General features: G+C 60.6%; 52 protein-coding genes (2 of these 52 running past the window's edge). 24 read left to right on the plus strand and 28 right to left on the minus strand.

Annotation, left to right across the window (positions count from 1 at the left end):
- From AB4N74_RS22110 to AB4N74_RS22130, 5 genes are all read left to right on the plus strand, one after another.
- Window positions 1–1087, plus strand: the 3' portion of a protein-coding gene (locus AB4N74_RS22110) for a coniferyl aldehyde dehydrogenase (protein WP_460097241.1). 344 nt of this gene lie to the left of the window's left edge; the window shows 1087 of its 1431 coding nt (coding positions 345–1431); its start codon lies beyond the left edge, outside the window; it ends in the stop codon at window positions 1085–1087.
- A gap of 29 nt (window positions 1088–1116) precedes the next feature.
- Window positions 1117–1662, plus strand: coding sequence for a twin-arginine translocation pathway signal protein (locus AB4N74_RS22115; RefSeq protein ID WP_116254312.1), 546 nt, complete (start codon window positions 1117–1119; stop codon window positions 1660–1662).
- Window positions 1663–1781: 119 nt separating this feature from the next.
- Window positions 1782–3377 (plus strand): GMC family oxidoreductase, encoded by a 1596-nt coding sequence (locus AB4N74_RS22120; protein WP_460097243.1) that lies wholly within the window; start codon window positions 1782–1784, stop codon window positions 3375–3377.
- Between the two features lie 115 nt (window positions 3378–3492).
- Window positions 3493–3972 carry a pantetheine-phosphate adenylyltransferase gene (gene coaD, locus AB4N74_RS22125; RefSeq protein WP_003229157.1) on the plus strand — a complete coding sequence of 160 codons (480 nt, stop codon included), beginning with the start codon at window positions 3493–3495 and terminating at the stop codon, window positions 3970–3972.
- A 147-nt stretch (window positions 3973–4119) separates the two neighbouring features.
- On the plus strand, window positions 4120–4371 hold the full coding sequence (locus AB4N74_RS22130) for a YfhL family 4Fe-4S dicluster ferredoxin (RefSeq protein WP_003195146.1): 252 nt from the start codon (window positions 4120–4122) through the stop codon (window positions 4369–4371).
- A gap of 132 nt (window positions 4372–4503) precedes the next feature.
- Here AB4N74_RS22130 and AB4N74_RS22135 read toward each other — a convergent pair whose 3' ends face one another.
- The 3 genes from AB4N74_RS22135 to AB4N74_RS22145 form a co-directional block, all read right to left on the minus strand.
- Window positions 4504–4827, minus strand: a complete 324-nt coding sequence (locus AB4N74_RS22135; protein WP_095049443.1) for a multidrug transporter — start codon at window positions 4825–4827, stop codon at window positions 4504–4506.
- Window positions 4828–4896: 69 nt separating this feature from the next.
- Window positions 4897–5709 carry a bifunctional DNA-formamidopyrimidine glycosylase/DNA-(apurinic or apyrimidinic site) lyase gene (gene mutM / locus AB4N74_RS22140; protein ID WP_095125836.1) on the minus strand — a complete coding sequence of 271 codons (813 nt, stop codon included), beginning with the start codon at window positions 5707–5709 and terminating at the stop codon, window positions 4897–4899.
- A 12-nt stretch (window positions 5710–5721) separates the two neighbouring features.
- Window positions 5722–6534 carry an HDOD domain-containing protein gene (locus tag AB4N74_RS22145; RefSeq protein WP_175559546.1) on the minus strand — a complete coding sequence of 271 codons (813 nt, stop codon included), beginning with the start codon at window positions 6532–6534 and terminating at the stop codon, window positions 5722–5724.
- A gap of 228 nt (window positions 6535–6762) precedes the next feature.
- On the opposite strand from AB4N74_RS22145, the gene AB4N74_RS22150 reads away from it, so the two are divergent.
- From AB4N74_RS22150 to ilvD, 6 genes are all read left to right on the plus strand, one after another.
- Window positions 6763–7302 (plus strand): type 1 glutamine amidotransferase domain-containing protein, encoded by a 540-nt coding sequence (locus tag AB4N74_RS22150; protein ID WP_093429814.1) that lies wholly within the window; start codon window positions 6763–6765, stop codon window positions 7300–7302.
- A gap of 172 nt (window positions 7303–7474) precedes the next feature.
- Window positions 7475–8671, plus strand: coding sequence for a class I SAM-dependent rRNA methyltransferase (locus AB4N74_RS22155; RefSeq protein ID WP_093429813.1), 1197 nt, complete (start codon window positions 7475–7477; stop codon window positions 8669–8671).
- 440 nt (window positions 8672–9111) lie between these two features.
- On the plus strand, window positions 9112–10185 hold the full coding sequence (locus tag AB4N74_RS22160; protein WP_460101207.1) for a SagB family peptide dehydrogenase: 1074 nt from the start codon (window positions 9112–9114) through the stop codon (window positions 10183–10185).
- Window positions 10182–11159 (plus strand): diiron oxygenase, encoded by a 978-nt coding sequence (locus AB4N74_RS22165; protein ID WP_093429811.1) that lies wholly within the window; start codon window positions 10182–10184, stop codon window positions 11157–11159. Before AB4N74_RS22160 ends, AB4N74_RS22165 begins: the two co-directional genes overlap by 4 nt.
- Window positions 11152–12384, plus strand: a complete 1233-nt coding sequence (locus AB4N74_RS22170; RefSeq protein ID WP_116254308.1) for a multidrug effflux MFS transporter — start codon at window positions 11152–11154, stop codon at window positions 12382–12384. Before AB4N74_RS22165 ends, AB4N74_RS22170 begins: the two co-directional genes overlap by 8 nt.
- A 257-nt stretch (window positions 12385–12641) precedes the next feature.
- Window positions 12642–14483, plus strand: coding sequence for a dihydroxy-acid dehydratase (gene ilvD, locus AB4N74_RS22175; protein ID WP_099757433.1), 1842 nt, complete (start codon window positions 12642–12644; stop codon window positions 14481–14483).
- 188 nt (window positions 14484–14671) lie between these two features.
- On the opposite strand, the gene AB4N74_RS22180 is transcribed toward ilvD, so the two are convergent.
- Window positions 14672–15733 carry an HAD family hydrolase gene (locus AB4N74_RS22180; protein ID WP_257356552.1) on the minus strand — a complete coding sequence of 354 codons (1062 nt, stop codon included), beginning with the start codon at window positions 15731–15733 and terminating at the stop codon, window positions 14672–14674.
- 242 nt (window positions 15734–15975) lie between these two features.
- Between AB4N74_RS22180 and AB4N74_RS22185 the strand changes: the two genes are divergently transcribed.
- Window positions 15976–17367: an L-cystine transporter gene (locus tag AB4N74_RS22185; protein ID WP_041063642.1), complete on the plus strand. Its 1392-nt coding sequence runs from the start codon at window positions 15976–15978 to the stop codon at window positions 17365–17367.
- Between the two features lie 108 nt (window positions 17368–17475).
- Here AB4N74_RS22185 and AB4N74_RS22190 read toward each other — a convergent pair whose 3' ends face one another.
- A complete protein-coding gene (locus AB4N74_RS22190) occupies window positions 17476–17988 on the minus strand; it encodes a dihydrofolate reductase (protein WP_093429975.1) in 513 nt (170 codons plus the stop codon).
- Between the two features lie 85 nt (window positions 17989–18073).
- Between AB4N74_RS22190 and AB4N74_RS22195 the strand changes: the two genes are divergently transcribed.
- Window positions 18074–19453: a DUF2868 domain-containing protein gene (locus AB4N74_RS22195; RefSeq protein ID WP_460097247.1), complete on the plus strand. Its 1380-nt coding sequence runs from the start codon at window positions 18074–18076 to the stop codon at window positions 19451–19453.
- Window positions 19446–20831 carry a GTPase/DUF3482 domain-containing protein gene (locus AB4N74_RS22200; RefSeq protein WP_099757437.1) on the plus strand — a complete coding sequence of 462 codons (1386 nt, stop codon included), beginning with the start codon at window positions 19446–19448 and terminating at the stop codon, window positions 20829–20831. The genes AB4N74_RS22195 and AB4N74_RS22200 overlap by 8 nt, the downstream gene beginning before the upstream one ends.
- Window positions 20832–21018: 187 nt before the next feature.
- Here the strand turns inward: AB4N74_RS22200 and AB4N74_RS22205 are convergent, their stop codons facing one another.
- The 7 genes from AB4N74_RS22205 to AB4N74_RS22235 all read right to left on the minus strand — a co-directional run bounded on the left by AB4N74_RS22205 (window position 21019) and on the right by AB4N74_RS22235 (window position 30102).
- Window positions 21019–21579, minus strand: coding sequence for a phosphonate degradation HD-domain oxygenase (locus AB4N74_RS22205; RefSeq protein WP_257356557.1), 561 nt, complete (start codon window positions 21577–21579; stop codon window positions 21019–21021).
- On the minus strand, window positions 21579–22712 hold the full coding sequence (locus AB4N74_RS22210; protein ID WP_099759370.1) for a TIGR03364 family FAD-dependent oxidoreductase: 1134 nt from the start codon (window positions 22710–22712) through the stop codon (window positions 21579–21581). The genes AB4N74_RS22205 and AB4N74_RS22210 overlap by 1 nt, the downstream gene beginning before the upstream one ends.
- 118 nt (window positions 22713–22830) lie before the next feature.
- A complete protein-coding gene (locus AB4N74_RS22215) occupies window positions 22831–23856 on the minus strand; it encodes a putative 2-aminoethylphosphonate ABC transporter substrate-binding protein (protein ID WP_093429804.1) in 1026 nt (341 codons plus the stop codon).
- A gap of 26 nt (window positions 23857–23882) precedes the next feature.
- The gene (locus AB4N74_RS22220) at window positions 23883–25607 is read right to left on the minus strand and encodes a putative 2-aminoethylphosphonate ABC transporter permease subunit (RefSeq protein ID WP_427119146.1); all 1725 of its coding nucleotides are present in this window, start codon (window positions 25605–25607) and stop codon (window positions 23883–23885) included.
- On the minus strand, window positions 25607–26683 hold the full coding sequence (locus tag AB4N74_RS22225; RefSeq protein ID WP_093429802.1) for a putative 2-aminoethylphosphonate ABC transporter ATP-binding protein: 1077 nt from the start codon (window positions 26681–26683) through the stop codon (window positions 25607–25609). Before AB4N74_RS22225 ends, AB4N74_RS22220 begins: the two co-directional genes overlap by 1 nt.
- 232 nt (window positions 26684–26915) lie before the next feature.
- Complete coding sequence (locus AB4N74_RS22230) at window positions 26916–27779, minus strand: LysR family transcriptional regulator (protein ID WP_093429801.1); 864 nt, start codon at window positions 27777–27779, stop codon at window positions 26916–26918.
- A gap of 13 nt (window positions 27780–27792) precedes the next feature.
- Window positions 27793–30102, minus strand: a complete 2310-nt coding sequence (locus tag AB4N74_RS22235; protein ID WP_460097251.1) for a heavy metal translocating P-type ATPase — start codon at window positions 30100–30102, stop codon at window positions 27793–27795.
- An 83-nt stretch (window positions 30103–30185) separates the two neighbouring features.
- Between AB4N74_RS22235 and cadR the strand changes: the two genes are divergently transcribed.
- Window positions 30186–30635 carry a Cd(II)/Pb(II)-responsive transcriptional regulator gene (gene cadR / locus AB4N74_RS22240; RefSeq protein WP_201236403.1) on the plus strand — a complete coding sequence of 150 codons (450 nt, stop codon included), beginning with the start codon at window positions 30186–30188 and terminating at the stop codon, window positions 30633–30635.
- 125 nt (window positions 30636–30760) lie between these two features.
- On the opposite strand, the gene AB4N74_RS22245 is transcribed toward cadR, so the two are convergent.
- The 3 genes from AB4N74_RS22245 to AB4N74_RS22255 form a co-directional block, all read right to left on the minus strand.
- On the minus strand, window positions 30761–31732 hold the full coding sequence (locus AB4N74_RS22245; RefSeq protein WP_034153704.1) for a thymidylate synthase: 972 nt from the start codon (window positions 31730–31732) through the stop codon (window positions 30761–30763).
- 50 nt (window positions 31733–31782) lie between these two features.
- Window positions 31783–32598, minus strand: coding sequence for a prolipoprotein diacylglyceryl transferase (gene lgt, locus AB4N74_RS22250; RefSeq protein ID WP_016983202.1), 816 nt, complete (start codon window positions 32596–32598; stop codon window positions 31783–31785).
- Window positions 32599–32677: 79 nt separating this feature from the next.
- Window positions 32678–33460, minus strand: a complete 783-nt coding sequence (locus AB4N74_RS22255) for a sulfite exporter TauE/SafE family protein (RefSeq protein WP_160042245.1) — start codon at window positions 33458–33460, stop codon at window positions 32678–32680.
- 132 nt (window positions 33461–33592) lie between these two features.
- Here AB4N74_RS22255 and AB4N74_RS22260 point away from each other — a divergent pair, with 132 nt between their 5' ends.
- Window positions 33593–34339, plus strand: coding sequence for an NRDE family protein (locus AB4N74_RS22260; RefSeq protein WP_460097252.1), 747 nt, complete (start codon window positions 33593–33595; stop codon window positions 34337–34339).
- Between the two features lie 315 nt (window positions 34340–34654).
- Here the strand turns inward: AB4N74_RS22260 and ptsP are convergent, their stop codons facing one another.
- Window positions 34655–36934, minus strand: a complete 2280-nt coding sequence (gene ptsP, locus AB4N74_RS22265) for a phosphoenolpyruvate--protein phosphotransferase (protein WP_007913900.1) — start codon at window positions 36932–36934, stop codon at window positions 34655–34657.
- Window positions 36935–36956: 22 nt separating this feature from the next.
- Window positions 36957–37436 (minus strand): RNA pyrophosphohydrolase, encoded by a 480-nt coding sequence (locus AB4N74_RS22270; protein ID WP_003229203.1) that lies wholly within the window; start codon window positions 37434–37436, stop codon window positions 36957–36959.
- A 143-nt stretch (window positions 37437–37579) separates the two neighbouring features.
- Between AB4N74_RS22270 and AB4N74_RS22275 the strand changes: the two genes are divergently transcribed.
- Window positions 37580–38236: a histidinol-phosphatase gene (locus AB4N74_RS22275; RefSeq protein WP_110718059.1), complete on the plus strand. Its 657-nt coding sequence runs from the start codon at window positions 37580–37582 to the stop codon at window positions 38234–38236.
- A 105-nt stretch (window positions 38237–38341) separates the two neighbouring features.
- Here AB4N74_RS22275 and AB4N74_RS22280 read toward each other — a convergent pair whose 3' ends face one another.
- Together AB4N74_RS22280 and ilvA are read right to left on the minus strand one after the other, a co-directional pair.
- Entirely contained in the window at window positions 38342–38755 is a 414-nt protein-coding gene (locus tag AB4N74_RS22280; protein WP_257356564.1) for a DUF2269 domain-containing protein, read from the minus strand.
- A 40-nt stretch (window positions 38756–38795) separates the two neighbouring features.
- Window positions 38796–40310: a threonine ammonia-lyase, biosynthetic gene (ilvA, locus tag AB4N74_RS22285; protein ID WP_460097254.1), complete on the minus strand. Its 1515-nt coding sequence runs from the start codon at window positions 40308–40310 to the stop codon at window positions 38796–38798.
- Window positions 40311–40458: 148 nt separating this feature from the next.
- Between ilvA and rpiA the strand changes: the two genes are divergently transcribed.
- Window positions 40459–41133 (plus strand): ribose-5-phosphate isomerase RpiA, encoded by a 675-nt coding sequence (gene rpiA, locus AB4N74_RS22290; RefSeq protein WP_007913886.1) that lies wholly within the window; start codon window positions 40459–40461, stop codon window positions 41131–41133.
- A gap of 84 nt (window positions 41134–41217) precedes the next feature.
- On the opposite strand, the gene AB4N74_RS22295 is transcribed toward rpiA, so the two are convergent.
- From AB4N74_RS22295 to AB4N74_RS22310, 4 genes are all read right to left on the minus strand, one after another.
- Entirely contained in the window at window positions 41218–42135 is a 918-nt protein-coding gene (locus AB4N74_RS22295) for an SdiA-regulated domain-containing protein (protein WP_099757445.1), read from the minus strand.
- 105 nt (window positions 42136–42240) lie between these two features.
- Window positions 42241–43164, minus strand: coding sequence for an SdiA-regulated domain-containing protein (locus AB4N74_RS22300; RefSeq protein ID WP_093429792.1), 924 nt, complete (start codon window positions 43162–43164; stop codon window positions 42241–42243).
- 268 nt (window positions 43165–43432) lie between these two features.
- Window positions 43433–44098: a fumarylacetoacetate hydrolase family protein gene (locus tag AB4N74_RS22305; RefSeq protein ID WP_093429791.1), complete on the minus strand. Its 666-nt coding sequence runs from the start codon at window positions 44096–44098 to the stop codon at window positions 43433–43435.
- Window positions 44099–44139: 41 nt separating this feature from the next.
- Window positions 44140–45534: an FAD-binding oxidoreductase gene (locus AB4N74_RS22310; RefSeq protein WP_026000500.1), complete on the minus strand. Its 1395-nt coding sequence runs from the start codon at window positions 45532–45534 to the stop codon at window positions 44140–44142.
- Between the two features lie 206 nt (window positions 45535–45740).
- Between AB4N74_RS22310 and serA the strand changes: the two genes are divergently transcribed.
- Window positions 45741–46970, plus strand: a complete 1230-nt coding sequence (gene serA / locus AB4N74_RS22315; RefSeq protein ID WP_008085296.1) for a phosphoglycerate dehydrogenase — start codon at window positions 45741–45743, stop codon at window positions 46968–46970.
- A 63-nt stretch (window positions 46971–47033) separates the two neighbouring features.
- On the opposite strand, the gene AB4N74_RS22320 is transcribed toward serA, so the two are convergent.
- Window positions 47034–47459 (minus strand): DUF4399 domain-containing protein, encoded by a 426-nt coding sequence (locus tag AB4N74_RS22320; protein WP_093429790.1) that lies wholly within the window; start codon window positions 47457–47459, stop codon window positions 47034–47036.
- A 135-nt stretch (window positions 47460–47594) separates the two neighbouring features.
- Between AB4N74_RS22320 and AB4N74_RS22325 the strand changes: the two genes are divergently transcribed.
- On the plus strand, window positions 47595–48158 hold the full coding sequence (locus tag AB4N74_RS22325; protein WP_093429789.1) for a transporter substrate-binding domain-containing protein: 564 nt from the start codon (window positions 47595–47597) through the stop codon (window positions 48156–48158).
- Window positions 48159–48474: 316 nt separating this feature from the next.
- Here the strand turns inward: AB4N74_RS22325 and AB4N74_RS22330 are convergent, their stop codons facing one another.
- The gene (locus tag AB4N74_RS22330; protein WP_099757450.1) at window positions 48475–48960 is read right to left on the minus strand and encodes a 2-thiouracil desulfurase family protein; all 486 of its coding nucleotides are present in this window, start codon (window positions 48958–48960) and stop codon (window positions 48475–48477) included.
- Window position 48961: 1 nt separating this feature from the next.
- Window positions 48962–49594, minus strand: a complete 633-nt coding sequence (locus AB4N74_RS22335; protein WP_093429787.1) for a 2OG-Fe(II) oxygenase — start codon at window positions 49592–49594, stop codon at window positions 48962–48964.
- 108 nt (window positions 49595–49702) lie between these two features.
- Between AB4N74_RS22335 and AB4N74_RS22340 the strand changes: the two genes are divergently transcribed.
- Window positions 49703–50434: a DUF2059 domain-containing protein gene (locus AB4N74_RS22340; RefSeq protein WP_093429786.1), complete on the plus strand. Its 732-nt coding sequence runs from the start codon at window positions 49703–49705 to the stop codon at window positions 50432–50434.
- Window positions 50435–50567: 133 nt separating this feature from the next.
- Here AB4N74_RS22340 and bipL read toward each other — a convergent pair whose 3' ends face one another.
- The gene (gene bipL / locus AB4N74_RS22345) at window positions 50568–51515 is read right to left on the minus strand and encodes a phospholipase BipL (RefSeq protein ID WP_460097257.1); all 948 of its coding nucleotides are present in this window, start codon (window positions 51513–51515) and stop codon (window positions 50568–50570) included.
- 99 nt (window positions 51516–51614) lie between these two features.
- Here bipL and AB4N74_RS22350 point away from each other — a divergent pair, with 99 nt between their 5' ends.
- Window positions 51615–52193, plus strand: coding sequence for a DUF6436 domain-containing protein (locus tag AB4N74_RS22350; RefSeq protein WP_099757452.1), 579 nt, complete (start codon window positions 51615–51617; stop codon window positions 52191–52193).
- Window positions 52194–52295: 102 nt separating this feature from the next.
- Window positions 52296–54707 carry a penicillin acylase family protein gene (locus tag AB4N74_RS22355; protein WP_460097259.1) on the plus strand — a complete coding sequence of 804 codons (2412 nt, stop codon included), beginning with the start codon at window positions 52296–52298 and terminating at the stop codon, window positions 54705–54707.
- A 196-nt stretch (window positions 54708–54903) separates the two neighbouring features.
- Here AB4N74_RS22355 and AB4N74_RS22360 read toward each other — a convergent pair whose 3' ends face one another.
- Entirely contained in the window at window positions 54904–55869 is a 966-nt protein-coding gene (locus AB4N74_RS22360; protein WP_460097261.1) for a GlxA family transcriptional regulator, read from the minus strand.
- Between the two features lie 152 nt (window positions 55870–56021).
- Here AB4N74_RS22360 and AB4N74_RS22365 point away from each other — a divergent pair, with 152 nt between their 5' ends.
- Window positions 56022–56485: the 5' portion of an HD domain-containing protein gene (locus AB4N74_RS22365; RefSeq protein ID WP_093429781.1), read on the plus strand. The gene runs 175 nt beyond the window's last position; 464 of the gene's 639 nt are visible here — the first part of the coding sequence; its start codon is at window positions 56022–56024; the stop codon falls past the right edge of the window.

Raw genomic sequence — 56485 nt, forward strand, 5'->3', positions numbered from 1 at the left:
GGTGTATCAGCCTCTCGGCGTAGTCGGCGTCATTGTGCCGTGGAATTACCCGTTGTATCTGGCCGTCGGCCCACTGGTCGGCGCCTTGGCGGCGGGCAACCGGGTGATGCTCAAACTGAGCGAATCGACCCCGGCCACCGGCTTGTTGATGAAAGAACTGCTGGCACGAATTTTCCCCGAAGACCTGGTCTGCGTGGTGCTCGGTGAAGCCGACATCGGCGTGGCGTTCTCGCGCTTGCGCTTCGACCACTTGCTGTTTACCGGCGCCACCAGCATCGGCAAACACGTGATGCGCGCCGCCGCCGAAAACCTCACCCCGGTCACCCTGGAGCTGGGCGGCAAGTCGCCGGCCATCGTCTCCCGCGATGTCCCGCTCAAGGATGCCGCCGAGCGCATAGCCTTCGGTAAAACCCTCAACGCCGGCCAGACCTGCGTTGCCCCGGATTACGTGCTGGTGCCGGAAGACCGGGTCGGTGCTTTTGTCGAAGCCTATCGCCAGGCGGTGCAGGTTTTTTACCCGACACTCACCGACAATCCGGACTACACGGCGATCATCAACGAACGCCAACTGGCGCGGCTCAACGGTTATGTAAGCGACGCCACCAGCAAGGGAGCGCTGTTGATTCCGCTGTTCGAGCAGGGCCAGGGCCGACGCATGCCGCACAGTGTGCTGCTGAATGTCAGCGATGAGATGACGGTGATGCAGGACGAAATCTTCGGCCCGCTGCTGCCGATCGTGCCGTATCAGGACCTGGAGCAGGCATTTGCTTACATCAATCAGCGGCCACGTCCTCTGGCTCTTTACTACTTTGGCTACGACAAACGCGAACAGAACCGGGTGCTACACGAAACTCATTCCGGCGGTGTGTGCCTGAACGATACCTTGCTGCATGTGGCTCAGGACGATATGCCATTCGGTGGCATCGGCGCTTCGGGCATGGGCCACTACCACGGTCACGAAGGCTTCCTGACCTTCAGCAAGGCCAAGGGCGTGCTGATTAAACAGCGCTTCAACGCAGCCCGACTGATTTACCCGCCCTACGGCACATCGATTCAGAAACTGATCCAGAAGCTGTTCATTCGCTAAACCTTTGTCATCGCCGGGTAATAAAAACAATGCACCCAAGCCTGACCGAAACACCTGCACTGTCGCGCCGTGGCCTGCTGAAATTCAGCCTTGGCGCCACGGCGTTTCTCGCCACCGCCGGACTCGGCGCCAGCCTAAGTGGCTGTTCGTCGAGCGTCGCGGCCAACGGCTTTGTCTCGTTGCGCGACGGCGACCTGCTGTTTCTGCGCGCACTGATTCCGGTGATGCTCGACGGCGCCGTGGCAGCCGAGAAGATGCCGAGCGCGGTTGATGGCACGCTCAAGTCGCTGGACTACAGCCTTGATCACCTGTCGCCGGAAATGCTCAAGCTCACCCGGCAACTGTTCGACGTACTCGGCATGGCCGTGACGCGCGGACCACTCACCGGGATCTGGGGCAGCTGGGAGAACGCCAGTGCCGAGGCCATGCGGCATTTCCTTGATCGCTGGGAAAACAGTTCGCTGAACCTACTGCGCATGGGGCATAGCTCGTTGCAGCAGATGGTGATGATGGCCTGGTATACCCGCGCAGAATCGTGGGCGCATTGCGGTTATCCAGGGCCGCCTAGCGTCTGAAACCGTGTCGCTCCCTTCGCGAGCAAGCTCGTTCCCACATTTGAAATGCATTCCCCTGTAGGAGTGAGCCTGCTCGCGATGAGGCCCGCCAGAACAACAAAAACAAGAGAACCTGATCGATGCCCGTACCCGACCCGTTCCGCGAAGGCCTCGCCCGAGGCTGGAAAACCTACAACGGCGCACAACTGAGCGACGACCTCACCATTGAAGCCGACGTCGCTATTATCGGCAGCGGCGCCGGAGGCGGCACCACGGCAGAAATCCTCAGCGCCGCGGGCTACAAAGTGCTGCTGATCGAAGAAGGCCCGCTGAAAACCAGCTCCGACTTCAAAATGCTCGAAGACAAGGCCTACAGCAGCCTTTATCAGGAAGGCATCGGGCGCATGAGCAAGGACGGCGCGATCACCATTCTTCAGGGCCGCGCTGTCGGCGGCACAACGCTGATCAACTGGACCTCGAGCTTTCGCACCCCAGAGCCGACCCTCGAGCACTGGGCCAAGGAACACAACGTCAAAGGCCACAGCCCTGCCGAGATGGCGCCGTGGTTCGAGAAAATGGAGCAGCGCCTCGGCGTCGCCCCGTGGAGGGTGCCACCCAATGCCAACAACGACGTGATCCGTAAAGGCTGCGAGCAACTTGGCTATAGCTGGCACGTGATCCCACGTAACGTGCGCGGCTGCTGGAACCTCGGCTATTGCGGCATGGGCTGTCCGACCAATGCCAAACAATCGATGATGGTCACGACCATTCCGGCGACTCTGGAAAAGGGCGGCGAACTGCTTTATCTGGCCCGCGCGGAGAAGCTGCTGATCAACGGCGACAAGGTCACTGGCCTGCAATGCGTGGCGATGGACGAACGTTGCGTCACGCCGACCGGGCGCAAGATCACGGTCAAGGCGCGGCATTACGTGCTCGCCGGCGGCGGCATCAACAGCCCGGCGCTGCTGCTGCGTTCGGATGCTGCGGACCCACATAAAACCCTGGGAAAACGTACCTTCCTGCACCCGGTGAACATGTCCGCAGCGCGCTTCGACGAAGTCATCAACCCGTTTTACGGGGCGCCGCAGTCGATCTACTCCGACCATTTCCAGTGGAAGGACGGCACTAGCGGGCCGATGGCCTTCAAACTCGAAGTGCCGCCGTTGCATCCGGCCTTGGCTGCCACCCTGCTCGGCGGCTTTGGCGCAGAGAGCGCGCAACACATGGCGGACCTGCCGCACACCCACGCCATGCTGGCCTTGCTACGTGACGGTTTTCACCCGGACAGCACGGGCGGCACCGTCGAGCTGCGTGGCGATGGTTCGCCGGTGCTCGACTATCAGGTGTCACCCTACGCCTGGGAAGGCTTGCGCCGGGCTTTTCACGTCATGGCCGAAATCCAGTTCGCCGGCGGTGCAAAAGCGGTGATGCCGATGCACGCCGACGCCCGTTACGTGAAAACCCTGGCCGAGGCCCGCACGTTGATCGATGGTTTGAGCCTTGAGCTGTACCGCACGCGTCTGGGCAGCGCGCACGTCATGGGCGGTTGCGCGATGGGCGAAGAGCCGAAAAGCGCAGTCACCGACAGTCTTGGCCGGCATCATCAACTGGCTAATCTGTCGATTCACGACGGCTCGCTGTTCCCTACCAGCATCGGCGCCAACCCGCAGCTATCGGTGTATGGCCTGACCGCGCAACTGGCGACTTCCCTCGCCGATCGGCTGAGAAACCCGTGAAAAAACCAATTAATTGCCTCGTCTATAGTGCTTTCTTACCCAACAGGCGACTTGGCCGACCGGGACGGCTGCGATACCATCCGACTCCCCAACGGACTCCCGCCAGGACGACGCGATGAACCGAGTGTTGTACCCAGGTACCTTCGACCCTATTACCAAGGGCCATGGCGATCTGGTCGAACGCGCCTCGCGCCTGTTCGACCACGTGATTATTGCAGTCGCTGCCAGCCCGAAGAAAAACCCGCTGTTCCCGCTGGAACAACGGGTAGAACTGGCTCGCGAAGTGACCAAACACCTGCCGAACGTGGAAGTGGTCGGTTTCTCGACACTGCTGGCGCATTTCGCCAAAGAGCAGAACGCTAACGTGTTCCTGCGCGGCCTGCGTGCGGTGTCGGACTTCGAATACGAATTCCAGCTGGCCAACATGAACCGTCAGTTGGCCCCGGATGTGGAGAGCCTGTTTCTCACGCCGTCCGAGCGTTATTCGTTCATTTCCTCGACGCTGGTGCGGGAAATTGCCGCGCTGGGCGGCGATATCAGCAAGTTCGTCCACCCGGCCGTGGCTGATGCGTTGACCCTGCGCTTCAAGAAGTAGGAGCTGCCGAAGGCTGTGATCTTTTGCTTTTAAAAGATTGCAGTCTCGTGCCCTTGATCGCAGCCGCGTGCACTGCGCTCGCCAATGCGGCACAATTGCGCGCATTGATTTATAGCGCCCGGGCCTGCCGCCCCGGCTGGAGTTAGCATGTCCCTGATCATCACCGACGATTGCATCAACTGCGACGTCTGCGAACCCGAGTGCCCGAACGCCGCCATCTCCCAAGGCGAAGAGATCTACGTGATCGACCCGAACCTGTGCACCCAGTGCGTCGGCCACTACGACGAACCACAATGCCAGCAGGTCTGCCCGGTGGATTGCATTCCGCTGGACGAAGCGCATCCGGAGACTGAAGAACAGTTGATGGAGAAATACCGCAAGATCACTGGCAAGGCTTGATCCGCCGGATTTGTAGCGCTCTTTCGGGCCTCTTCGCGAGCAAGCTCGCTCCCACATTTAAAATGCGTTCCAATGTGGGAGCGAGCTTGCTCGCGAAAAGGCCGTCAGCCACACAGGAAATCCCTGCTCAGCTTACTCGCGCTGCTCAAACCCCTCCCCGATACACCCCAGGCACCGCACAAAAGCGGCTTTAGCCGGATCAACTACCAGCGCCTGCCCGGCATCGCCCACCCCGCCGCCCAGTGCGGTGAACGGCAACGACACGACGAACGCCCCCGCACCGATGACCGTCGCCACCACCAATAAAGGTCGGGCAATCAGCAAATCGCCGATCATCGCGTAGGCCGGTGGATTCTGGATGGTGTAGCGTGGGTCACCGCTGCCGTTTTCCGTGGCCTGAACCGCCAGACTGGAACACAGCAGCAGCGTAATAACGAGGGTTTGCAAGGATTTCATGGCACGATCCTTCGGGCTGAACAGTGAGACCACTCACTATAGACCGTAGGACTTTTTCAGCCTGTTGCCTCAGGTCTGGCAGCGCGGGCAGAACACACTGGCACGCTGGCCGAGCTTCACTTCACGCAAACCGGTACCGCAGACCTTGCAGTGTTCACCGCCACGGCCATAGACAAACAGTTCCTGCTGGAAATACCCCGGCTGACCGTCGCCGCCAATGAAATCGCGCAGCGTCGTACCTCCGCGCTCGATGGCAGCGGCCAGAATGCGTTTGATCTCTATCGCCAGCTTCAGATAGCGCCCCCGGGAAATGCCCCCGGCCTCGCGGCGCGGGTCAATCCCGGCGGCGAACAGCGCTTCGGTCGCGTAAATATTGCCGACCCCGACCACCACTGCGTTGTCCATGATGAACGGCTTGACCGCCATCGACCGCCCGCGTGATAGCTGAAACAAGCGCTCGCCGTCGAACAGATCGGTCAGTGGCTCAGGCCCCAAGCGAATCAGCAGTTCATGATTGAGCGGGTCGTTGCTCCACAACATCGCGCCGAACCGGCGCGGATCGGTGTAGCGCAGCGCCAGCCCTGACTCCAGCTCGATATCGACATGTTCATGCTTGAGCGCCGGCAAACCGGCTTCGACCAGACGCAAATTACCCGACATGCCCAAGTGGCTGATCAGCGTGCCGACTTCGGCGTTGATCAGCAGATACTTGGCGCGACGCTCGACCAGCACGATGCGCTGCCCCGACAGGCGCACATCGAGGTCTTCGGGGATCGGCCAGCGCAACCGCCGGTCACGCACGATCACCCGACTGACGCGCTGGCCTTCCAGGTGCGGGGCAATCCCGCGACGGGTGGTTTCGACTTCTGGCAGTTCAGGCATGGCGTTCTCGGATCAATGCGCGCCGAGGTCGCGGATTGTTTGTTTGAGAGTTTCGAAGTCGTAATCCGACAGTCCTACATAGTCGAGTACCAGCGGGCCGACGGCGTTCCATTCGGAATCTTCGGTCTGGTTGCCCAGCACACGGTATGACGCACAAATATGCTCGGCCATCTTCAGGATCGCCAGGAGGTTTTTCAGCTGACTGTTGCGCGACGATTCATCGCTGAAGATCGCCAGGGCGTTGTGGTGATTGGCGATCGCCGCACTGACATGCTCCGGCAGGCGCCACGACTTGGCGGTGTAGTAGCCGACCACCGCGTGGTTGGTGTTGAACTCGCTGTTCTCGGTGTCGACCACCCGACATTCGGCGCTGGCATTGGCGTAAGCCTTTTCCAGCACCGTCATGTAATTGGGAAACCGTTGCAGCATCAACGGCACACCACAATCGTGGAACAGGCCCAAGGCGTAAGCCTCGTCACCGGCCTGAGTGCCGATACGCTTGGCCAGCGTCAGGCAGGTCATCGCCACATCCTGGGCGGTGTCCCAGAAGCGGTTAAGGGTGACGATGGTGTCGTCGTTCATCTCGCCCTTGATCGACTGCGCGTTGATCAGGTTGATGATCGAGCGGCTACCCAGCAGGTTCACCGCGCGCTGAATCGAGGTGATTTTGTTGCTCAAGCCGTAATACGGCGAGTTGACGATCTTCAGCAACGAGCCGGACAGCCCGGGATCCTGGGCGATCAGCTTGGCGATCACCTCCAGGTCCGGGTCGGGCATGTACTGCTCCATTTGCAGATCCACCATGATCTGCGGTTGCGCAGGCACGCTGATGCCTTGCAGCGATTGTTGAATCTGTTCGGTGGTCAGCTCTTGGGACATAAGTACACACTCTGGGACAGGCGGCGATTCTAACCTCTAAAAACCGCACGACGACACACCAGTGGGCAATTGTCAGGAACTTTCATTCACGTCCAGGCTTCGGAATCTGTAATGCCCAACGGGTCACACCGGCCCATTGCGGCGGCAAACTCCCACAGACTCAGGAGCTTATCGATGGCCACTTCCCTCAACGGCAAACGCGTCGCCATTTTGGTAACAGACGGTTTCGAGCAGGTCGAACTGACCGGTCCCAAGCAGGCACTGGAGCAAGCGGGCGCGCAAGTCGACATCCTCTCCGCCGAGGCCGGTAAGGTCAAAGGCTGGAACCACGATAAACCAGCGGACGACTTCGAGGTCGACCAGACTTTCCAGAGCGCCAGCAGCGAGCAGTACGACGCGATCGTCCTGCCGGGCGGTGTGCAGAACTCCGACACCATCCGCATCGATCAGGATGCCCAGCACCTGGTCAAGACCGGCGCCTCTGCCGGCAAACCGATTGCGGTGATTTGCCATGGCGGATGGCTGCTGATTTCCGCCGGGCTGGTCAACGGCAAGACCATGACCAGTTACAAGACACTCAAGGATGACCTGGTGAATGCCGGGGCCAACTGGGTCGATAAAGAAGTGGTCAAGGATGGTCACCTGATCAGCAGCCGTCAGCCGGATGATATTCCGGCGTTCAGCAAGGAGCTGATCACCGCGCTGTCGGCGTAGTATTCGAGGCCGTCTCGCTCGCAAGCTCGCTCACACAGTAGATTCTGGATCGACACAAGGTCCCTGTGGGAGCGGGCCTGCTCGCGAAGAGGCCATCAGCGTTTCATCGCTCATCAAACCCGGCACAAGTCGCAACACGCTATACTCCCGCTCTTTTTTCCGGAGCGACGTCATGTCCCTGCCTAGCTTGCGCCTCAAAGCCAACGCCGACCGTCGCCTGCGCGCCGGTCACCTGTGGGTCTACAGCAACGAAATCGATGTAGCCGCCACCCCGCTTCACGGCTTCAATGCCGGCGACCAGGCCATCCTCGAAGCCGCTGGCGGCAAGCCGTTGGGCATCGTGGCGATGAGCCCGAACAACCTGATCTGCGCCCGCCTGCTGTCGCGCGATATTAAAGTTGCGCTGGACAAGTCGCTGCTGGTGCACCGTCTGAACGTGGCCCTGTCACTGCGCGAGCGCCTGTTCGACAAACCGTTTTACCGTCTGGTCTATGGCGACTCCGACCTGTTGCCAGGCCTGGTCGTTGACCGTTTCGGTGACATTCTTGTGGTGCAGATCGCCTCGGCGACCATGGAAGCGCACAAAGATGACGTGATCGCGGCCCTGACCCAAGTGCTCAAGCCAAGCGGCATCCTGTTCAAGAACGACTCCGCAGCCCGTGATGCCGAAGGCCTCAACCGCTACGTCGAAACCGTGTTCGGCCTGGTGCCGGAGTGGGTGGCGCTGGAAGAGAACGGCGTGAAATTCGAAGCCCCGGTCATTCAGGGGCAGAAAACCGGCTGGTTCTACGACCACCGCATGAACCGTGCACGCCTGGCCCCTTACGCCAAAGGCAAACGCGTCCTCGACCTCTATAGCTACATCGGTGGCTGGGGCGTGCAGGCTGCTGCGTTCGGCGCCAGCGAAGTGTTCTGCGTCGACGCCTCGGCTTTCGCCCTCGACGGCGTTGAGCGCAACGCCGCGCTGAACGGTTTCGCCGACAAGATGACCTGCATCGAAGGCGACGTCTTCGAAGCCTTGAAAGAGCTGAAAGCCAGCGAAGAGCGCTTCGACGTGATCGTGGCCGACCCGCCAGCGTTCATCAAACGCAAGAAAGACATGAAAAACGGCGAAGGCGCCTACCGTCGCCTGAACGAGCAAGCCATGCGCCTGCTCAACAAGGACGGCATCCTGGTCAGCGCGTCGTGCTCGATGCACCTGCCGGAAGATGACCTGCAGAACATCCTGCTGACCAGCGCCCGTCACCTGGATCGCAACATCCAGTTGCTCGAGCGGGGCGGCCAGGGTCCGGATCACCCGGTGCACCCTGCCATCGCCGAAACACGCTACATCAAGAGCATCACCTGCCGCCTGCTGCCCAACAGCTGATTTTTTGCGGATAACGGGGAGCCAGCAGGCTCCCCGTTTTGGTTTCTGGCATCGCCCTTCCCTTCACTATCTTCCTGGACTTCCTACAATTATATTCCCGCAGACATGCAGGACATTTCCTTACGTCTTTTAATTACTGAAACTTGCCCTACAAGTTTATTTTCAGCTAAAGATTGCTCCGACAAAATTACTGGAAATTTCCTACCTAATATCCCCTTGCCAATAATCCATTACAAACTATTATGAAGTTGTCACCACGAGGTGACTTCAACTATCAATGAACAAGGAGTTCACATCATGAAAAGTATTTCTCTGGAAAGTAAAAAAATCGCAAACCTGGCTTTTCTGGTTGCCCCTAAAGCCCGCTAAGTAAGTCAGGACGCTGGGGAGTGCCGGCAACCCGGCGTCCTTTTGACTTCTTCCAGAGTGAAACGATCAATATGCACATCAATCCTTACTTGTTTATATTGCCGCGCCAGACCGGACAAGTTGTGTGGAATTATAAAAACCATACACAACACGAACTTGATCTGAACTATGCAACTCGCCTTGCGCAATTAATCAACGACCCTCAACTGTTCGACGCGCACAACATAATAGACACACAACTATTGAGCGCAGATATTCTTACCGTTTCAAAAATAGACAATCCGCCATGGGGCTGGGATGAGCTGTCGAAGATTTATCACATCGGCACACAAAATATTCCCTGCGAACATACCCCACAGAACATTCACGAGTGGTCCAGGCAATATCTGGCGCACTGCAACGAAGTACTGGCCACCCCACAGCCTGCTGCAGACCGCCCGACACCAGCACCCGAGCAGCGTATCGCCCTGCCTGCGCCGGGCGCTTTGAATAACGACCGTCTGGGAAATGTTCTGCTCCAGCGCAAAACCTGCCGTTCCTATACAGGTGCAGCGATAACGCTGAAGGACGTCGGCGCCCTGCTTTACCTTTCCCTCGGTTATCTCCATGAACGAGACAATGATCGCGACGACAGCATCGCCCAAGGACTAAGCGCACGGCGAAGCAGTCCTTCCGCGGGGGGCCTGAACGCTTGCGAAGGCTTCCTCCTGGTGCAGAACGTCGACGCCCTGGAACCGGGCATCTATGCCTATCATCCGGCCGACCACACCCTGAGCCGGATCAATCCGCTGCCTCAACCAGCGCTGGGCCAATTGCTCGGCGGTCAGCACTTCATCAACAACCTGCCGCTGGGGATGTTCATCACCGCCCGTTTTGACCGGCTCTGGTGGAAGTACGAACACTCGCGGGCCTATCGCATGGCCTTCGTTGAAGCGGGCCACTTGTCGCAAACCTTTCAACTGGTCGCCACGGCACTGGGCCTCAACACCTGGCTGACCGGCGCATTTGCCGACCAGCAGGTCGAAGCACTGCTCAATCTCGAGGGCAGTGCTGAACAACCGCTGTTCTTTGTTGGCTGTGGACAAAGCGACGGGCAAGTGATGTGCCACGAAATGCGCGAGCTGTTGCGCGAGGGACAGGCATGACCCTGTCGATGGCCGACCCTGATCAAGCGCCGGTGTCCTGGGCGCTCAAATTTACCTTGGGAGACTGGGAAAGCCGGGCCTCGGTGCGCAGCAGTACCCATGACTATCAATTGCCCGCCGATGTGCCGCTGCAACTGCAAACCCGCCACTGGTTCCCGCCGGCATTTCTGCCTTATCTGGCACATCCGGCCATCCAGGCGGCGGGGCGCGACGTACAGCATCGACTGGCAGCCAACCATCTGGTGCATTTTCTCGATTACACCACCTTGCTTGAACACCGCATCGTCAATCGTGCAGTGGAAGTCATCGTGCACCGGGAACTGCCCCTTTACGTGCCTCTGCCGATGAAGCACGCCGCGCTGCAGCTCTACACCGACGAGGGTTATCACGCGCTGTTCTCCAATCGTCTCGCCGAACAGATCGCCGCGTTTTACGGGTTCACCGGACGTCCGACGATTCCGAAGCGCATCAGCCGCCTCAACGCACTGATCGCCCGCACCCCGGAAAACAACCGGCCACTGGCATGGTTTCTGCTCGGTTTCGTCTCGGAAACCATCATTGCCCGCGAGCTGCTGGACGTCTGCCGCGACAGCCTGGTGTCCAGCGTCAACGACATGCTGCGCGACCACCTGACTGACGAAGCCCGCCACAGCCGCTACTTCAGCGAGGTGTTCCATTATTTCTGGCTGTCGATGAACAGCCGCCAGCGTGCGTTTGTGAGCCGGACACTGCTGGAGATCATCGGGATTTTTTTCGAGGCCGACGAACGCTGGCTGCAACAGAGCCTGCGAGGGGCAGGCATCGCCGACAGTGACGTGAAACAAATCGTCGGCGGCATGGCAACGGTGCAAGCCAACCGGGCCCGTGCACGATCAGGCGCCATCGCAACGCTGGACGCACTACGCAAGGCCGGTTTTTTCGCACTTCCCCATAACCAGAAACTTTTCGCCAAGGCAGGACTGATCGATGGATAAAGGACAATCCGTGGCAACCACCAGGCAGCGCCGCGCCGCTGTCAGCCTGTTGCTGGCCATGGTGCTGCTGGGTGTGTTTCCACTGGACGTGCTGCTGCCCTCCTTTCCGGCAATGGCGACGCACTTTCTCCGTTCACCGGCAGACATCGCACTGTCCATCAGCCTGTTCGCCGTGGGGATCGCGTTTGCCCAGCTTTTGATCGGCCCCCTCTCGGACGTGATCGGGCGCAAGGGCCTGTTACTCGCCGGCATGAGCGTATCGATGCTGGGTGCGTTCGGTTGCGTGATGACCTCCGATTACACGCTATTCCTGATATTTCGGGTGATGCAGGCCTTGGGCTGTGGATGTTTCGTGCTGTCGCAGGCACTGGTGCAGGATCTGTTCGAAGGTGAAGAGCGCGACCGGTTACGGATCCTGATGGTCACGGCGACCGGGATATTCATTTCGGTATCGCCGCTGGCCGGGACTTTTCTCCAGGCGACACTTGGTTGGCGCGGCAGCTTCTGGATCTTTTGCGCACTGTCCGCCACGGTGCTGATCAAGGCCTGGCTGTTTTTACCGAGCAGCCGACCGGCCTCAGGTGGTTCACCGACCGGCTTCATTCAATCCTACCGACGCGTGTTGGGGGACTTCGAGTTTGTCGGCTACTGGCTGATTTCAGCGTTCGCCTTCGCCTGCCACTTCTCGTTCATCGTGATTTCGCCGCTGATTTTCATGGACCAACTGCAACTCGCGCCTTACGACTTTTCGCTGATCCTGCTGGTTTACGGTGCGGCGTATGTTGTCGGCGGGATCATCGCCGCGGTACTCAATCGACGCATCACGCCGGTTCAGCAAATCTTCACCGGGCTGAGCCTGATACTGCTTTCGGGACTGGCAATGCTGTACCTGGCAGCCAATCATGTGTTGGCGCCGGCCACGGTGTTGATCCCGATGCTGATCTGCACCGCCGGCACCACCATTGCCCGCCCTGCCGCCACCTCTCGGGCCATGGGCCTGTTTCCTGAGAACGCCGGCACATCGGCCTCGGCGGGCAGTACGATTATCTTTATTTGTGGCGGCCTGATCAGCGCATTGATCAGCCTCAGTCCGGCCAATCTGCAATTGACGCTGGGCTACAGCTTTGTGCTGCTGAGCGCGATCGCGCTGGTGCTCAACAACCGGCTCAGCCGTCGCGCGAAAAACCTTGAAGGCAACGTCATGGCGCAGACCGGCGGTGATTAAACCCGCCGGTCGTCATCCCATACACGCCGTCGGCACTGGAACAACGCTTTGCGCCATTCCCTCCAGACGCCAGCGGTGTAGAATCGGCTGATTCATCGCCATTCATCCCCCGGCGGGTTTATGAGCTCAGGCTGAGACCAGCGGCGATCCCGCAACGTCATCGGCAACTTCACGGACACACGGCCATTTCTGAGTGTTCCAGACGTCAATAGAAGCTCACTCCCCTTTGATACCTGATTAGCCGCCCGGAGTGCTCCATGCCAGATTACCGCTCGAAAACATCCACCCACGGCCGCAACATGGCCGGTGCCCGCGCACTGTGGCGCGCCACGGGGATGAAAGATGACGACTTCAAAAAGCCGATCATCGCCATTGCCAACTCGTTTACCCAGTTCGTACCGGGCCACGTGCACCTGAAGGACCTCGGTCAACTGGTCGCCCGTGAAATCGAACGCGCCGGTGGCGTGGCCAAGGAATTCAACACCATCGCCGTGGATGACGGCATCGCCATGGGCCACGACGGCATGCTGTATTCGCTGCCGAGTCGCGAAATCATCGCCGACTCCGTCGAGTACATGGTCAACGCCCACTGCGCCGACGCCATCGTCTGCATCTCCAACTGCGACAAGATCACCCCGGGCATGCTGATGGCTGCCCTGCGCCTGAACATTCCGGTGATTTTCGTTTCCGGCGGCCCGATGGAAGCCGGCAAGACCAAACTCGCTTCCCACGGCCTCGACCTTGTCGATGCCATGGTGATCGCCGCCGACGCCAGCGCTTCTGACGAGAAAGTCGCTGAGTACGAGCGCAGCGCCTGTCCGACCTGCGGTTCGTGCTCCGGCATGTTCACCGCCAACTCGATGAACTGCCTGACCGAAGCACTGGGTCTGGCATTGCCCGGCAATGGTTCGACCCTCGCCACCCACAGCGACCGCGAACAACTGTTCCTGCAGGCCGGCCGCACCATCGTCGAGCTGTGCAAACGCTACTACGGCGAGAACGATGAGTCGGTATTGCCGCGCAACATCGCCAACTTCAAGGCGTTCGAGAACGCGATGATGCTCGACATCGCCATGGGCGGTTCGACCAATACCATCCTGCACTTGCTCGCTGCCGCTCAGGAAGCCGAGATCGATTTCGACCTGCGCGACATCGATCGTCTCTCGCGCAGCGTCCCGCAACTGTGCAAAGTGGCGCCGAACATCCAGAAGTACCACATGGAAGACGTGCACCGCGCCGGCGGCATCTTCAGCATCCTCGGCTCGCTGGCCCGTGGCGGTCTGCTGCACACCGACCTGCCGACCGTGCACAGCCGCAGCATGGAAGAAGCCATCGCCAAGTGGGACATCACCCAGACCGACGATGAAGCCGTGCACCACTTCTTCAAGGCCGGCCCTGCCGGTATTCCGACACAGACGGCGTTCAGCCAGTCGACCCGTTGGGAAACCCTCGATGACGACCGTGAAAACGGCTGCATCCGCAGTTTCGAACACGCCTATTCGCAAGAAGGTGGTTTGGCCGTGCTGTACGGCAACATCGCGCTCGATGGCTGCGTGGTGAAAACCGCCGGTGTTGACGAGTCGATCCACGTCTTCGAAGGCAACGCGAAGATCTTTGAAAGCCAGGACAGCGCCGTACGCGGCATCCTCGCTGACGAAGTGAAGGAAGGCGACATCGTCATCATTCGCTACGAAGGCCCGAAAGGCGGCCCGGGCATGCAGGAAATGCTCTACCCGACGTCGTACCTGAAATCCAAAGGTCTGGGCAAAGCCTGTGCGCTGCTCACCGACGGCCGTTTCTCCGGCGGCACGTCGGGTCTGTCCATCGGCCACGCTTCGCCAGAAGCAGCAGCCGGCGGCGCTATCGGTCTGGTGCAGGACGGCGACAAGGTGCTGATCGACATTCCGAACCGCTCGATCAACCTGTTGGTCAGCGACGAAGAACTGGCGGCACGCCGCGCCGAGCAGGACAAGAAAGGCTGGAAACCGGTCGAGGTGCGTCCACGCAAAGTGACCACCGCCCTCAAGGCCTACGCCCTGCTGGCGACCAGTGCCGACAAGGGTGCTGTGCGTAACAAAGCGATGCTCGACGGGCTGTAAGCCTCAGCTGTCGAAAAGAAAATGCCCCGCCAAGTGCGGGGCATTTTTTTGTCTGGCCGAAATCCCAAAGTCACTGCAGATCAAACTGTGTGCGAGCCTGCTCGCGAATGCGGTATGTCAGAAACGAAGAAGGTGACTGACACTACGCTTTCGCGAGCAGGCTCGCTCCCACATTGGATCGGTGTGGCTTACTGAATCTCCTCCGGTTTGACGATCACCCAGTTCTTGTCCGCTGTCACCGGCAAACCTTCCTTGGCCTGCGCCGCCGCGTGCTTGGCCATCATGCCGTTCAACTGCGTCATGTACTTGTCCTTGCGGTTGACCCACAAGTGAATCCCGCCCTTGGCCACATCGACATCGTGGAACAGCATGTAACCGTCGCTGGTCGGGGTATCGCCACCGACCAATACCGGTTTTTTCCATTCATCGATGTAGGTCAGAATCGCTGCGTGCTTGCCGGCCATCCACGTCGCCGGCGTCCACAGATACGGCGTCAGTTCGAGCCCAAGGTTGGCCTTCTCGTCATATTTGCCGGCGGTAATCTGCTTGCGTGCCGTGGTCAGTTCGTTGGTCTCGCGGTTCTTCAGCAGGGTGGTCACGCCGATGACGTTTTGCGGTTTGACGTTGTAGCCATACTTCGGATCCGCCGCGACCATGCGCACCAGCTCTTCAGAGGCGGCGGTCATCACGTAGACCTCAATGCCGTTCTCCATCAGCTTGTTGTACAGCTCTTGCTGGCCGGTGAAGATCTTCGGCGGATTGACGTCGAGTTTCTTGACCACATCGCCTTCGTAGTAAGTCGCTGGCACCGGCTTGCCCGAAGCCATCAGCTCATCGACGTAGCCTTTGAGTTCCTTGAGGGTGAAACCGGAGAACACCTGCGCCACCCACGGGTAGCAGACCATGTCGTCGACTTCGCAGAGGCGGTAGTAGTAACTGAACAGGCTTTCCTTGTGGTCGGCGGTGTCCTTGAACGGCATCAGTTTCAGGGAAGGATCAAGCTTGTCGCGGGTGATCAGGCCCTTGTTTTCCATGAACGGCAACAAGGATTCTTCGAGGTCGTAGCGGTAACTGGTGTTGTCCATGTCGAACACCGCGTAGTTACCCTTGTTGGCGTTGGCGGCGATCATCGCGTCCAGCGCCTTGGCCTGATCCGCCGGCCAGTGTTTCAGGTCAGTAGCGAACGCCTGAGTGGCCAGACCCATGCCCATAGTCAGTGCGACAGCCAGAAATTTCGGTGCGAACTTCATAAGCCTCTTCTCCCTGATTCAAAGAAATCGACGCTAACAAATATGTGTGACAGTACTCGTCTGTCAGCGACCGCCCGCGTCCCTGTTTGCGCCAGATGCATTGCCGAGAGCGACACGGGCTTATTCCAAAAACGACGAACGCCCTAAGATTTCGGTATTAAATCATTGCAAATCAAGCTGTTAGGCTTGCCGGTTCGCAGCAGCCCCGGAAGGCTGTTGGCACAGTCTTTCCTGGAGATCTCATGAATCTACCGTTGATTCTCAACCTGCTGGTGTTCCTCGCCCTGCTCTTCGGTCTGGCGCAAACCCGCCACACCACGTGGAGCCTGGCGAAAAAAGTCCTGCTCGCACTGGTGCTCGGCGTGGCGTTCGGCGTAGCTCTGCACACCGTTTACGGTGCCGGCAACCCGGTGCTGAAAGCGTCGATCGGCTGGTTCGATCTGGTCGGCAACGGCTACGTGCAGTTGCTGCAAATGATCGTCATCCCGCTGGTGTTCGCCTCGATCCTCAGCGCCGTGGCACGCCTGCACAATGCTTCGTCGCTGGGCAAGATCAGCTTCCTGACCATCGGCACCCTGCTGTTCACCACTGCGATCGCGGCGCTGATCGGCATCGGCCTGACCAACCTGTTCGGCCTCACCGCTGAAGGTCTGGTCGCCGGCACCCAGGAAATGGCCCGTCTGCAAACCATTCAGACCGACTACGCCGGCAAGGTCGCCGATCTGAATGTGCCGCAACTGCTGCTGTCGTTCATCCCGCAAAACCCGTTTGCCGACCTGGCGCGGGCCAAGCCAACCTCGATCATCAGCGTGGTGATTTTCGCCGCGTTCCTCGGGGTCGCAGCGCTGCAACTGCTCAAGGATGACGTCGAGAAAGGTCAGAAAGTGATCAACGCCATCGACACCCTGCAAGCCTGGGTGATGCGTCTGGTGCGTCTGGTGATGAAACTGACCCCATACGGCGTGCTGGCGCTGATGACCAAAGTGGTCGCCGGTTCCAACCTGCAAGACATCATCAAACTCGGCAGTTTTGTCGTCGTGTCGTACCTCGGTCTGGGCCTGATGTTCGTCGTGCACGGTTTGCTGGTATCGGCGGCGGGTATCAACCCGTTGCGCTTCTTCCGCAAGATCTGGCCCGTGCTGACATTCGCGTTCACCAGCCGTTCCAGCGCGGCGAGCATTCCGCTGAGCATTGAAGCGCAGACCCGCCGTCTGGGGATCCCGCAATCGGTGGCGAGTTTTGCTGCATCGTTCGGCGCGACGATTGGCCAGAACGGCTGCGCGGGCTTGTACCCGGCGATGTTGGCGGTGATGGTTGCGCCGACCGTTGGCATCAACCCGCTGGATCCGCTGTGGATTGCGACGCTGGTGGCGATTGTGACGTTGAGTTCGGCGGGTGTTGCCGGGGTCGGTGGCGGCGCGACGTTCGCGGCGCTGATCGTGCTGCCGGCGATGGGCTTGCCGGTGTCACTGGTGGCGTTGCTGATTTCGGTTGAGCCACTGATCGACATGGGCCGCACGGCGTTGAACGTGAGTGGTTCGATTACCGCTGGGGCGATTACCAGTCAGGTGATGCAGCAGACTGATAAAGCGCTGCTGGATGCGGATGAGCATGCGGAGCTGGCTCAGGCTTAAGCTCATCTTTGCCTGATCTGGCCTCTTCGCGAGCAGGCTCGCTCCCACATAGGAATGCGTTTCCCCTGTGGGAGCGAGCTTGCTCCGGGCGGCGTTCCGACGAAGCTCTTAGGCTTTCTCCCAAACCTCAAAGCTGTACGCAGGTTTGTCGCCCTCAGCCGGATTCGGCACATTCGAGACCAGTTTCCACTGCTCCAAATCAAACTCTGGAAACCACGCATCCCCTTCAGGGCTCAACGCCACGCGAGTCAGATACAGACGATCCGCCTGCGCCAGCCCTTGCGCGTACAACTGCGCGCCGCCAATCAGCATCAGCTCATCGACGCCCTGCTCCTTCGCCCATTCCTCGGCGCGAACCACGGCAGCTTCCAGCGACGGATAAACTTCCGCACCTTCGAGCACCAGACTGGCCTGACGGCTGACCACGATGTTCAAGCGCCCCGGCAATGGCCGGCCGAGCGAATCCCAGGTCTTGCGACCCATGATGATCGGCTTGCCCAAGGTGGTGGCCTTGAAGTATTTGAAGTCCCCCGGCAGGTGCCAGGGCATGCTGTTGTCGACGCCGATCACGCGGTTTTCACCGAGGGCTGCGATCAGGCTGAGAGGGAGTGATTTAGTCATGCCGGCGAGGATACCAGAGCCGTGCTTACCCCGATAAGCGCCACAGCGGTTATGCTCAGCGCTCATTTAAGCGACGGGACGCCGCGTGACTGAACTGACTCCACTGCAAAACCTCTGGCTGACCGAGACCGTGCGCCTGCGCGAAGAACACGCAGGCCCCTTGGAAGATCTGGAAGCCAACCGACTGGCGCGCACGGCCGGCGGCGATCTGCCGAGCCGCATTCAGCGCCGGGCTTTATGGCTGGCCGAGCGTGACGGGCTGACGGCTGCCCTCAAACACTGGCTGCAAGGCGCGCGTCTGGCGCTGGTGCTGATGGCGCTACTGGCCTGCGTCACTGGCGCAGGCATGGCATTTTCTGCGCTCGGCGACGGCACACGAGCGGTCAATATTTTCTGGGCGCTGGGCACCTTGCTCGGGGTCAATCTGATCCTCCTGCTGAGCTGGGCGCTGGGCCTGCTTTTCGCTGGCGAACACGGAGCAGCGCTCGGCCGCCTGTGGCTGTGGCTCAGCGAAAAATTTGCCCGGGACGCCAAGGCCGCGCAATTACCCCCCGCATTACTGGTCTTGCTGCAACGCCACAAACTCAATCGCTGGGCGATTGGCACGCTGGTCAATGGCCTGTGGCTGCTGATCATGTTCAGCGCGCTAAGCATGCTGATATTGATGATGGCCACTCGGCAATATGACTTCATCTGGGAAAGCACGCTGCTGGGCGCAGACTTCTTCGCGGCACTGACTGATGCGTTGACGGTGATTCCCCATGCGCTGGGCTGGAGTGCGCCGAGCGTGGACATGATTCGCGTGACACTGGACACCGATTACAACCGCGTCCTGGTTCGCCAGATGTGGGCGATATGGCTGGTCGGCGCGGTGCTGATCTACGGCGTGCTACCCCGTCTGCTGCTGATGCTGTTCTGCCGTTGGCGCTGGAAGCGTGGTCGGGATCGCTTGCGTCTGGAGCTGAACCTGCCCGGCTACGCGCAACTGCGCGAACGTCTGATGCCAACCAGCGAACGCCTCGGCGTCAACGACCCGGAGCCGGCACAATTGCACCGCGTCGAAAGCGCCGTCGGCGAATTCGCCAGTGAAGGCGCATTGCTGGTCGCCATCGAACTCGATGAACAACGCCCATGGCCACCCGCACTGCCGAAAAACGTCAGCAACGCCGGCATCCTCGACAGTCGCGAATCGCGCCATAAACTCCTCGAACAACTCAGCCGCTTCCCGCCGGCACGTCTGGCGATTGCCTGCGACCCACGGCGCTCGCCGGATCGCGGCAGCCTCGCCTTGATCGCTGAACTGGCGCGCAGCGCGGGCGAGACTCGCGTCTGGCTGCTGCAAGCGCCACCGGGCGGAGCACTGGATGCCGAGCGCCTCGGCGACTGGCACATCGCGCTGCAACAGCTGGATCTGCAGTTTGCCGATTGCGCACCGTTGAACTGGCTGGAGACTGGCCATGACTGATACCTGGAAAGCGCCGCTGAAACTCGCGGTGGTCGGCCACACCAACGTCGGCAAAACCTCGCTGCTACGCACGCTGACCCGCGATGTCGGCTTCGGCGAAGTCTCCCATCGCCCGAGTACCACGCGGCATGTCGAGGGTGCGCGGTTGTCGGTGGACGGCGAGCCGTTGCTCGATCTCTACGACACGCCAGGGCTGGAAGATGCCATCGCTCTGCTCGACTTTCTCGAACGTCTGGAGCGGCCCGGCGAACGCCTCGATGGCCCGGCACGGCTGGCGCGATTTCTCGACGGCAGCGAGGCGCGCCAGCGCTTTGAGCAGGAAGCTAAAGTACTGCGGCAATTACTCGCTTCCGACGCCGGTTTGTATGTGATTGATGCCCGCGAACCGGTGCTGGCCAAGTACCGCGACGAACTGGAAGTGCTCGCCAGTTGCGGCAAACCGCTGCTGCCGGTACTGAATTTTGTCAGCAGCGCCAACCATCGCGAGCCGGATTGGCGTGAAGCGCTGGCGCGGCTTGGGCTGCATGCGCTGGTGCGTTTCGACAGCGTGGCGCCGCCAGAAGATGGCGAGCGGCGGCTGTACGAAAGTCTCGCGTTGTTGCTGGAGAATGCTCGGCCACAATTGGAGCGGTTGATTGCCGATCAACAGGCTCAGCGCCTCGCGCGTCAGCAAAGTGCGGCGCGATTGATTGCTGAATTGTTGATCGACTGCGCCGCGTGCCGGCGCAGTGTGGTCAGCGACGCTGAGCAGGAACAGCAGGCGATCAGTGAACTGCGCAAAGCTGTGCGCCAGCGTGAGCAGAAGTGTGTTGAGGCGTTGCTCAAGCTGTATGCGTTCCGCCCGCAAGATGCGGCGGCGAGTGATTTGCCGCTGCTGGATGGGCGCTGGGGCGATGACTTGTTCAATCCGGAAACCTTGAAGCAACTCGGCGTGCGCGTGGGTGGCGGCATTGCTGCCGGTGCGGCGGCGGGGGCTGGTGTGGATTTGCTGGTTGGCGGGATTACCCTCGGCGCTGCGGCGTTGGCTGGGGCGATTGCCGGTGGTGCGCTGCAGACGGCGCGTAGTTATGGCAGTCGCTTGCTGGGCAAGATCAAAGGGCAGCGTGAGCTGACGGTGGATGACGGGGTCTTGCGGCTGCTGGCGTTGCGTCAGCGGCAGTTGGTGTTGGCGCTGGATCAGCGTGGGCATGCGGCGATGGATGCGGTTCAGGTGGCGACACCGCAGGACAAGACCTGGCGAGAGGGCAAGTTGCCGGAGGCATTGAGCAAGGCGCGGGCGCATCCGCAGTGGTCGTCGCTCAATCCGCAGGCGAAATTGAATCAAGCGGAACGGCAGGAGCAGATTGAGGCGTTGGTTGATCGGGTGCTTGAGCTTTAGATCGCTACCCCCTCACCCCAGCCCTCTCCCCCAAGGGGTAGAGGGGGAAGGGAGCCGACCTTCATGCTTTTCAAAACCTGAGTTCGACTGGATATCTCAGGTCGATGTATCACCTGAGAACAACTCCGTAGGCTCCCTCTCCCTCCGGGCGAGGGCTGGGCGGGCGGCGATCCGATGAGGGTGACAATCACTCGGCCGACAACAAAACCTCAGCCTTGCGCCTGAGAACCGCCAAATCAATAACCGGCACCGCCATCTCCTTGGCCAGCTCATCCCACTGGCGCATCCGCAGACTGACCGCACACAACGGATCCCGCGCAAACGCATCCGCCTCAGCCTCGGTCATCACCCCGCCCTGATACGCCAGCGTCCGCCGACTCGCCTCACTTAACCGTTCGTAATACCCCGGCTCACGCAACGTCAGATACCGCTTGGCCTGCACGTGATATTCCACCAGCCGCGCCAAACGTTCACTGAAACCGGCCTCACGCAAATAATCCGCACCCAGCCGTTCATGGCTGACCACGCCATACCCGCCCATGTTCTCCGCGCCCTCGGCACACAAATGGCCGATGTCATGGAAGAACGCCGCGAGCACCACTTCGTCATCGAAGCCTTCGGCCATCGCCAGCTCAGCGGCCTGGGACATGTGCTCGATCTGCGACACCGGCTCGCCGATGTAATCGCTAGTGCCAAAGCGCTCATACAAGCCGAACACCCGGGCGACGACTTGCTCGTGACCTGTCATCAATCTTCCTCCAGCAACTGCGCGATATTGCGCTCAGCCAACGCCGGGCCGACGCTCATGCCGACGCCGGTGTGCATCAGCGCCACACTTAGCCCCGCTGCCGGGCGCAGGAACGAAAACGGCCCCGGTCCCCGGGAACCATAGACGCCCTGCCAGCGCTCGACCACTTGCACCTTGCAGCCCAGCGTCTGCTCGGCCAGTTCGAGCATCCAGTCATCCACCTGCTCGGCGTTGAACGGTGAAGGGTCGCTGCCGTAATGGTGCGAGTCGCCGATGATCAGTTCGCCGTAAGGCGTCGGGCTGATCAGCAGGTGGATGCCGTTGTCGTGCAGGTGCGGTTGCTCACGGAGGATTTGCGCCTGCACCGCCGCCGCTTCCGGCAGATCGGCGAAGGCGCCGTAATGCACGCAACTGAGGCCGGTGAGCAAGGCGTGTTGCAGATTCAGTTCGGTCTGCGGTTTGGCGCGGAGCATTTGCAGGCGGCAGATTTGCGGGTCGAGTGCGGCAATCGGCTCGGCCAGCAAAGTCTGATAATCGTGGCCGGAGCAGACGATAATCTGCTTCGCCGTAAAGCTGCCGACGGTGCTGTGCAGACGCCCCGGTTCGACGTCGCGCACCAGCGTGGAGAAATGAAACGCCACACCAAGGTCGCGGCGCAGATAATCGATCAGTGCCGGAATCGCTTCGCGCGAATACAGCTGTTGATCGTCCATACCGTGCAACGCGGCGCGGTGGTGGCTGAACTGACCGTGATACAGATCGCGCAAGGCAGCGCCGCGCAGCAACTGGATGTTGTAACCGTGTTCCACGGCGCGACCGTTGCAGAAGGCTTCGAGCAGGTGTTCTTCGGCTTCAGTGCGGGCGAACAGATAGGAACCGTTGCGCTTGATTTGCAAACCGGCGAGCTGCGCCCAGTCGCCCCATATTTCGCGGCTGGCCTTGGCCAGTTCGAGCATGGGGCCCGGCGGTTGGCCGGTGACCAAGGCCTGACCGAAGTTGCGCACCGAAGCGCCGAGGGGGGTGGCGGTGCGTTCGAAAACGGCGACCTTGAGGCCGCGTTTGGCGGCGGCGTAGGCGTGGGACAGGCCAAGGATGCCGGCGCCGACGATCAGCAGGTCTTTGTGTTGTGTCATCGGGATGATGTCCTGGATGAAAGATCGCTATCGCGAGCAGGCTCACTCTTACGGTTGGAATGCGTTCCCCTGTAGGAGTGAGCCTGCTCGCGATGAGGCCCGGTCAGACTACGAAGATTTACTTGGCAACCACTTTCTCGGACTTGCCGTCATAACGCTTGCGCCACTCGGTGAGGATCTCGTCGCGGTTCTTCGAGGCCCAGGCAAAGTCGTTCTTGATCAGGCGTTGCTCATAATCCGCCGGCAATTCGGTCTGCGGCTTGGCGATCCCTGGCTGCGCGAGGACAGCGAAGTTCTCCTTGTACAGATCCATCGCCTCAGCACTCGCCGAGAAGTCAGCCAGTTTCTTGGCTGCCTCTTCATGCGGCGTACCTTTGATCACCGCCGTCGCTTCGATCTCCCAACCCAGACCTTCCTTCGGCAGAATGATGTCCAGCGGCGCGCCCTGACGCTTGAGCTGTACTGCCGGGTATTCAAAGGAAATACCAATCGGGAATTCGCCCGCCGCTGCCAGTTTGCAAGGCTTGGAACCGGAGTGAACGTACTGGCCGATGTTCTGGTGCAGACCGTCCATATAGGCCCAGCCCTGCTTCTCGCCGAAGGTTTGCAGCCAGGCGCTGACGTCGAGGAAACCGGTGCCGGACGACGCCGGGTTGGGCATGACGATCTTGCCCTTGTACTCAGGTTTGGTCAGGTCCTGCCAGCTCACGGGCTTGCTCAGGCCCTGCTTCTCGGCCTCGACGGTGTTGAAGCAAATGGTCGCGGCCCAGACGTCCATGCCGACCCACGCTGGCGGGTTCGCGGCGTCGCGGTAGTTCGCGCCGATCTTGCCGAGGTCCTTCGGCGCGTAGCTTTGCAGCATGCCTTGCTGATCGAGGATCGCCAGGCTCGAAGCCGCGAGGCCCCACACCGCATCAGCCTGCGGACGAGCCTTCTCGGCGAGCAGCTTGGCGGTGATGATCCCGGTGGAATCACGCACCCACTTGATCTCGACGTCCGGGTTGGCCTTTTCGAAGGCTTCTTTGTAGGACTTCAATTGCTCGGCCTCGAGGGCGGTGTACACCGTCAACTCGGTTTTTGCCGCGAAGGCATTCAGGCTGAAAGTAGCGAGCACAGCAGCGGCCAGGGCCATAGGCTTGAACATGATCGTTTTCCTGTAAGTGAGTTGAATCAGTGACCGGGCGCGGTTTGCCGCCAGGCTTGAGAACGGCGCAGCAAGCCGCGCGAAGCCCACGCCAGCAGCAAGGACACGCCCGCCGAAGTGAACAGAATCAGGGTCGACATCGCCGCCGCACCGCCGACGTTGCCGGCGTCATCCATATTCAGCACCGCGACCGCCGCAAGGATGGTGTCGGGGCTGTAGAGGAAGATCGCCGCCGACACCGTGGTCATCGCCGAGACGAACAGGTAGCGCACGATGTCGAGCAGCGCCGGCAGGCAGATCGGCACAGTGACACGCAGGTAGTGGCGGTACAGCGGCGCTTTGAGCGACAGCGCGGCGGCTTCGAACTCGGCATCGAGTTGGCGCAGCGCGGTGGTCGCGGTCATTTGTGCGGTGGTCAGGTAGTGCGCAATCGTGCAGACGATCAGCAGCGTCATCGTCCCGTAGAGCACATGCAGCGGATTACCCGTGAGGTTGAAGAAGAAGACGTAACCCAGACCGAGCACCAGCCCCGGCACCGCCATCGGCACAAAACTGAGCATGCGCAGGGCCAGGTTGAGTCCGCGTTGGCTGCGGGTTTTCTCCATCAGGTAAGCGCCGGTAAAGATCAGCACACTGCCGATCAGCGCCGTGCCCAACGCCATCTTCAGACTGTTGCTGTAGGCCAGCCAGCCACCGCCGGCGGTTTCGTTGAACTGATAGTGGTTGAGCGACAGCGACAGGTTGTACGGCCAGAACTTCACCAGCGAGGAAAACACCGCCATGCCGAACACCAGAATCAACGCGGCGCTGATCAGCACAACAATCGCCAGATAGCAGCCATCGCGCAGTTTCGACGGTGCCGGTTTGAACACCTGTGCACGCCCGCTCATGGAATCGCCGTGTCGCCGACGCAACCACGCATCGACGCCGAAGCTGAACAGCGCCGGCAGCAACAGCACCATGCCGATCAACGCGCCGCGACCGAATTGCTGTTGGCCGACCACGGCTTTGTAGGCTTCCAGCGCCAGCACTTGATAGTCGCCACCGACCACCACCGGCACCCCGAAATCGGTGATGGTCAGGGTGAACACCAGACAGAACGCGGCAAACACCGCTTGGCGAGTGGCCGGCCAGGTGATGCTGCGGAAAGCCTTGGCGGGACTGGCGCCCATGCTCGACGCCGCATCAAACAGACGTGCATCGGCCAGCGACAGCGCCGAGAGCAAAATCATCAGCGCATGGGGAAAGGTGTAGATCACCTCGCCCAGCACAATCCCCCAGAACCCGTAGATGTTGTCCGAGAGCAGGCCGCGCAACATGCCCTGGTTGCCGAACAGATAGACCAGTGCAATGCCTGGCAGCATCGACGGCGCCATCAACGGCAGCAGGGAAATTCCGCGCCAGATGCCCTTCGCCGGAATCATTGTGCGTTGCAGCGCGTAGGCAAACAGGTAGGCCAGCGGTACGACGATGGCCGCGACGCTGAGGGAAACTTTCAGACTGTTGCCAAGCAGCCAGTGGAAATTCTCGCTGCTCACCAGTTCCTTCGCCGCGACCCAACCACCGCCCTGCCCAGCCTCGCTACTGAAGCCGCGCCAGAAGATCGCCAGCAACGGCAGCAACACCGCGACGCCGAGCAACAGCAGCAGAAGGACTTTGCCGCCGACGACAAAAATGCGATCGCCGATCTCGGCTTTCGAACTCTGGCGCACCTGTTTGTGCGGTAGCGGCAGCGCGAGGTTGCTGTTCATCAGGCAAACACCTGCAGGCTGCGCGGCGGCAAGGCGACCATGATTTGCTGGGCGCCGAGGCGCGGCATAGCTTCCGGCGCGAGTTCGGCGAGCAGTGCGTGGCCCGGCAACTGATCGAGTTCGAAGCTCATGCGGCAGCGGTTGCCGAGGAAGGTGATCTCGCGGACTTTGGCCGGGAACAGGTTTTCTTCGTGCACCGGCGGATTGACGTTGATCGCTTCCGGGCGGCAGAACAACCGGCCCGAGGCGCGCTGGATGCTGCCGTCGCTGAGGCGCAGGTTCATTCCGCCAACCTGCGCGTGAGTGTCGCTGCTGCGCTGGAACGGCAGCCAGTTGCCCTGACCAACGAACTCGGCCACGAACGGTGTGGCCGGGCGGTTGTAGATTTCCTGCGGCGTGGCGTACTGCTCGACGCGGCCGTTGTTCATCACGGCGATGCGGTCGGCCATCAGCATGGCTTCGTCCTGATTGTGCGTGACCATCAGCGTGGTGATGCCGAGGTTGCGTTGCAGCTGGCGCAGTTCGGTGCACAGATGCTCGCGGACGCGGGCGTCGAGGGCGGACATCGGTTCATCGAGCAACAACAGCGATGGTGCTGGTGCCAAGGCCCGAGCAAGAGCAACGCGCTGTTGCTGGCCGCCGGACAATTGGCCGGGGAATTTTTTCTCGCTGCCTGTGAGGCCGACCAGTTCGAGCATCTGCCCGACGCGACGGCGTACTTCATCACGACCGCTGCCAGCGAGGCCGTAGGCAATGTTCGCTTCGACGGTCAGATTGGGGAACAGCGCGTAGGACTGGAACAGAATCCCGTAGTCGCGGGCTTGTGGGGCAAGGTGCGAAACGTCGCGGTCGCCGAGGTACAGCTCGCCACTGTCCTGCTTCTCCAGACCGGCGATGCAGCGCAGCAACGTGGTCTTGCCGCAGCCCGACGGGCCGAGCAGGCACACCAGTTCACCGGCGGCGACGTCGAGGGAGACGTTATCCAGCGCAGTGAACGCGCCGAAGCGTTTCTGTACGCCGCGCACTTTCATCGGCGCACCGGGGTTGGTCAGGGCAGTTGCGATGGCAGGATTCATGGACAGACCTCATCAAGCAGATGGGGCCAATCCTAGAGTTGTAATGCGTCCGTCATGTGGCAGTGAGGCAAAAACTGGTGATAGTGGTATTCGGGGATTTTGGTTCAGAAGATTCAGGTCTTGGGTTGTTTGAAGCGACGCCTTCGCGAGCAAGCTCGCTCCCACAGGGGGAACGCATTCCAATGTGGGAGCGAGCTTGCTCGCGAAGAGGCCGGCGCAGGCACTGAAAATCTCAGGCCGGAGACATTTCCTGCGCCAGGCCGAGAAACGCCGCCGGCAACCGCGCGCCCTTCCTCTCCTTCAGGCAATACAGATATTCAGGAATCTGCGGCGCATTCTCGATCGTCAACACGCGCAACTGCGGGTCATGCGGCACTTCCTGCCGGGCAATGATGCTGATGCCGATATTGCGCAATACCGCCTCACGGATCGACTCACGGCTGCCAATCTCCAGCAACGGACCGAAACTCACCCCGGCGCTGGCCAGCAACTCTTCAGTCAGCCGCCGCGTCGTTGACCCGGTTTCGCGCATCAACAAGGTATGCCCGGCCAGTGCGCTCAATGTCACATGATCATGGGCCGCCAGCGGATGGTTGCGATGCACCGCCAGTACCAGTGGATCAGTGCCGAGCACCCGGCGAATCAATCGCGCATCGTCGAGCAACTGTGACGAAGCGGCGACGTCCACTCGGTAATCCTCCAGCGCTTCGAGCACCTGCTGCGAGTTACCGATTTCCACCGACACTTCCACCTGCGGCAAGCGCTCGCGAAAGGTCTTCACCAGATCGAGGATGTAATACGGCGCCGTCGCGGCAATGCGCAAAGTACCCTGCACCTGACCGCTGTTGCGCAGAAAAAACTCGATGTCGGCCTCCTGCTGCAACAGCGTCTTGACCATCGGCAGCAACCGCGCACCTTCGTCACTGACGCTCAGACGCCGGCCGCCACGGTAGAACAGCTCCACCGAATACTGGCTTTCCAGATTGCGGATCTGCGTGGTCACGGTCGGTTGGCTGAGGCCGAGTTTTTTCGCCGCCAGCGTGATGCTGCCCAGGCGGGCGACCATGTAAAACGCTTTCAGCTCGGCACTCAGCACAACCTTTCCTCATCTATTTGCGCAGCAGGCGCAAACCGTTGAACACCACCAACAGGCTCACGCCCATGTCGGCGAACACCGCCATCCACATGGTGGCGAGCCCGGCGAAGGTTACCCCAAGAAAGATAGCCTTGATCACCAGTGCCAACGCAATGTTCTGTTTCAGGATGCTTGCGGTATTGCGCGACAGGCTGATGAATGCCGGAATCTTGCGCAGATCGTCGTCCATCAGGGCGACATCGGCGGTTTCAATCGCGGTGTCGGTACCGGCCGCGGCCATGGCAAAACCAATCTCGGCGCGTGCCAGTGCCGGCGCGTCGTTGATGCCGTCGCCGACCATGCCGACTCGGCGGCCCTGTGCATAAAGCTCTTCGATGGCTTGCAGCTTGTCGGTCGGCAGCAAGTCGCCACGCGCTTCGTCGATCCCGACCTGTGCGGCAATCGCTTGGGCGGTGTGGACGTTGTCGCCGGTGAGCATCAGGGTTTTCACCCCGAGTTCATGCAATTGGCGGATCGCTTCGCGGCTGGTTTCCTTGACGGTGTCGGCCACAGCGAACAGTGCCAACGGGCCAGAGCTGTCGAGCAGCAACACCACGGATTTGCCCTGCTTCTCCAGCGCGAAGAGTTTTTCTTCCAGTGCTGGCGAGCACAGGCCGAGTTCTTCGACCAGACGATGGTTGCCCAAGTGGTAGGTCTGGCCGTTGATGTCGCCTTTGACGCCCCGCCCGCCCAGCGCTTCGAAGTTATCCACAATCAGCGTGGCGAAGTTTTTATCCACAGCGGCATTGGCGATGGCCAGCGACACCGGGTGATCGGAGCGACCGGCCAAGGCAGCGGCAATTGCCGGTGCGGTGGCATCGGCGGTTGGATCGAGCGACAGGTAATCGGTCTGCACCGGTTTGCCGTGGGTGATCGTCCCGGTTTTATCCAGCGCCAGATAATCCAGTTTGAAGCCGCCCTCCAGGTACACGCCGCCCTTGACCAGAATGCCTTTGCGCGCCGCTGCCGCGAGGCCGCTGACGATAGTCACCGGGGTCGAAATCACCAGTGCACATGGGCACGCGACCACCAGCAACACCAGCGCACGGTAGATCCAGTCAAACCACACAGCGCCCATGAACAGCGGCGGAATGATCGCCACGGCCAAGGCAAATACGAACACCACGGGCGTGTAGATTTTCGAGAACTGATCGACGAAGCGCTGGGTCGGCGCACGCGCGCCTTGGGCCTGCTCGACGGCGTGGATGATCCGCGCAAGAGTCGAGTTGTTCGCCGCTGCGGTCACCGCGTATTCCAGCGAACCGGCCTGGTTGATGGTGCCGGCGAAGACTTTATCGCCGACAGTTTTCTCCACCGGCAGGCTCTCACCGGTGATCGGCGCCTGGTCGATGGTCGAACTGCCGCTGACCACTTCACCGTCCAGCGCGATGCGCTCGCCGGGTTTCACTCGCACGCGGGCGCCGAGCTCGACGCTCTTCACGTCCTGCTCAATCCACGAACCGTCAGCCTGCAACACCGTGGCTTGCTCCGGCGTCATCTGCATCAGACCACTGATCGCGTTGCGCGCACGGTCCAGCGAGCGCGCTTCGATCAACTCGGCGACGGTGAACAGGAACATCACCATCGCCGCTTCCGGCCACTGGCCGATGAGGATGGCACCGGTGACGGCGATGCTCATTAGCGCGTTGATGTTGAGGTTGCGGTTCTTCAGGGCGATCCAGCCCTTTTTATAGGTGGTCAGGCCACCGCTGAGGATCGACACCAGCGCGATGATCGCCACCACCCAGGTGGGCGCGGCGTTGGTGAAGTGGATGACTTCGGCAGCGAGGGCGCCGACACCGGACAGCGCCAAGGGCCACCAGTGCTTTTTCACTGGCGCCGGGGCCGGTGCTTCGACGCCCGCCTCCAGGGGCTCGGCGTGCATGCCGAGGGATTTGATCGCTTCGGTGATCGGTTCGGTGCCCGGCAAGTTATGGGTCACGCCGAGTACGCGGTTGATCAGGTTGAATTCCAGTTGCTGCACGCCGGCGAGTTTGCCGAGCTTGTTCTGGATCAGCGTCTGCTCGGTCGGGCAGTCCATCGCCTCGATGCGGAAACTGCTCAGCCGCGCGTCAGCGCTGGTCTTTTCGCTCAGTTGCACCAGCGCAGGCGCGGCGGCTTTCGACGAGCAGCAGGAATCTTCGTGCGCATGAACCGGTGCCGGCGCAGCGACTTTCGATCCGCAGCAAGCATCGCCACCCTGTGAATGTTTATGCACAGGCTGCAATTTATGACTGTGATCGTGTCCGTCGCCGGGCTTGTGGGTGTGCTGGGAATCGCTCATTGGTCGCGTCCATGAAGGTGCCTGTTGCCAAGTAAAGACCCTGTAGCCACTATAGGGTCAAGTACCCTTTGGAGATTGCCGTCATGAAGATCGGAGAACTGGCCAAACTCACCGACTGCGCCGTGGAAACCATCCGCTACTACGAGCGCGAAAACCTGCTGCCGGAACCGGCTCGCAGCGACGGCAACTACCGCGTTTACACCCAGGCGCACGCCGAACGCCTGACCTTTATCCGCAACTGCCGCACCCTCGACATGACCCTCGAAGAAATCCGCAGCCTGCTGGCCATGCGTGATAGCCCGCAGGATCAGTGTGAAAGCGTCAATGCGTTGATCGACGAACATATCCAGCATGTGAAGGCGCGGATTGATGGGTTGTTGGCGTTGCAGACGCAACTGCTCGACCTGCGCCAACGTTGTGGCGAAGGGCCGATGGCCGATCAATGCGGAATTTTGCAGCGGCTGGAAGTGAGTGGCGGGGTTGTCGCGACGGAGGTTGAGCATTCCCACGTAGGCCGCAGCCACGGCCATTAAGACTCACGCAAAACCAAATGTGGGAGCGAGCCTGCTCGCGAAAGCGGTATATCAGTCGACATCTCTATGACTGACACGCCCTCTTCGCGAGCAGGCTCGCTCCCACAGGGGTTTTATGCAACGGCTTAGACCGCCATCGGCGCGGTCATTGGCGCGTGGTGTTCGTAGCCTTCCAGCGAGAAATCGCTCGGCTCGACCAGCTCCAGCCACTCTGGCTGATAAACACCGGTCTTGGCAAACTCCGGCACACGATCCGAAATTTTCAGCTTCGGCATGGCGAACGGCTCGCGCTTGAGCTGTTCGTTGAGCATGTCCAGGTGGTTCTCGTAGACGTGCGCATCACCGATGAAATAGGTGAACCAGCGCGGCGTGTAGCCAGTCAGGCGACCGATCAGGCTCAGCAGCGCGGCGCCTTCGGTGAGGTTGAACGGCGTGCCCAGACCCAGATCGTTGGAGCGGATGTAGAGGGTCAGAGAAATCTCTTTGGTCTCGACATTCGGGTGGAACTGGTACAGCAGGTGGCACGGCGGCAGCGCCATTTCATCTAGCTGCGCGACGTTCCAGCCGTGGAACAGAATGCGGCGGCTGCCCGGATCGTTGATGATCGTGTCGACGCACTGACGCACCTGGTCGATGGCTTTGTACAGCACCACGTAGGCCTGGCCGTCTTCTTCGCCCTGAGCGATCTGCTTGTAGCCGTTGCTCAAGGTTTGTTCGATGGCAGCGGTGTTGCTCAGCGGGATCTGCTTGTACGCCGGCCATTTGCGCCATTGCACGCCGTAGATTTCGCCGAGGTCGTCGTCGCCCTGACGGAACGGGTTGGCCAGCCACTGCGCGTTTTCGTTGGCGTTCTGGTCCCAGACCTTGCAGCCCAGCGCCCGGAATTCAGCGGCGTTGTTCACGCCACGGAGAAACCCGCACATCTCGCCGATGGCCGATTTGAAGGCCATTTTGCGCGTGGTGATCGCCGGAAAACCTTCCTGAAGATCGAAACGCAGCATCGCACCCGGGAAGCTGATGGTGTTGATACCGGTGCGGTTGGCTTGTTTGGTGCCGTTCTGAATGACGTGCGAGACCAGTTCGAGATATTGCTTCATGAGTTACCTGTGTCCTTTGAGCCCCGGCGTCGCGCGCCGGGATTCGTAGTTTAAGCCGTCGGCGCGAGCGGTGCTGCCGGTGCGCGACGATAGGCCAGCCAGATCAGGAACAGCCCGCCGACGATCATCGGTACGCAGAGCACCTGGCCCATGGTCAGCCAGTTCCAGGCCAGATAGCCCAGTTGCGCATCCGGCACGCGGACGAACTCGACGATGAACCGGAAGATGCCGTAGAACAGCGCGAACATGCCGGAAACGGCCATGGTCGGACGCGGTTTGCGCGAGAAAATCCACAAGATCAGGAACAGCGCCACGCCTTCAAGCGCGAATTGGTACAACTGCGACGGGTGACGCGGCAGTTGCGCCGGATCGCTGAACGGCGGGAAGACCATCGCCCATGGCACGTCGGTGGCCTTACCCCACAACTCGGCGTTGATGAAGTTACCGATGCGCCCAGCACCCAGGCCGATCGGCACCATTGGTGCGACGAAGTCCATCAACTGGAAGAACGACTTGCCGTTACGCTTGCCGAACCACAAGGCTGCGAGCATCACGCCGATGAAACCGCCGTGGAACGACATGCCGCCCTTCCACACTTCGAAAATCAGCGTCGGGTTGGCCAGGTAGGCACTCAGATCGTAGAACAGCACGTAACCCAGACGTCCGCCGACGATCACGCCCATCGACATCCAGAAGACCATGTCGGAGAGTTTCTCCTTGGTCCAGGTCGGGTCGAAACGGTTGAGCCGGCGCGACGCCAGCAGCCACGCACCGCCGATGCCGACGAGGTACATGAGACCGTACCAGTGGATTTTCAGCGGACCGATGGCCAGGGCCACCGGGTCGATCTGCGGGTAAGGCAGCATTGCGACTCCTCGTTAGAGTTGAAACCAAAATTCCCGGGCGACGCTGCCACCACAGGATTAAGCCAGGATTGCGAAGTGGTTAAAGCAAGAAGCTCAGACCCACGCTGAACAGCAAAGCGGCGAACAGCCGTTTCAGCAAGCGCGGCGACAATCGGTGCGCCAAACGCGCGCCGATGCGGGCGAAAACCATGCTGGTCAGGGCGATGCCCAACAACGCCGGCAAATACACAAAACCGAGACTATGCGGTGGCAACAACGGATCGTGCCACCCCAGAATCATGAAACTTAATGCACTGACCAGGGCGATCGGCAGACCACAGGCCGATGAGGTTGCCACGGCTTGCTGCATCGGCACGCTGCGCCAGGTCAGGAACGGCACGGTCAGCGAACCGCCGCCCACGCCAAAAATCGCCGAGGCCCATCCGATGATGCTACCGGCCACGGTCAGACCGAGTTTACCCGGCACCGTTCGGCTGGCCTTGGGTTTGATGTCCAGCGCCAGTTGCACCGAGATGATCAAGGCAAACACGCCGATGATCTTTTGCAGGTGCGGCCCGGAAATCGCTTCAGCGGTTAGTGCGCCGAAGCCTGCACCGAGCAGGATGCCAACGGCCATCCACATGAAGATCGGCCAGCGCACTGCGCCTCGACGGTGATGCTCACGCACGGCGTTGACCGAGGTGAAGATGATCGTCGCCAGCGAAGTGCCGACCGCCAGATGCGTGAGGATCGACTGATCGAAGCCCTGCAAGGTGAAACTGAACACCAGCACCGGCACGATGATGATCCCGCCGCCAACCCCGAACAGCCCGGCCAGCACGCCCGCACAGGCGCCCAGCGCCAGATAGAGCAGAAATTCCATGACCGTCTCCCCAGACCGCATCCGCAAAACCGGAGCGGCATGGTAACGGATGCACACCCTTTGGCTCCACTGGCGATGGATGCACGGACGCCGGATGCGTAGAGTGAGCAAAAAACACACAAGGACCACCTTATGTGCCTGATTGTTTTCGCCTGGCGCCCGGGCCATGCCCAGCCGCTGATCGTCGCGGCCAACCGCGACGAGTTTTACGCCCGGCCGAGCCTGCCACTGGCGCAGTGGCCGGAGGCGCCGCATGTGCATGCCGGACGTGATCTTGAGGCCGGCGGGAGTTGGCTGGGGATTGGCGCCAACGGGCGCTTTGCCGCGCTGACCAATATTCGCGATCCGCAGCAGGCGCCAGCGCGCAAGTCGCGGGGTGAGTTGGTGGCGCGGTTTCTGACCGGCGATGCGTCGATTGATGATTATTTGAGCGAAGTGGTCGGGCGTGCGGCGGAATATGCCGGGTTTAATCTGCTGCTCGGTAATAGTCATGAGCTGTGGCATTTCAATGCGCGGATGTCGGAACCGGTGATGCTGGGATCGGGGGTTTACGGATTATCCAATGCCGGGCTGGATACGCCGTGGCCGAAGTTGCTCAAGGCCAAGGCAGCGTTAGGTGCAGTGCTGGATGATCCGACGCCTGCGCGGTTGTTGGGGTTGTTGAGTGATGCGCAGGTTGCGCCGTCGGCTGAGCTGCCGGATACAGGGGTGGGGTTGGCGACTGAGACTTTGTTGTCGAGTGTGTTTATTGCCAGTCAGAGTTATGGGACGCGGGCGAGTACGGCGTTGATTGTGCAGGCGGATGGGGCGCGGCGGATGGTGGAGCGGAGTTTTGGGCCGTATGGCGGGCATTTGGGTGAAGTGGAAATAACAGCTTAAAAGCCAACCCTCACCCCAGCCCTCTCCCAAAGGGAGAGGGGGCCGACCGAGGTGTCTTGAGCCATGCATCGACCTGAAAGACCGAGTTGATTATGGATTCAACACGCACTTTCAAGTCGGTGTGAATCGATTATGGATTCAACACAGCACTTCCAGCCCGGTGCGGTTCGATTATGGATTCAGCACAACACCTCAAGTCGGTTTGAATCGATTATGGATCCAGCAAAGCACTTTCAGGTCGGCGGAGTTCTGCAGCATCCCCCAATCAGTCCCCTCTCCCCCCGGGAGAGGGTTAGGGTGAGGGGCTTTTGATCTTCAGAGGGCCTTGACCACCGCCGGCGGATGCATCTTCGACAACCCAAGGTTCTTCAGCGCCAATTGCAGCGAGCTGTGGATAACTTGCGGGTTGTCGATAGTCATCAGCTCCGCCAGCAATTCCTGAGCCTTGCTCAGATTGACCTGACGCAGCATCCACTTCACTTTCGGCAAGTTGGTGGCGTTCATCGACAGGCTGTCGAAGCCCATCGCCATCAACAGCACTGCCGCCGCCGGATCACCGGCCATTTCGCCGCAGATACTCACCGGTTTGCCTTCGGCATGGGCATCGCGCACCACGGTCTGCAGGGCTTGCAGCACCGCCGGATGCAGGTAGTCGTAGAGATCGGCCACACGCGGGTTGTTACGGTCGACCGCCAGCAAATACTGGGTCAAGTCGTTGGAACCGACGGACAGGAAGTCGACCATCCGCGCCAGCTCCTTGGTCTGGTACACCGCTGCCGGGATCTCGATCATCACGCCGATCGGCGGCATCGGCACGTCGGTGCCTTCGTCGCGCACTTCGCCCCAGGCCCGGTGGATCAGGTGCAGGGCTTCTTCGAGTTCGTGGGTGCCGGAGATCATCGGCAGCAGAATCCGCAGGTTGTTCAGGCCTTCGCTGGCCTTGAGCATCGCGCGGGTCTGCACCAGGAAGATTTCCGGGTGGTCGAGGGTGACGCGAATGCCGCGCCAGCCGAGGAACGGGTTGTCTTCCTTGATCGGAAAGTACGACAGCGACTTGTCACCGCCGATGTCGAGGCTGCGCATGGTCACCGGTTGCGGGTGGAACGCGGCGAGCTGCTCGCGGTAGATCGCCAGTTGTTCCTTCTCGCTCGGGAAGCGCTGGTTGATCATGAACGGCACTTCGGTGCGGTACAGGCCGACACCTTCGGCGCCACGCTTCTGCGCCCGCGCCACATCGGCCAGCAGGCCGGTGTTGACCCACAGCGGCATGCGGTGGCCATCGAGGGTCACGCACGGCAGGTCACGCAGGGTGTCGAGGCCCAGCGCCAGTTGTTTCTCTTCTTCGACGACTTCGGCGAACTGCTTGCGCAGCACTTCGCTCGGGTTGGTGTAAACCTCACCGCGTGTGCCGTCGACGATCATTTCGATGCCGTCGACCTTGGCGTACGGCAGGTCGACCAGCCCCATCACCGTCGGAATGCCCATCGCTCGGGCGAGGATCGCGACGTGGGAGTTACCCGAGCCGAGTACCGAGACCAGACCGACCAGTGTGCCTTCCGGAACCTCGCCGAGCATCGCCGGCGTCAGTTCTTCGCTGACCAGAATGGTTTTTTCCGGGTAGACCAGGTTCTGCTGGCGCTCTTCCTGCAAGTAGGCGAGCAGACGGCGACCAAGGTCTTTGACGTCCGAGGCACGCTCACGCAGGTAGGCGTCGTCCATCAATTCGAAACGGTTGACGTGTTCCGTGACCACCTGACGCAGCGCGCCCTGGGCCCACTGGCCGGTCTTGATCACGGTGGTGATTTCGCTGCCCAGCGAGGCATCGTCGAGCATCATCAGGTAGACGTCGAACAGTGCGCGCTCTTCCGGGCGCAGTTGGGTCGCGAGTTTGGCGGACAACGCGCGCATGTCGGCGCGCACGCCTTCGATGGCGGTCTTGAACAGCGCCAGTTCGGCATTGATGTCGGTGATGGTCTTGTCCGGCACCACGTCGAGATCGGCCGGCGGCAGCATGACCACCGCAGTACCGACTGCGGCCCCCGGCGAACCCGGCACGCCGACGAACTTGGCTTCCTGAATGCCTTTGCCCTGACGGCCCAGACCACGGATCGAACCGGTGGCTTCGGCGTGGGCGATAACGCCTGCAAGCTGTGCGCTCATGGTCACGAGGAAGGCTTCTTCACCTTCGTCGAACTGGCGGCGTTCTTTTTGTTGGATAACCAACACGCCGACCACGCGGCGGTGGTGAATGATCGGTGCACCGAGGAACGAGGCGTAACGTTCTTCACCGGTTTCGGCGAAGTAACGGTAGCGCGGGTGATCCGCAGCGTTTTCGAGGTTCAGGGGTTCTTCACGCGTGCCGACCAGACCGACCAGACCTTCGTTGGGTGCCATGCTGACCTTGCCGATCGAGCGCTTGTTCAAGCCCTCGGTGGCCATCAGGACGAAGCGGTTGGTCTCGGGATCAAGCAGGTAGACCGAGCAGACCTGGCTGCCCATGGCCTCTTTGACGCGCAACACAATAATCCCCAACGCCGCCTTGAGATCCTTGGCGGAGTTAACTTCCTGGACGATCTTGCGCAGCGTATTGAGCATGGCTCGGGGTCGAACTCCGTCGTCAGTCGCGCGCTAAAAGGCGCGGGGCAAGCTCTTTGAGGGCGCGGCGATACACCTCGCGCTTGAATGTCACCACCTGGCCCAACGGATACCAATAGCTGACCCAGCGCCAGCCATCGAACTCCGGTTTACCGGTCAAATCCATCCGCACCCGCTGCTCGTTGGAGATCAGGCGCAGGAGAAACCATTTCTGTTTCTGGCCGATGCACAGCGGTTGGCTGTGCGTACGCACCAGACGTTGCGGCAAACGATAGCGCAACCAGCCCCGGGTACAGGCCAGTATTTCAACATCTTCACGTTCCAGGCCAACTTCTTCGTTCAGCTCGCGGTACAAGGCGTCTTCCGGCGTCTCTTCAGGGTTGATTCCCCCTTGCGGAAACTGCCAGGCATCTTGATTGATACGGCGAGCCCATAGCACCTGGCCGGCGTCATTCGTCAGAATGATCCCGACATTGGGGCGGAAACCATCGGGGTCGATCACGGCAACAACCTCGCAAACGCATGTCGCCGCATTGTTCCACAAAGGTTGATAAGGCGGCAACGAGGCTTCCTACCTTATGTGCACTCTTGTGAAAAGACCGTATTCTTGTCGCCTTTTTACTGACTTTTCAGCGGGTAACTGCAATGCGCCTGGCTCTATTCGATTTGGACAACACCCTTCTGGGCGGCGACAGCGATCACGCCTGGGGCGACTATCTATGTGAACGCGGCTTCCTCGACCCGATTGCGTACAAGGCGCGCAACGACGAGTTTTATCAGGATTACCTGGCCGGCAAACTGGATAACGCCGCGTACCTGAACTTCTGCCTGGAGATCCTCGGCCGCACCGAAATGGCCGTGCTTGAGCAATGGCACAGCGATTACATGCGCGACTGCATTGAGCCGATCGTATTGCCGAAGGCGCTGGAACTGCTGAAAAAACACCGGGACGCCGGCGACAAACTGGTGATCATCACCGCGACCAACCGCTTCGTCACCGCGCCGATTGCTGTGCGTCTGGGCGTTGAAACCCTGATTGCCACCGAATGCGAGATGGTTGATGGCCGCTACAGCGGGCGCAGCACCGACATTCCGTGCTTTCGCGAAGGCAAGGTCACGCGCCTGAACCGTTGGCTGGAGGAAACCGGGTATTCGCTGGATGACAGCTATTTTTATAGCGATTCGATGAATGACTTGCCGCTGCTGGAGCAGGTGGCGAATCCGGTCGCGGTGGATCCGGATCCGAATCTGCGTGCTGAAGCCGAGAAGCGTGGCTGGCCGGTGATTTCGCTGCGCGGCTGATTATGCCTTCGCGAGCAAGCTCGCTCCCACATTGGATCTGTGTCGTTCACAAATCCCCTGTGGGAGCGAGCCTGCTCGCGAATGGGGTCGACACGGTCTCAAGCCTTAAACAGGCTTGGCCCCCATCAACCCGGCAATGGCAAGAAACCCGACACCGCTGACAATCGCCAGGGCCAGATTGAATTTCCAGTTGCCACCCCCCGTTGTCCACAGCCGATTAAGCCGCACCAACAACCACACTGCACTCAACGTGGCCACGGCATAAATCACGCTGGACCCCAGAATCCACAACTGCCCCAATGGCCAGCCGATCAGGTGTACCAGCCACCAGCCGGTGAAAGGCATGCTGAACATACCGATCAGCATCAAACACCAGATAAACAGCCAGGGACGCTGCATCGTGCTGGCCGGCCCTTCGCTGCGATTACGCCAGGTCAGGGCGGCAAGCCCCAGCCCGCTCGCGAGTATGACCACGGTCGCCGCGACGTGAAGGACTTTCAGGGTGGTCAGGGTTTCCATGTAATTCTCTTCCTTGGGCCATGCCCATCAGCGTAGCCGCTCAGCCAAGAAACAGCTGATAGGCCGGGTTTTCGCTTTCATCCCAGTACGGGTAACCGATTTCCTCAAGCGCCGCCGGCACCAGATGACGTTCGTCGTGCGGTACTTGCAGACCGGCGACCACGCGACCATCAGCAGCGCCGTGGTTGCGGTAGTGGAACATCGAGATGTTCCAGCGCCCACCGAGCTTGTTGAGGAAGTTGAACAGCGCGCCCGGACGCTCCGGGAACTCGAAGCGGAACACCACTTCATCAATCACGTGCGCCGCGTGGCCGCCGACCATGTGGCGGATGTGCAGCTTGGCCAGTTCGTTGTCGGTCAGGTCGAGTACCGGGAAACCCTGCTCGGTCAGGCTCGCCAGCAATGCACTGCGCGGATCGTTTTCCGGATGGGTCTGCACGCCAACGAAAATGTGCGCTTCGCTGCCGGTGTTGTAGCGGTAGTTGAATTCGGTGATCTGGCGCTTGCCGATCGCTTCGCAGAACGCTTTGAAGCTGCCGGCCTTCTCGGGAATGGTCACAGCGATTATCGCTTCGCGGCCTTCACCCAGCTCGGCGCGTTCGGCGACGTGGCGCAGGCGATCGAAGTTGACGTTGGCGCCGGAGTCGATGGCCACAAAGGTCTGGCCGCTGACGCCGCGCAACTCGACGTACTTCTTGATCCCGGCCACGCCCAATGCGCCGGCAGGTTCGGTGATCGAGCGGGTATCGTCGTAGATATCCTTGATAGCCGCACAGATCTCATCAGTGCTGACGGTGATCACTTCATCGACGTAGTCTTTGCAGATGTCGAAGGTGTGCTGGCCAATCTGCGCCACCGCCACGCCGTCGGCGAAGATGCCCACGGTCGGCAATACGACGCGCTCACCGGCGGCCATTGCCGCTTGCAGGCAGTTGGAGTCGTCCGGCTCGACGCCGATGACTTTGATGTCCGGACGCAGGTATTTCACGTAGGCAGCGATGCCGGCGATCAGGCCGCCGCCGCCGACCGGAACGAAAATCGCGTCCAGTGGCTGCGGGTGCTGGCGCAGAATTTCCATCGCCACAGTGCCCTGCCCGGAAATGGTGTGCGGATCATCGTACGGGTGAATGTAGACGTAGCCTTTTTCATCGACCAGTTTCAGCGAGTACGCCAGAGCTTCCGGGAACGAGTCACCGTGCAGCACTACTTTGCCGCCACGCGAGCGCACGCCTTCGACTTTGATCTCGGGGGTGGTCTTGGGCATGACGATGGTGGCTTTGACGCCCAGCACTTTCGCCGCCAGGGCCAGACCTTGCGCATGGTTGCCCGCCGACGCAGTGACCACGCCACGGGCACGCTCTTCGTCAGTCAGCTGGGTAAGTTTGTTGTAGGCGCCGCGAATCTTGAACGAGAACACCGGCTGCAAGTCTTCACGCTTGAGCCAGATGTCATTGCCCAGCCGCTCGGAGAGCTGGCGAGCGTTCTGCAACGGGGTTTCTACGGCAACGTCATAAACGCGCGAGGTGAGGATCTTTTTGACGTACTGTTCGAGCATCGGAAAGCATCACTGAGCGGGTTGGGCAGGGCCAAGGAGTCTAACCCGGCTTTTGCCCGGACGACCACACGAATCCAGAGGTTTTAGCCTCGCTTGCGGCTATAATGCCGGCCTTTCCGTTCTCACCTTGCCCGCTTCCGGAGCCCGCATGACCCAGGATCAACTCAAACAGGCAGTGGCTCAGGCCGCCGTCGACTTCATCCTTCCGAAACTCGACGACAAGAGCATCGTCGGGGTCGGCACCGGCTCCACCGCCAACTGCTTCATCGACGCCCTGGCCCAGCATAAGGGCGCCTTCGATGGCGCGGTGGCCAGTTCCGAAGCTACCGCCGCGCGCCTCAAGGGCCACGGGATTCCGGTGTATGAGCTGAACACCGTCAGCGACCTGGAGTTCTACGTCGACGGCGCCGATGAAAGCGACGCGCACCTGAACCTGATCAAGGGCGGCGGCGCAGCGCTGACCCGCGAGAAGATCGTTGCAGCCGTGGCCAAGACCTTCATCTGCATCGCCGACGCCAGCAAACTGGTGCCGGTGCTGGGCGAGTTCCCGCTGCCGGTCGAAGTGATCCCGATGGCCCGCAGCCACGTCGCGCGCCAATTGGTGAAACTGGGCGGCGACCCGGTGTACCGCGAAGGCGTTTTGACCGATAACGGCAACATCATTCTGGATGTGTTCAACCTGCAGATCACCAACCCGGTGGAGCTGGAAGCGCAGATCAATGCGATTGTCGGCGTGGTCACCAACGGCTTGTTCGCGGCACGGCCGGCGGACTTGCTGTTGCTGGGCACCAGTGAAGGTGTGAAAACCCTCAAGGCTGAGTAAGCCCAGACTGCCCGAAATTAATGGGCAGACGAATAAACCTGTGGGAGCGAGCAAGCTCGCTCCCACAGTGTTTTGTGGTGTGAGTTAGGGCTGTGCAGGCTTTTTGAAGACGTAGAACAGATTCGGCTCACTCACCAGATACAACGTCCCGTCATCATCCATCGCAATGCCTTCCGCCTGCGGCACGGTTTTCTTCAAACCCTGCCGGCCGCCACTGATGGACATGGTGCTCAACGGCCGTCCGCCGACATCCAGCTCCAGAATCAACCGCGACTCATCCGACAGCGCCAGCAAATGCCCGCTGCGCTCGTCGTATTGCAAACTCGACAGATCGCGCACAAACATCCCAGCGTCACGCTTGGGGTCGTTGATCACATGCACCGCGTAGGACTTTTCCGGATTGAAGTGCGGAAAACCGTGCACTTCGTAGATGAGCATCGGATTACGCTCTTTCGCGACAAACAGACGCTTGCCCACCGAGTCATACGCCAGGCCTTCAAAACCTTTGTTGCTGGCCATATGCACGCCGAGGGTCATCTGCTCGGCGTCCGCCGCGTCGAGGAATGTGGTGCCTGCCTCCAAGTGAATCTTGATCAGTCGCTGCTGACGCTCATCAGTGATCACGTAGGTGTCGGCGCTGATGTACTCGACGGCTTCGGGATCGCCAAAACCAATCAGGGCAATGCGCCGCAGTATCTTGCCTTCAAGCGACAGTTCGACCAGCTCGGAATTCTTGTTGGTCACGGTGAACAGACTTTTGCGCACCGGATCGAAGGTCAGCGCCGAAACATCGTCGTCCAGCCCGTCAATCACCCGCGCCTCAATCTCCACGCGATACTGATCCAGCCCAATCGACTCGCTACTCTGCGGTTGCCACAGGGTGTGCAAGTTAAACCAGGCGCGCTCGAACAGGCGCATGTATTGACCGATCGCAATCAACGCGATCAGGGCAATCACCGACAGGAAGATAATCAGAGGCTTGGGGCGGGCAAGTCGACGCATGTGGATGGCTCGGGATCAAAACAGGCGGATGAAATACCACGCCCGTCTGAACTGAAGCTTAATGGCCACTTGCCTCAAACCACAAGACAACCCCGGCAGGAGGGGCTATTTCTGTTTTTCGAAGCGATAGAACAGGTTGGGCTCGCTGACCATGTACAGCGTACCTGCCTCGTCCATGGTCACGCCTTCGGCGCGGGGAATGGTGTTTTTCAGGCCATTGAAGCCGCCAAGCAGGGTCATGAAGCTGACCTGTTCGCCCTTCTCGTCCAGTTCCAGCAGCAGATGCGAGTCGGCGGACAGCACCAGTGTGTGCTGAGTGCGCGGGTCAATCGCCAAGGCCGAGAGGTTGCGAATATCCAGTTCATCACTGGCAAGTTTCTGCTTGTCGCCCTTGAGGGTCTGGCTGCCGTCGCTTTTCCAGGTGAACAGCGCCGGTGGCCGCTCCTCACCGAGCAGCAATTGCTGGTTGTGGGAATCCCAGGTAATGGCTTCGAAGGCTTTGTTCTGGTCTTTCGACGGGCCGAGGTCGTATTTCGGGAAGTCGGCGATATTCAGCTCGCGAGTATCGGCATCGACTTTGACGATCGACAACATGTGCTGACGCTCGTCGACGATGGCCATCAAGCCGTTTTCCATCATCGTCAGGCCTTCCGGATTGCTCCAGCCCACCAGCGGCATTTTGCGCAGTACATCGCCCTGTAACGTCAGTTCAGCGAGAAACGGGTTCTTGCCCATCACCGAGAACAGCGTTTTGGTCTGCGGGTTGTAAGCCAGATCCGAAGCCTCGTCCTTCTCCATACCCTTCAGCGGTTTGGCATCGATGACCACCCGGTAGTCCGGCAGCCAGATGCTTTCCTTCTGCTCGGCCTGGCTTTCAAAGCGCTCCTGCAGCCAAAGCACACCGCGATCATCCCAATGCATGGCAAACGCCAAGGCATATGCCGCGGCAAGCACCAGCAACAGCCAGACATACCAGCGCAGGGCGAAACGTGAACGGCGGGTGGGTTTGAGCTGAGTTTGAGATGACATCGAGGGACGCGTTCCGAAAATTCAGGCTATGGGTAATAGCACAAAGAGGCCGGCTCAGACGCCAGAATGAGAGGAATTATCCGTACAGGATGTGAAAAAAACGGCAAATGGCGGGATTGCCGTGTGTTGCCAACCATCTTCAGGGCACCCCAAAACAATGTGGGAGCGAGCCTGCTCGCGAAGACGGAGTGTCAGGCAACGATGATGTCGACTGACCTGGCGCCTTCGCGAGCAGGCTCGCTCCCACAGAGGATTTGCAGTGTGGCGGTTAGCGCACGCTGCTGTTGAAGCTGCTCGCGCCAACCAGTTCGAGAACGATGTCATCGCCAACGTTCAGCGGGCCAACGCCCACTGGCGTGCCGGTGAGGATCACGTCACCGGCCTGCAGCGAGAAGCAGCCGGCCATGTGCTGGATCATCGGCACGATCGGGTTGAGCATCGCGCTGCTGTTGCCGTCCTGGCGCACTTCGCCGTTGATGGTCAGGCGAATGCCGATGTCGGTCAGGTCAGCGAAGGTGCTGCCAACCACGAACGGGGCGATCACCGCTGCGCCGTCAAACGACTTGGCGATTTCCCACGGCAGGCCCTTGGCTTTCAGCTCGGCCTGTTTGTCGCGCAGGGTCAGATCCAGTGCCGGGGCAAAACCAGAGATGGCGTCGAGCACTTCTTCACGGCTCGGCTTGGTCGACAACGGCTTGCCGATCAACACGGCGATTTCCGCTTCGTAGTGCACTGAACCGCGCTCGGTCGGAATGCTGAAACCGCCTTCCAGCGGCACCACGCAACTGCCCGGTTTGATGAACAGCAACGGCTCGGTAGGCACCGGATTGTCCAGTTCCTTGGCGTGTTCGGCGTAATTGCGGCCAATGCACACGACTTTCCCGATCGGGAAGTGGATGCGCGTGCCGTCGACGTACTGGTGCTGATAGCTCATTTACCGACTCCTGCCTTCATTGATTCATCAAAGATTGTCGATCAAACCGCAAAAATCTTGCCCGGGTTCATGATGCCGTTCGGGTCGAACACCGCTTTCACCGCTTTCATGTACTCGATCTCAACCGGCGAGCGGCTGTAGGTCAAGTAATCGCGTTTGGTCATGCCCACGCCGTGCTCGGCGGAGATCGAACCGTTGTACTTCTCGACGGTTTCAAACACCCACTTGTTGACGGTCGCGCATTTGGCGAAGAACTCGTCCTTGCTCAGGTTATCCGGCTTGAGAATGTTCAAGTGCAGGTTGCCGTCGCCGATGTGGCCGAACCAGACGATTTCGAAGTCCGGATAGTGTTCGCCGACGATCGCGTCGATTTCCTTCAGGAACGCTGGCACTTTCGACACGGTGACCGAGATGTCGTTCTTGTACGGCGTCCAGTGCGAGATGGTTTCGGAGATGTACTCGCGCAGCTTCCACAGGTTCTGCAGCTGGGTTTCACTCTGGCTCATCACGCCGTCGAGCACCCAGCCCTGTTCGACGCAGTGCTCGAAGGTTTCCAGTGCGCTGTTGGCCACTTCTTCAGTAGTCGCTTCAAACTCCAGCAACGCATAGAACGGGCAGTCGGTTTCGAATGGCGCCGGTACGTCGCCACGGCCCATGACCTTGGCCAGGGCCTTATCGGAGAAGAATTCGAACGCGGTCAGGTCGAGCTTGCCCTGGAAGGCGTGCAGCACCGGCATGATCGAGTCGAAATCGGCGGTGCCGAGAACCATCGCGGTGAGGTTTTTCGGCGCACGATCGAGGCGCATGGTCGCTTCGACGACGAAACCGAGCGTGCCTTCAGCGCCAATGAACAGCTGACGCAGGTCGTAACCGGTGGCGTTCTTGATCAGGTCTTTGTTCAGTTCCAGCACATCACCCTTGCCGGTGACGACTTTCATGCCGGCCACCCAGTTGCGGGTCATGCCGTAGCGAATCACCTTGATTCCGCCGGCATTGGTGCCGATATTGCCGCCAATCTGACTGGAACCTGCCGAGGCGAAGTCGACCGGGTAGTACAAGCCTTTTTCTTCGGCAACGTTCTGCAAATGCTCGGTGACCACGCCCGGCTGACACACGGCAGTGCGGTCGGTGAGGTTAACGTCGAGAATCTGATTCATGTAGTCGAAGGAGACGACCACTTCGCCGTTGGCCGCCACCGCAGCGGCGGAAAGCCCGGTGCGCCCGCCCGACGGCACCAGCGCAATCTTGTGGGTGTTGGCCCAACGCACCACGGCCTGCACTTGCTCGATGGTCTTGGGAAACACGATGGCGCTTGGCGCCGGGGCGAAGTGCTTGGTCCAATCCTTGCCGTACGCATTCAGGGAGTCGGCGTCGGTCAGGACCTTGCCAGGCTCGACCAGGGTCTTCAGTTCATCAATCAGGGCAGGATTGGTCATCGACAGAACTCTCGAACAATTCATGGTCATCCTGAGAACGCTTCACGTCGCAGGAATGAGTGTTTAGCGGGGAGGCTATGCTAGCATACCGACCCCGCAGGCCAGTGCCCAAGGCCAGTTCTGCGGTAACGGCTTTCCTGCCGTTTGGGTCAGCTCCAGGCTGCTCCCCTCCCTGCCATTTTTCTCCGGGATACAGGTTTACGCAGATGAGCAAGACTTCTCTCGATAAGAGCAAGATCAAGTTCCTTCTTCTCGAAGGCGTCCACCAATCGGCTGTCGACGTCCTCAAGGCGGCGGGCTACACCAGCATCGAATACCTGACAGGTTCCTTGCCGGAAGCCCAGCTCAAGGAAAAGATCGCTGACGCTCACTTCATCGGCATTCGTTCGCGCACCCAACTGACCGAAGAGATCTTCGATCATGCGAAGAAGCTGGTCGCGGTCGGCTGTTTCTGCATCGGCACCAACCAGGTTGACCTGAGTGCTGCCCGCGAGCGCGGTATCGCCGTGTTCAACGCGCCGTACTCCAACACTCGCTCCGTCGCCGAGCTGGTGCTGGCCGAAGCGATCCTGCTGCTGCGCGGCATCCCTGAGAAAAACGCTTCCTGCCACCGTGGCGGCTGGATCAAATCCGCAGCCAACTCCTTCGAGATCCGTGGCAAGAAACTCGGCATCGTCGGCTACGGCTCGATCGGTACGCAGTTGTCGGTTCTGGCTGAAGGTCTGGGCATGCAGGTGTACTTCTATGACACCGTGACCAAGCTGCCACTGGGCAACGCGACCCAGATCGGTAGCCTGACCGAGCTGCTGGGCATGTCCGACATCGTCACCCTGCACGTTCCGGAAACCGCTGCGACCCAGTGGATGATCGGCGAGAAGGAAATCCGCGCCATCAAGAAGGGCGGCATCCTGATCAACGCCGCGCGCGGCACCGTGGTCGAACTGGACGCCCTGGCGGACGCGATCAAGGACAAGCACCTGATCGGCGCGGCCATCGACGTATTCCCGGTGGAGCCTCGCTCCAACGACGAAGAGTTCGAAAGCCCGCTGCGTGGCCTCGACAACGTGATCCTGACCCCGCACATCGGTGGCTCGACCGCAGAAGCACAAGCCAACATCGGTCTGGAAGTGGCAGAAAAACTGGTCAAGTACAGCGACAACGGTACCTCCGTTTCGTCGGTGAACTTCCCGGAAGTGGCCCTGCCGGCTCACCCTGGCAAGCACCGCCTGCTGCACATCCACGAGAACATCCCGGGTGTGATGAGCGAGATCAACAAGGTCTTCGCCGAAAACGGCATCAACATCTCCGGTCAGTTCCTGCAGACCAACGAGAAGGTTGGCTACGTGGTGATCGACGTCGACGCCGAGTACTCAGACTTGGCGCAAGAGAAGCTGCAGCACATCAACGGCACTATCCGTAGCCGCGTGTTGTTCTGATCAAGCGTTGAGCGACAAAAAAAAGGGAGCCTTCGGGCTCCCTTTTTCATGCACGCCGAAACGTTATTCGACGTTGACGGTGATTTTCTTCGAGACGATGGGTGGATCGAACGGCATGTGCCCGCTGTCGCCCAGTTCAAGCTGCAGAGTGTGCTTGCCCGGCGCCAACTTGACGTCCGCCTGAGTCTGCGCTTTACCGAAGTGCATGTGGTTGGCGTCATTCGGAATCGGTGCGCCAGCGGCCGGCAGCTTGTCGACGTCGATCAGCAGGTGATGGTGACCGGTGTTCTTGGTGACGTCACCGGCCGGTGCCAGCGCGACGTCCTTGGTACCGAATTTGACGGTGAAGGTCTGCGAAACCGTGGCCCCGTCTTCGGGAGAAACGATGAACACTTCGGCGCCTTTGGGGGCCGGTGTGGCGGCACTGGCCAGCACCGAAACGCCCATCAGCACACCCGCCAGCGCTGCACGTGACATAAAGCTTTTCATTTTCTTCTCCAGTTTTTCCGTAAAATCCGCAGGGTCATGACAACTTCATGACCATTCGTTGTCGAAGGCACTCGACAACCATAGCAAAGCGAGCCTCACTCAGAGCGTCGCGATAATGATTTCAAAGGAGTGACCATGCGCTTTCTGCCTGGCCTGATCTGCCTGCTACCCCTTCTGAGCCCTTTGGCTCACGCCGAACTGATTGATGACGTCAATGACCGTGGCGAGCTGCGCATTGCCCTTGAGGCTAATACACCGCCCTTCAATTTCAAGGATGGCGACACACTCACGGGGTTCGAGGTCGAGCTTGGGCAACTGCTGGCCAACGAGCTGGATGTGCGCGCCGACTTCATCGTCACTGACGAAGCCGACCTGCTCCAGGGCGTTGAAAGCGGCAAGTACGACGTTGCGCTCAACCACATAGCACTGACACCGGAGCTCAAGGATCGTTTCGACTTCAGCGAGCCTTACGGCAAGGTCGATTCACAGCTGCTGGCGAAGAAGGATGAGCAGCCACGGCCGATGGTGCTGGTGCAGGCGCTGACAGAAGAGAAGCCGAAAGCGGCAGCGCCGGTGGATTTGGCGATTCCGTTCCAGAAGGGTAATCCGGCGTTTCAGGCCAGCCTTGCGAGTGCGATGGAGCGGATCAAGGCGGATGGACGTTTGGCCGCGCTGACTGAGAAGTGGTTGAAGCCTTAAAAGCCCCTCACCCTGGCCCTCCCGAAACGTCGGACCGCCCATAGGGAGAGGGGACTGATTGGGGGATGCTTTAGAGATACGCCGACTTGGGATGGCTATACCGAATCCGAAATCGACTGACCATGGCTTCGTCGACGCCATAATCGATCGGTCATGCCTGTGTCGAATCCATAGTCGATCAGTCATGGCTGTTTCGAATCCATAGTCGATAAGGTCTTTCAGGTCGATGGACAGCGCCAGACACCTCGGTCGGCCCCCTCTCCCTACGGGCGGTCCGACGTTTCGGGAGGGCTGGGGTGAGGGCAACGATTCCGGATCAGCCCAAAGCCGCCAGAGCCACCGCCGCCTCAGGCAATTCAAGCTCACTGAACACCTGCACACCATGGCGCTTGAGCAGCGCAGCCGTCACGCCCTCGCCACTGACTTTGACGCCACTGAACGTGCCGTCATAGGTCAGCAGGTTTCCACAGGAGGGACTGTTGGCTTTCAATACTGCTACGCGAATGCCGTGCTTCTGCACCAGCTCCAGCGCCTGCCGCGCACCATCCAGAAACTGCGCGCTGACATCCTCGCCCTCAGTGGTGATCACCGCCGCGACACCATCAAGCACTTCACCGCCCTGCCCTCCGGGAATCTCCGCCGCCGCCCGTGGCGTCGGCAATCCGCCAGCGACCTCCGGACACAGCGGCACCACCCGCCCTTCAGCGATCCACTGTTCGAGCAGATCGAACGGCCCGCTCGCGCCACCGTCGTAACGCACGCGATGGCCCAACAGGCAGCGGCTGACCAGAATCTTTTCCATCTCAGAACGGCTCGTTGCCACGGCGGCGGAACCAGCCGGTCAGCGACAGGCGCTCGCGGTTCGCCGGCAGCACTTCATGAGGCACTTCACCGGAAAGGAACACCACCAAGCAACCGCCGGTAGGCTGCACGTCGTGCACGCGCTCATCGCTCAGGTACATTCGCAATTGACCGCCATCCTCCGGCAACCAGGCATCATTGAGGTAGACCACCACTGACACCATGCGTTTGTCATCGTCGCGAAAACGGTCGACATGCCTGCGATAGAACGCGCCCGGCGGATACAGCGCGAAATGGCATTCAAAATCCTCAAGCCCGAGAAACAGGCCACGGTTAAGCGCCTCACGCAGGCTTTCCATCAAGTTCAGATAACGGTCGCTGGCCTCGGCCTGGCCGGGGTCGATCCACTGAATGTGGTCGCCCCGAATCCCTTCGCGGATCTCTGAAAACGGCCCGCGACCGACAGCCGCCGGCGCCAGCTCACCCTCGGCCTCACGTTTACGGCACTCGGCCGCCAGCTCGCGGGTCAAACCGGCGGGCAGGAATATGTTCTGCTGCGACCAGCCGTGTTCCGCCAGGTCGTCGACGATGCGTAACAGCAGTGGGTGTTCAGAGGATATTTGCATGGCGCGCATAGTATGTCGGCGGCAAGAAATCCGACAGAGCCACGCGGCGGCTTGCTACGAATTCTCGACAAGTACCGGCACCGCACGGAGAATAGTCCGCTGCTGACAGGAGTCCCTATGCGCCGTTTGCTTTTTTCACTGTTGATGTTCTGCGTTTTGCCCGCCTGGGCGGACGGCCACGATCAGTTATACAAGGTCGCCGGCTGGCCAGATCAACGTGCGCATTTCAATGACGCCCTGACCGCCGCGCAGCAGCGCTACCAGAACAGCCTGCCGCCCGCCGTGTTTCAGGCACTGGTGAACAACAGCAACCAGCGCTTCGCCCCGCAAGCTGTGGATCAACGCGCCGAGGCGCAACTGCGGCAGAAGCTCGCTGATCCAAAACCGGCCCTGACTTTCTTTCAATCGCCGCTGGGCAAGAAAATTGTCGCGGCTGAATTGCTCGCCACCCGTCGCGATCAACTGGCGAAAAATGCCAAGGGCTTGCCGAAGATGCAGGCCAGCGACAGCCGTCTGCTGATCATTGGCCACCTCGCTCAGGCCTTGCCGGCGCGTGAGGCCGGCGCCGAAGTGAGCCTGGCGATTGCCGGCGTGGCGGCGGACAGTTTGAGTTCGATGATCCCGGGATTGCTCGGTGGCGGTCAGGCGCAGGGCATGCTCAATGGTCAGCGCCAGCGTTTGATGGATCAGATTGGCGCGGACATCAACAACACGCTGCTCTACGTGTATCGCGACTTGTCGGATGAAGAGCTGGAGGAGTTTGCGACATTTGCCGAATCGACTGAGGGCAAGGCTTATTACCAGGCAGCGTTGGCGGCGATTCGCGCGGGGTTGGCGGTCGGGCAATGATCCTTGTTGCCTGACAAACCGCCTTCGCGAGCAAGCTCACTCCCACATTGGATCTTCAGCGGACACAAAATTTGTGAGCATCCCGCCCCCCCCTGTGGGAGCGAGCTTGCTCGCGAAGAGGCCCTCACAGGCGCTAAAGATTCCGGCCCCTGATGCGCTTGCTCAGAAACTCGAAATACTCCTCACGCATCTCCACCGTCTCATTCGCCAGATGATGCCGCGCCTCGGCCAATAGCAGAATCTGCGGCCGGTCGAACTTCCACTTCATCACCTGCAAATTGTGTTGCCAGTCCACCGTCATGTCCGCCTGTCCCTGAATGATCAGCGGCCGTCGCGGACTTTTTTTCGCGTGCTCGACGCGGATGATCCAGCGTGACAGCGCGCCCACCCATTTGGTCGGCAAGCGCCGTGGCTGCAACGGATCGGCCTGGAGAAACGGCAGGAAATCCGGGTCATTGGAATTCTCGCTAAAGCGTCGCGTGACACCCCGAACGAAAGGCCCGAGCAGGTAATAACTAAATTGCGACCAGCCCCATGCCCTTGGACGCACCAGCGGCGCCAGCAAAATCACCTGGCCTTGCGCCGGGCTGTTTTCGCCATGGTTGAGCAGGTGATCAACCACAATCGCCCCGCCGGTGCTTTGCCCGCACAAGTGCCACGGCTGCGGCAACGCGATCGACTGCGCCTCGGCGAACAACGCTTGCAGGACGTCCTGGTATTCAGAGAAATCGCGGATGCTCGCACGCGGCCCGCTCGACAGACCATGCCCCGGCAAATCACACGCGATTACCGCAAAGTCTTGATCCAGCGCCCACTCGATCACATGCCGATACAGCCCGGTGTGATCGTAGTAACCGTGCAGCAGAAACAGCGTCGCCTTGACCTTCTCCGGCCACCAGCAATGGCTGACCACTTCATAGCCATCGACTTCGAAACGGCCCATGCCACGCCAGACAGCGCGATGGGGAAAGTCGGTCTGGTAGAAGCGCTGGTAGGCCTTGGCCTCGTCCGACAACGGCTGCCACTCGGCCAAAGGCTTGAGGCTGGCGCGGATTTGATCGGGGTCGAAAGTGGCAGGCATGCGGGAATTCCAAAGCGGTAAACAGACTTTATCGGCCTGCGATATTCATCTGTCGGAGCAAGCATGGCAAGCTAGCCCACCTCTTCTGGAACGAAAACCATGCGTTCGCCCTACCGCACCGCACTGTTTGCCAGCCTGCTCGCGCTGATTTGCGCCGGGGTACTGTGGGCGGCGTACGACTGGTTTCAGGGGCGTTATCTGCGCGCGTTCAGCGAACACACGGCGGTATTTTCCGGTGATCCGCTGCGCCTGCCGGACAACCTCGCCGGTCCCGGCAAGATTCGCCTGGTACATTTCTGGGACCCGGCCTGCCCGTGCAACGTCGGCAATCAACAGCACCTGACCGAGATGGTCGAGCGGTTTGGCGGCAAAGGCGTGGAGTTCTTCGCCGTGCAGAAAACCGGCAGCCACGGTCAGTTGCCCACGACCCTCAGCAGTCTGAAAACCATCACGATATTGCCCGGCTCCGAACAGGTTCCGGCCAGCCCGGCCGTGGCGATCTGGGACCGCAGCGGTAAGCTGGCGTACTTCGGCCCCTACAGCGAAGGCCTGACCTGCAATTCCAGCAACAGCTTTATCGAACCGATTTTGAATGCCCTGACGGAGGATCGCCCGGTCAATGCCACGCACACCCTGGCGGTCGGTTGTTATTGCCCGTGGCCGGTGGAAACGCCGTAAGGCATTCCGGACTTTTCAAGGACAGCGCTGCACGGCACAGAAGGTCTGTGCTAATTGTTTGCAGCCCGACGGGCGGCATTCCCGCATGCACAAGGAGTCACCATGAAGCGCGTGTTCACCGTACTTGGCTTGCTCATCGTTGTTCTGCTTGCCGGCGTCGGCTGGTATGTCTACAGCAAACAACCCACACGCCAGGGCCAGGTTGAACTGCGCAACCTGCAAGGTTCGGTGACCGTGCGCTATGACGAGCGCGGCGTGCCGCACCTGCGCGCCGAGAACGAAACCGACCTCTACCGCGCCCTCGGCTACGTGCATGCCCAGGATCGCCTGTTCCAGATGGAAGCCATGCGCCGCCTCGCTCGAGGCGAACTGGCCGAAGTACTCGGGCCGAAACTGCTCGACACCGACAAACTGTTCCGCAGCCTGCGCATCCGTGAACGCGCGGCCAGTTACGTCGCCAGTCTCGATAAACAGTCACCGGCGTGGAAGGGCCTGCAAGCCTATCTGGATGGCATTAACCAATATCAGGACACCCACGCCGCACCGATCGAGTTTGACGTGCTGGGCATCCCCAAACGACCGTTCACCGCGGAAGACAGCATCAGCGTCGCCGGCTATATGGCCTACAGCTTTGCGGCGGCGTTTCGCACCGAGCCGTTGCTGACCTATGTGCGCGATCAACTCGGCGCTGATTACCTCAAGGTCTTCGATCTCGACTGGCAACCCAATGGTGTGCTGGCCAACGGTCACGCCAAACCTGCGCCGGTCCTCGCCGCCGGCGACTGGAAAGACCTCAACGCCCTCGCCCGCCTCAGCGAACAAGCGCTGATCGACCATGGCCTGCCGCAGTTCGAAGGTAGCAACGCCTGGGTCATCGCCGGCAGCCGCAGCCAGAGTGGCAAGCCTCTGCTGGCGGGTGATCCGCACATTCGCTTCTCGGTGCCGTCGGTGTGGTACGAGGCGCAATTGTCGGCGCCGGGCTTCGAGCTGTACGGCCATCATCAGGCGCTGGTGCCGTTCGCGTTTCTGGGGCACAACCTGGATTTCGGCTGGAGCCTGACCATGTTCCAGAACGACGATCTGGACCTGATCGCCGAGAAGGTCAACCCGGATAATCCGAATCAGGTCTGGTATCGCGGCCAGTGGACCGACATGGTCGTTACGCAGCAGCAGATCAATGTAAAGGGCCAGCCGCCGGTCACCCTCACCCTGCGCCAATCGCCCCACGGCCCGATCGTCAATGATGCCCTCGGCACCGCTGCCGGCAAAACGCCGATCGCCATGTGGTGGGCCTTCCTCGAAACGCCGAACCCGATCCTCGAAGGCTTCTACCAGCTCAACCGCGCCGACACGCTGGCCAAGGCCCGCGCCGCCGCAGCCAAGGTGCAGGCACCGGGGCTGAACCTCGTCTACGCCAACGCCAAGGGCGATATCGCCTGGTGGGCCTCGGCGCTGCTGCCCAAGCGTCCGGCCGGGGTGCGGCCGGAATTCATTCTCGACGGCAGCAGCAATCAGGCGGACAAGGACGGCTTCTACCCGTTCAGCGCCAACCCGCAGGAAGAGAACCCGGCGCGCGGTTATATCGTCTCGGCCAACTTCCAACCCGTCTCGCCGACGGGCATGGAGATTCCTGGTTACTACAACCTCGCCGATCGCGGCCAGCAACTCAATCGTCAGCTCAGCGACAAGAGCGTGAAGTGGACCAACGAAGCCAACCAGAAACTGCAACTGGGCACCGCCACCGGCTACGGCCCGCGCTTGCTGGCGCCATTGCTGCCGGTGCTGCGCGAGGTGGTCAGCGATCCGGCGCAACTGAAACTGGTCGAGCAACTGGCGCAATGGCCGGGCGACTATCCGCTGGACTCGGTCAGTGCGACGGTGTTCAACCAGTTCCTCTACGACCTGGCCGATGCGGCGATGCGTGATGAGTTGGGCAATGATTTTTTCGACACCTTGCTGTCGACGCGGGTGATCGATGCGGCGTTGCCGAAGCTGGCGGCGAACGCCGATTCACCGTGGTGGGATAACCGCAACACGGCGAACAAGGAGACCCGTGCCGATGTCGTGCGCGCGGCGTGGGCGGCGAGCATGCAGCACCTGAAGCTGACCCTCGGCGACAATTCGGCCGAGTGGAAATGGGGCGCGGCGCACACGCTGACCCATGGCCATCCGTTGGGGCAACAGAAACCGCTGGAGCGGATTTTCAATGTCGGGCCGTTTGCCGCGCCGGGCAGTCATGAGGTGCCGAACAACCTCTCGGCGAGGATCGGCCCGGCGCCGTGGCCGGTGACTTATGGGCCGTCGACGCGGCGGTTGGTGGATTTCGCTGACCCGGCGCACGGCTTGACGATCAACCCGGTCGGTCAGAGTGGTGTGCCGTTTGACAGTCACTATGACGATCAGGCTGAGGCGTATGTTGACGGGATGTATGTGCAGGCGCATTTCAATGCCGAAGAGGTGACAGCGAATACGCGCAGTACCTTGAAGTTGTTGCCGGCGCGGGCAGCGCCTTAAAAGCCCCTCACCCTAACCCTCTCCCGGGGGGAGAGGGGACTGACCGAGGTGTCTTTTGTCATACATCGACCTGAAAGAACGGTGTCGATTATGGATTCACAACCGCTCACTCAGGTCGGCGTATCTCGCCAATATCCCCCAATCGGCCCCCTCTCCCTATGGGCGGTCCGACGTTTCGGGAGGGCTGGGGTGAGGGTTAAAGCAGCACCGCAAAATTCAGCCGAAACTGCTGCGGCGTAACCCCCAACCGCCGGTTGAACACCCCGCGCATATGCTGCGCATCCCGAAACCCGCACTGATAGGCCACCGTCTTCAACGGCGCCGCCGTGCTTTCCAGCATCACCCGCGCCGCATCCACCCGCGCCCGCTCGACGAACTCCGCCGGGGTGACTTTGGCTTCCCGGGCAAACACCCGCGAGAAATTGCGCGCACTCATGTTCGCCGCATTGGCCAGATCGGCAATCGTCAGATCGCCCGTGAGATTGGCCAGCACATACAACTGCACCATCGCCACCGCCGAGGTCGGCTCCGCGTGCGGTGTGAGGAATGGGCTGAACTGTGACTGCCCACCGGAACGCTGGGTGAACACCACCAGCCGCTTGGCCACGCTCAACGCCACTTCGGCACCGTGATCACGGGCCAGCAGGTACAGCGACAGGTCAATCCCCGCCGTGACCCCGGCCGAGGTGTAGAGCGTGCCGTCCTCGACATACAAGCGATCGGCCTCAACCTGCGTTGTCGGACACAACTGCGCCAACGCCTCGGCATCGTTCCAGTGGGTGGTGACGGTGCGCGCCTCCAGCAATCCGGCCCGCGCCAGCATAAACGCGCCGTTGCAGATCGAGCCGAAACGCTGCGCCCGTGCGCAGGCCCCGCGCAGCCAACCGTCGAACGTCGTGCCGAAATCCATGAAGGGCAGTTGCGGCCCACCGGCGACCAGCAGCAGATCGTAGGCGTCGAGTGCTTCGCTGAAATGCCGATGGGCATTCAGGGTCAAACCGTTGGAACAGGCCATCGGCCCGTGCTCGACGCCGATTACTTCGAGCCGATAGTGATCCTCGGGCGCCAGGAAGCGATTAGCCTCGGCGAACACATCCATCGGGCCGCTGACGTCCAGCGACTGCACGCTGGGGAACACGACGATGGCGACGGTTTTGGTCATGGCGGCAAAGCTCCTTTGGGTCTGACCCGAGTTGGCACGATTTGCAGGTGGATTGGCAAGGATCGCAGCCATGCATCGATTGTCCGCTTCCAGCGCCGGGAACAGACTTTCCCCATCAGCGCCACAACGGCGTTTCAGTGAGGAAACTTGCCATGACCACAACCATCGCCGGCATCAAAATCCCTGACAGCGCCCTCGCCCGGGCCACCACCGAATACATCCGCGACATCGAATCCGACCTGCTCTACCACCACTCGCGCCGGGTCTTTCTGTTCGGCGCGTTGAGCGGCGAGCGTCAGCAACTGGCTTACAACCCGGAGCTGCTGTACGTCGGCGCAATGTTCCATGACCTCGGTCTGGTCGAAGGTCACCGCAGTGATGATGAGCGCTTCGAAGTGGACGGTGCCAACGCAGCGGCGGCTTTTCTCAAACCGTACGGGTTGAGCGATGACGACATCGAGCAGGTCTGGCTGTCGATTGCCCTGCACACCACGCCGGGCGTGCCCAAGCATCTGCGTCCAACAGTGGCGCTGGTGACCGCTGGTGTGGAAATGGACGTGCTGGGGATGGATTACGCGGCGTTCAGCACTGTGCAGCGTGAAGCGGTGGTGCATGC

The organism is Pseudomonas sp. H3_C08, from assembly GCF_054669455.1.

What these genes read in the sequence shown, in the direction of transcription:
- AB4N74_RS22115 (WP_116254312.1), top strand. Translation starts at nt 1,117, where the DNA reads ATGCACCCAAGCCTGACCGAAACACCTGCACTGTCGCGCCGTGGCCTG.
- AB4N74_RS22120 (WP_460097243.1), top strand. Translation starts at nt 1,782, where the DNA reads ATGCCCGTACCCGACCCGTTCCGCGAAGGCCTCGCCCGAGGCTGGAAA.
- coaD (WP_003229157.1), top strand. Translation starts at nt 3,493, where the DNA reads ATGAACCGAGTGTTGTACCCAGGTACCTTCGACCCTATTACCAAGGGC.
- AB4N74_RS22130 (WP_003195146.1), top strand. Translation starts at nt 4,120, where the DNA reads ATGTCCCTGATCATCACCGACGATTGCATCAACTGCGACGTCTGCGAA.
- AB4N74_RS22135 (WP_095049443.1), bottom strand. Translation starts at nt 4,827, where the DNA reads ATGAAATCCTTGCAAACCCTCGTTATTACGCTGCTGCTGTGTTCCAGT.
- mutM (WP_095125836.1), bottom strand. Translation starts at nt 5,709, where the DNA reads ATGCCTGAACTGCCAGAAGTCGAAACCACCCGTCGCGGGATTGCCCCG.
- AB4N74_RS22150 (WP_093429814.1), top strand. Translation starts at nt 6,763, where the DNA reads ATGGCCACTTCCCTCAACGGCAAACGCGTCGCCATTTTGGTAACAGAC.
- AB4N74_RS22155 (WP_093429813.1), top strand. Translation starts at nt 7,475, where the DNA reads ATGTCCCTGCCTAGCTTGCGCCTCAAAGCCAACGCCGACCGTCGCCTG.
- AB4N74_RS22160 (WP_460101207.1), top strand. Translation starts at nt 9,112, where the DNA reads ATGCACATCAATCCTTACTTGTTTATATTGCCGCGCCAGACCGGACAA.
- AB4N74_RS22165 (WP_093429811.1), top strand. Translation starts at nt 10,182, where the DNA reads ATGACCCTGTCGATGGCCGACCCTGATCAAGCGCCGGTGTCCTGGGCG.
- AB4N74_RS22170 (WP_116254308.1), top strand. Translation starts at nt 11,152, where the DNA reads ATGGATAAAGGACAATCCGTGGCAACCACCAGGCAGCGCCGCGCCGCT.
- ilvD (WP_099757433.1), top strand. Translation starts at nt 12,642, where the DNA reads ATGCCAGATTACCGCTCGAAAACATCCACCCACGGCCGCAACATGGCC.
- AB4N74_RS22180 (WP_257356552.1), bottom strand. Translation starts at nt 15,733, where the DNA reads ATGAAGTTCGCACCGAAATTTCTGGCTGTCGCACTGACTATGGGCATG.
- AB4N74_RS22185 (WP_041063642.1), top strand. Translation starts at nt 15,976, where the DNA reads ATGAATCTACCGTTGATTCTCAACCTGCTGGTGTTCCTCGCCCTGCTC.
- AB4N74_RS22190 (WP_093429975.1), bottom strand. Translation starts at nt 17,988, where the DNA reads ATGACTAAATCACTCCCTCTCAGCCTGATCGCAGCCCTCGGTGAAAAC.
- AB4N74_RS22200 (WP_099757437.1), top strand. Translation starts at nt 19,446, where the DNA reads ATGACTGATACCTGGAAAGCGCCGCTGAAACTCGCGGTGGTCGGCCAC.
- AB4N74_RS22205 (WP_257356557.1), bottom strand. Translation starts at nt 21,579, where the DNA reads ATGACAGGTCACGAGCAAGTCGTCGCCCGGGTGTTCGGCTTGTATGAG.
- AB4N74_RS22210 (WP_099759370.1), bottom strand. Translation starts at nt 22,712, where the DNA reads ATGACACAACACAAAGACCTGCTGATCGTCGGCGCCGGCATCCTTGGC.
- AB4N74_RS22215 (WP_093429804.1), bottom strand. Translation starts at nt 23,856, where the DNA reads ATGTTCAAGCCTATGGCCCTGGCCGCTGCTGTGCTCGCTACTTTCAGC.
- AB4N74_RS22220 (WP_427119146.1), bottom strand. Translation starts at nt 25,607, where the DNA reads ATGAACAGCAACCTCGCGCTGCCGCTACCGCACAAACAGGTGCGCCAG.
- AB4N74_RS22225 (WP_093429802.1), bottom strand. Translation starts at nt 26,683, where the DNA reads ATGAATCCTGCCATCGCAACTGCCCTGACCAACCCCGGTGCGCCGATG.
- AB4N74_RS22235 (WP_460097251.1), bottom strand. Translation starts at nt 30,102, where the DNA reads ATGAGCGATTCCCAGCACACCCACAAGCCCGGCGACGGACACGATCAC.
- cadR (WP_201236403.1), top strand. Translation starts at nt 30,186, where the DNA reads ATGAAGATCGGAGAACTGGCCAAACTCACCGACTGCGCCGTGGAAACC.
- AB4N74_RS22245 (WP_034153704.1), bottom strand. Translation starts at nt 31,732, where the DNA reads ATGAAGCAATATCTCGAACTGGTCTCGCACGTCATTCAGAACGGCACC.
- lgt (WP_016983202.1), bottom strand. Translation starts at nt 32,598, where the DNA reads ATGCTGCCTTACCCGCAGATCGACCCGGTGGCCCTGGCCATCGGTCCG.
- AB4N74_RS22255 (WP_160042245.1), bottom strand. Translation starts at nt 33,460, where the DNA reads ATGGAATTTCTGCTCTATCTGGCGCTGGGCGCCTGTGCGGGCGTGCTG.
- AB4N74_RS22260 (WP_460097252.1), top strand. Translation starts at nt 33,593, where the DNA reads ATGTGCCTGATTGTTTTCGCCTGGCGCCCGGGCCATGCCCAGCCGCTG.
- ptsP (WP_007913900.1), bottom strand. Translation starts at nt 36,934, where the DNA reads ATGCTCAATACGCTGCGCAAGATCGTCCAGGAAGTTAACTCCGCCAAG.
- AB4N74_RS22275 (WP_110718059.1), top strand. Translation starts at nt 37,580, where the DNA reads ATGCGCCTGGCTCTATTCGATTTGGACAACACCCTTCTGGGCGGCGAC.
- AB4N74_RS22280 (WP_257356564.1), bottom strand. Translation starts at nt 38,755, where the DNA reads ATGGAAACCCTGACCACCCTGAAAGTCCTTCACGTCGCGGCGACCGTG.
- ilvA (WP_460097254.1), bottom strand. Translation starts at nt 40,310, where the DNA reads ATGCTCGAACAGTACGTCAAAAAGATCCTCACCTCGCGCGTTTATGAC.
- rpiA (WP_007913886.1), top strand. Translation starts at nt 40,459, where the DNA reads ATGACCCAGGATCAACTCAAACAGGCAGTGGCTCAGGCCGCCGTCGAC.
- AB4N74_RS22295 (WP_099757445.1), bottom strand. Translation starts at nt 42,135, where the DNA reads ATGCGTCGACTTGCCCGCCCCAAGCCTCTGATTATCTTCCTGTCGGTG.
- AB4N74_RS22300 (WP_093429792.1), bottom strand. Translation starts at nt 43,164, where the DNA reads ATGTCATCTCAAACTCAGCTCAAACCCACCCGCCGTTCACGTTTCGCC.
- AB4N74_RS22305 (WP_093429791.1), bottom strand. Translation starts at nt 44,098, where the DNA reads ATGAGCTATCAGCACCAGTACGTCGACGGCACGCGCATCCACTTCCCG.
- AB4N74_RS22310 (WP_026000500.1), bottom strand. Translation starts at nt 45,534, where the DNA reads ATGACCAATCCTGCCCTGATTGATGAACTGAAGACCCTGGTCGAGCCT.
- serA (WP_008085296.1), top strand. Translation starts at nt 45,741, where the DNA reads ATGAGCAAGACTTCTCTCGATAAGAGCAAGATCAAGTTCCTTCTTCTC.
- AB4N74_RS22320 (WP_093429790.1), bottom strand. Translation starts at nt 47,459, where the DNA reads ATGAAAAGCTTTATGTCACGTGCAGCGCTGGCGGGTGTGCTGATGGGC.
- AB4N74_RS22325 (WP_093429789.1), top strand. Translation starts at nt 47,595, where the DNA reads ATGCGCTTTCTGCCTGGCCTGATCTGCCTGCTACCCCTTCTGAGCCCT.
- AB4N74_RS22330 (WP_099757450.1), bottom strand. Translation starts at nt 48,960, where the DNA reads ATGGAAAAGATTCTGGTCAGCCGCTGCCTGTTGGGCCATCGCGTGCGT.
- AB4N74_RS22335 (WP_093429787.1), bottom strand. Translation starts at nt 49,594, where the DNA reads ATGCGCGCCATGCAAATATCCTCTGAACACCCACTGCTGTTACGCATC.
- AB4N74_RS22340 (WP_093429786.1), top strand. Translation starts at nt 49,703, where the DNA reads ATGCGCCGTTTGCTTTTTTCACTGTTGATGTTCTGCGTTTTGCCCGCC.
- bipL (WP_460097257.1), bottom strand. Translation starts at nt 51,515, where the DNA reads ATGCCTGCCACTTTCGACCCCGATCAAATCCGCGCCAGCCTCAAGCCT.
- AB4N74_RS22350 (WP_099757452.1), top strand. Translation starts at nt 51,615, where the DNA reads ATGCGTTCGCCCTACCGCACCGCACTGTTTGCCAGCCTGCTCGCGCTG.
- AB4N74_RS22355 (WP_460097259.1), top strand. Translation starts at nt 52,296, where the DNA reads ATGAAGCGCGTGTTCACCGTACTTGGCTTGCTCATCGTTGTTCTGCTT.
- AB4N74_RS22360 (WP_460097261.1), bottom strand. Translation starts at nt 55,869, where the DNA reads ATGACCAAAACCGTCGCCATCGTCGTGTTCCCCAGCGTGCAGTCGCTG.